The organism is Williamsia sp. z71, assembly GCF_059553375.1.
This window is the reverse complement of the sequence record NZ_JCANWX010000001.1, coordinates 461374-519044: the sequence shown is the minus strand read 5'-3', so window position 1 is coordinate 519044 and position 57671 is coordinate 461374. Positions and strand designations below refer to the sequence as shown.

At 65.4% G+C, this 57671-nt stretch carries 55 protein-coding genes (2 of these 55 only partly in view); 15 read left to right on the top strand and 40 right to left on the bottom strand.

The window, feature by feature from the left end; all coding sequences use genetic code 11:
- From resB to AC51GR_RS02280, 7 genes are all read right to left on the bottom strand, one after another.
- Positions 1-1106, bottom strand: the 5' portion of a protein-coding gene (resB, locus tag AC51GR_RS02310; protein WP_496323015.1) for a cytochrome c biogenesis protein ResB. 604 nt of this gene lie to the left of the window's left edge; 1106 of the gene's 1710 nt are visible here — the first part of the coding sequence; it begins with the start codon at positions 1104-1106; its stop codon lies beyond the left edge, outside the window.
- Positions 1103-1921: a cytochrome c biogenesis CcdA family protein gene (locus AC51GR_RS02305; RefSeq protein WP_496323014.1), complete on the bottom strand. Its 819-nt coding sequence runs from the start codon at positions 1919-1921 to the stop codon at positions 1103-1105. Before AC51GR_RS02305 ends, resB begins: the two co-directional genes overlap by 4 nt.
- Positions 1918-2562 carry a TlpA family protein disulfide reductase gene (locus AC51GR_RS02300; RefSeq protein ID WP_496323013.1) on the bottom strand — a complete coding sequence of 215 codons (645 nt, stop codon included), beginning with the start codon at positions 2560-2562 and terminating at the stop codon, positions 1918-1920. The genes AC51GR_RS02305 and AC51GR_RS02300 overlap by 4 nt, the downstream gene beginning before the upstream one ends.
- Positions 2563-2577: 15 nt before the next feature.
- Positions 2578-3204 carry a histidine phosphatase family protein gene (locus AC51GR_RS02295; protein WP_496323012.1) on the bottom strand — a complete coding sequence of 209 codons (627 nt, stop codon included), beginning with the start codon at positions 3202-3204 and terminating at the stop codon, positions 2578-2580.
- Entirely contained in the window at positions 3204-4520 is a 1317-nt protein-coding gene (gene hemL, locus AC51GR_RS02290) for a glutamate-1-semialdehyde 2,1-aminomutase (protein WP_496323011.1), read from the bottom strand. The genes AC51GR_RS02295 and hemL overlap by 1 nt, the downstream gene beginning before the upstream one ends.
- A gap of 114 nt (positions 4521-4634) precedes the next feature.
- Positions 4635-5336 (bottom strand): DUF998 domain-containing protein, encoded by a 702-nt coding sequence (locus AC51GR_RS02285; RefSeq protein ID WP_496323010.1) that lies wholly within the window; start codon positions 5334-5336, stop codon positions 4635-4637.
- A 139-nt stretch (positions 5337-5475) separates the two neighbouring features.
- Entirely contained in the window at positions 5476-6975 is a 1500-nt protein-coding gene (locus tag AC51GR_RS02280) for a PucR family transcriptional regulator (RefSeq protein WP_496323009.1), read from the bottom strand.
- A gap of 191 nt (positions 6976-7166) precedes the next feature.
- On the opposite strand from AC51GR_RS02280, the gene AC51GR_RS02275 reads away from it, so the two are divergent.
- The 6 genes from AC51GR_RS02275 (at position 7167) to AC51GR_RS02250 (ending at position 16491) form a co-directional block, all read left to right on the top strand.
- Complete coding sequence (locus AC51GR_RS02275) at positions 7167-8567, top strand: aminobutyraldehyde dehydrogenase (RefSeq protein WP_496323008.1); 1401 nt, start codon at positions 7167-7169, stop codon at positions 8565-8567.
- Between the two features lie 2 nt (positions 8568-8569).
- Positions 8570-9916, top strand: coding sequence for a 4-aminobutyrate--2-oxoglutarate transaminase (gabT, locus tag AC51GR_RS02270; protein ID WP_496323007.1), 1347 nt, complete (start codon positions 8570-8572; stop codon positions 9914-9916).
- 9 nt (positions 9917-9925) lie between these two features.
- Positions 9926-11881, top strand: coding sequence for a primary-amine oxidase (locus tag AC51GR_RS02265; protein WP_496323006.1), 1956 nt, complete (start codon positions 9926-9928; stop codon positions 11879-11881).
- Positions 11874-13352, top strand: coding sequence for an NAD-dependent succinate-semialdehyde dehydrogenase (locus AC51GR_RS02260; RefSeq protein WP_496323005.1), 1479 nt, complete (start codon positions 11874-11876; stop codon positions 13350-13352). The genes AC51GR_RS02265 and AC51GR_RS02260 overlap by 8 nt, the downstream gene beginning before the upstream one ends.
- A gap of 233 nt (positions 13353-13585) precedes the next feature.
- Positions 13586-14797 carry an HNH endonuclease gene (locus AC51GR_RS02255; RefSeq protein WP_496323004.1) on the top strand — a complete coding sequence of 404 codons (1212 nt, stop codon included), beginning with the start codon at positions 13586-13588 and terminating at the stop codon, positions 14795-14797.
- A 278-nt stretch (positions 14798-15075) separates the two neighbouring features.
- Entirely contained in the window at positions 15076-16491 is a 1416-nt protein-coding gene (locus AC51GR_RS02250; protein WP_496323003.1) for a purine-cytosine permease family protein, read from the top strand.
- Between the two features lie 77 nt (positions 16492-16568).
- Here AC51GR_RS02250 and AC51GR_RS02245 read toward each other — a convergent pair whose 3' ends face one another.
- Positions 16569-18098 carry a PucR family transcriptional regulator gene (locus tag AC51GR_RS02245; protein ID WP_496323002.1) on the bottom strand — a complete coding sequence of 510 codons (1530 nt, stop codon included), beginning with the start codon at positions 18096-18098 and terminating at the stop codon, positions 16569-16571.
- 117 nt (positions 18099-18215) lie between these two features.
- Here AC51GR_RS02245 and AC51GR_RS02240 point away from each other — a divergent pair, with 117 nt between their 5' ends.
- Genes AC51GR_RS02240 through AC51GR_RS02230 form a run of 3 tightly spaced genes read left to right on the top strand, consistent with a single transcriptional unit; the run spans position 18216 to position 21726 of the window.
- Positions 18216-18710 carry a nucleoside deaminase gene (locus tag AC51GR_RS02240; RefSeq protein ID WP_496323001.1) on the top strand — a complete coding sequence of 165 codons (495 nt, stop codon included), beginning with the start codon at positions 18216-18218 and terminating at the stop codon, positions 18708-18710.
- Entirely contained in the window at positions 18707-19684 is a 978-nt protein-coding gene (locus tag AC51GR_RS02235; protein WP_496323000.1) for an isopenicillin N synthase family dioxygenase, read from the top strand. The genes AC51GR_RS02240 and AC51GR_RS02235 overlap by 4 nt, the downstream gene beginning before the upstream one ends.
- A 41-nt stretch (positions 19685-19725) precedes the next feature.
- Positions 19726-21726 carry an acyl-CoA dehydrogenase family protein gene (locus tag AC51GR_RS02230; RefSeq protein ID WP_496322999.1) on the top strand — a complete coding sequence of 667 codons (2001 nt, stop codon included), beginning with the start codon at positions 19726-19728 and terminating at the stop codon, positions 21724-21726.
- Between the two features lie 58 nt (positions 21727-21784).
- On the opposite strand, the gene mce1N is transcribed toward AC51GR_RS02230, so the two are convergent.
- The 10 genes from mce1N to AC51GR_RS02180 all read right to left on the bottom strand — a co-directional run bounded on the left by mce1N (position 21785) and on the right by AC51GR_RS02180 (position 30358).
- Positions 21785-22312: a transport-regulating membrane protein Mce1N gene (gene mce1N / locus AC51GR_RS02225; protein WP_496322998.1), complete on the bottom strand. Its 528-nt coding sequence runs from the start codon at positions 22310-22312 to the stop codon at positions 21785-21787.
- Positions 22309-22707 (bottom strand): hypothetical protein, encoded by a 399-nt coding sequence (locus AC51GR_RS02220; protein WP_496322997.1) that lies wholly within the window; start codon positions 22705-22707, stop codon positions 22309-22311. The genes mce1N and AC51GR_RS02220 overlap by 4 nt, the downstream gene beginning before the upstream one ends.
- Positions 22704-23501 (bottom strand): hypothetical protein, encoded by a 798-nt coding sequence (locus AC51GR_RS02215; RefSeq protein WP_496322996.1) that lies wholly within the window; start codon positions 23499-23501, stop codon positions 22704-22706. Before AC51GR_RS02215 ends, AC51GR_RS02220 begins: the two co-directional genes overlap by 4 nt.
- A 24-nt stretch (positions 23502-23525) precedes the next feature.
- Positions 23526-24107, bottom strand: coding sequence for a hypothetical protein (locus AC51GR_RS02210; RefSeq protein WP_496322995.1), 582 nt, complete (start codon positions 24105-24107; stop codon positions 23526-23528).
- A 43-nt stretch (positions 24108-24150) separates the two neighbouring features.
- Positions 24151-25146 (bottom strand): porphobilinogen synthase, encoded by a 996-nt coding sequence (hemB, locus tag AC51GR_RS02205; RefSeq protein WP_496322994.1) that lies wholly within the window; start codon positions 25144-25146, stop codon positions 24151-24153.
- Between the two features lie 10 nt (positions 25147-25156).
- Complete coding sequence (locus AC51GR_RS02200) at positions 25157-26842, bottom strand: bifunctional uroporphyrinogen-III C-methyltransferase/uroporphyrinogen-III synthase (RefSeq protein WP_496322993.1); 1686 nt, start codon at positions 26840-26842, stop codon at positions 25157-25159.
- Between the two features lie 45 nt (positions 26843-26887).
- Positions 26888-27826: a hydroxymethylbilane synthase gene (gene hemC / locus AC51GR_RS02195; protein ID WP_496322992.1), complete on the bottom strand. Its 939-nt coding sequence runs from the start codon at positions 27824-27826 to the stop codon at positions 26888-26890.
- A gap of 4 nt (positions 27827-27830) precedes the next feature.
- Positions 27831-29177: a glutamyl-tRNA reductase gene (locus AC51GR_RS02190; protein WP_496322991.1), complete on the bottom strand. Its 1347-nt coding sequence runs from the start codon at positions 29175-29177 to the stop codon at positions 27831-27833.
- On the bottom strand, positions 29174-29926 hold the full coding sequence (locus AC51GR_RS02185) for a redox-sensing transcriptional repressor Rex (protein WP_496322990.1): 753 nt from the start codon (positions 29924-29926) through the stop codon (positions 29174-29176). The genes AC51GR_RS02190 and AC51GR_RS02185 overlap by 4 nt, the downstream gene beginning before the upstream one ends.
- A 174-nt stretch (positions 29927-30100) precedes the next feature.
- Positions 30101-30358 carry a glutaredoxin family protein gene (locus tag AC51GR_RS02180; protein ID WP_496322989.1) on the bottom strand — a complete coding sequence of 86 codons (258 nt, stop codon included), beginning with the start codon at positions 30356-30358 and terminating at the stop codon, positions 30101-30103.
- 64 nt (positions 30359-30422) lie between these two features.
- On the opposite strand from AC51GR_RS02180, the gene AC51GR_RS02175 reads away from it, so the two are divergent.
- Positions 30423-31598 (top strand): HAD family hydrolase, encoded by a 1176-nt coding sequence (locus AC51GR_RS02175; protein ID WP_496322988.1) that lies wholly within the window; start codon positions 30423-30425, stop codon positions 31596-31598.
- Between the two features lie 83 nt (positions 31599-31681).
- On the opposite strand, the gene AC51GR_RS02170 is transcribed toward AC51GR_RS02175, so the two are convergent.
- From AC51GR_RS02170 to AC51GR_RS02130, 9 genes are all read right to left on the bottom strand, one after another.
- The gene (locus AC51GR_RS02170) at positions 31682-32839 is read right to left on the bottom strand and encodes a lysophospholipid acyltransferase family protein (protein WP_496322987.1); all 1158 of its coding nucleotides are present in this window, start codon (positions 32837-32839) and stop codon (positions 31682-31684) included.
- 128 nt (positions 32840-32967) lie between these two features.
- Positions 32968-34029 carry an NAD-dependent epimerase/dehydratase family protein gene (locus AC51GR_RS02165; protein WP_496322986.1) on the bottom strand — a complete coding sequence of 354 codons (1062 nt, stop codon included), beginning with the start codon at positions 34027-34029 and terminating at the stop codon, positions 32968-32970.
- A gap of 166 nt (positions 34030-34195) precedes the next feature.
- Entirely contained in the window at positions 34196-34297 is a 102-nt protein-coding gene (locus tag AC51GR_RS02160; RefSeq protein WP_003402602.1) for a 30S ribosomal protein bS22, read from the bottom strand.
- Between the two features lie 259 nt (positions 34298-34556).
- On the bottom strand, positions 34557-34772 hold the full coding sequence (locus tag AC51GR_RS02155) for a helix-turn-helix domain-containing protein (RefSeq protein ID WP_496322985.1): 216 nt from the start codon (positions 34770-34772) through the stop codon (positions 34557-34559).
- Between the two features lie 252 nt (positions 34773-35024).
- Positions 35025-35861, bottom strand: coding sequence for a pyrroline-5-carboxylate reductase (proC, locus tag AC51GR_RS02150; RefSeq protein ID WP_496322984.1), 837 nt, complete (start codon positions 35859-35861; stop codon positions 35025-35027).
- A gap of 55 nt (positions 35862-35916) precedes the next feature.
- Complete coding sequence (locus AC51GR_RS02145; RefSeq protein ID WP_496322983.1) at positions 35917-36759, bottom strand: thioesterase family protein; 843 nt, start codon at positions 36757-36759, stop codon at positions 35917-35919.
- A gap of 25 nt (positions 36760-36784) precedes the next feature.
- Complete coding sequence (locus tag AC51GR_RS02140; RefSeq protein ID WP_496323340.1) at positions 36785-37654, bottom strand: sugar phosphate isomerase/epimerase family protein; 870 nt, start codon at positions 37652-37654, stop codon at positions 36785-36787.
- 60 nt (positions 37655-37714) lie between these two features.
- Complete coding sequence (locus AC51GR_RS02135) at positions 37715-39271, bottom strand: Rv0497 family membrane protein (RefSeq protein WP_496322982.1); 1557 nt, start codon at positions 39269-39271, stop codon at positions 37715-37717.
- A gap of 17 nt (positions 39272-39288) precedes the next feature.
- On the bottom strand, positions 39289-40245 hold the full coding sequence (locus AC51GR_RS02130; RefSeq protein ID WP_496322981.1) for a Ppx/GppA family phosphatase: 957 nt from the start codon (positions 40243-40245) through the stop codon (positions 39289-39291).
- Between the two features lie 13 nt (positions 40246-40258).
- Here AC51GR_RS02130 and AC51GR_RS02125 point away from each other — a divergent pair, with 13 nt between their 5' ends.
- Complete coding sequence (locus tag AC51GR_RS02125) at positions 40259-41134, top strand: DUF3109 family protein (protein ID WP_496322980.1); 876 nt, start codon at positions 40259-40261, stop codon at positions 41132-41134.
- A gap of 16 nt (positions 41135-41150) precedes the next feature.
- On the opposite strand, the gene AC51GR_RS02120 is transcribed toward AC51GR_RS02125, so the two are convergent.
- From AC51GR_RS02120 to AC51GR_RS02105, 4 genes are all read right to left on the bottom strand, one after another.
- A complete protein-coding gene (locus AC51GR_RS02120) occupies positions 41151-41840 on the bottom strand; it encodes a winged helix-turn-helix domain-containing protein (protein ID WP_496322979.1) in 690 nt (229 codons plus the stop codon).
- Positions 41837-43150 (bottom strand): sensor histidine kinase, encoded by a 1314-nt coding sequence (locus tag AC51GR_RS02115; RefSeq protein WP_496322978.1) that lies wholly within the window; start codon positions 43148-43150, stop codon positions 41837-41839. Before AC51GR_RS02115 ends, AC51GR_RS02120 begins: the two co-directional genes overlap by 4 nt.
- A 162-nt stretch (positions 43151-43312) precedes the next feature.
- Positions 43313-43558 (bottom strand): GNAT family N-acetyltransferase, encoded by a 246-nt coding sequence (locus AC51GR_RS02110; protein ID WP_496322977.1) that lies wholly within the window; start codon positions 43556-43558, stop codon positions 43313-43315.
- 182 nt (positions 43559-43740) lie between these two features.
- A complete protein-coding gene (locus AC51GR_RS02105) occupies positions 43741-44487 on the bottom strand; it encodes a phosphoglyceromutase (RefSeq protein WP_496322976.1) in 747 nt (248 codons plus the stop codon).
- Positions 44488-44540: 53 nt separating this feature from the next.
- On the opposite strand from AC51GR_RS02105, the gene AC51GR_RS02100 reads away from it, so the two are divergent.
- Both AC51GR_RS02100 and AC51GR_RS02095 read left to right on the top strand, forming a co-directional pair.
- On the top strand, positions 44541-45311 hold the full coding sequence (locus tag AC51GR_RS02100) for a tyrosine-protein phosphatase (protein ID WP_496322975.1): 771 nt from the start codon (positions 44541-44543) through the stop codon (positions 45309-45311).
- Between the two features lie 81 nt (positions 45312-45392).
- Complete coding sequence (locus AC51GR_RS02095) at positions 45393-46841, top strand: MFS transporter (protein WP_496322974.1); 1449 nt, start codon at positions 45393-45395, stop codon at positions 46839-46841.
- 87 nt (positions 46842-46928) lie between these two features.
- On the opposite strand, the gene AC51GR_RS02090 is transcribed toward AC51GR_RS02095, so the two are convergent.
- From AC51GR_RS02090 to AC51GR_RS02060, 7 genes are all read right to left on the bottom strand, one after another.
- Positions 46929-48527 carry an AMP-binding protein gene (locus AC51GR_RS02090; RefSeq protein ID WP_496322973.1) on the bottom strand — a complete coding sequence of 533 codons (1599 nt, stop codon included), beginning with the start codon at positions 48525-48527 and terminating at the stop codon, positions 46929-46931.
- A gap of 76 nt (positions 48528-48603) precedes the next feature.
- Entirely contained in the window at positions 48604-49209 is a 606-nt protein-coding gene (locus AC51GR_RS02085) for a type III secretion system chaperone family protein (protein WP_496322972.1), read from the bottom strand.
- A complete protein-coding gene (gene mshA / locus AC51GR_RS02080; RefSeq protein WP_496322971.1) occupies positions 49206-50582 on the bottom strand; it encodes a D-inositol-3-phosphate glycosyltransferase in 1377 nt (458 codons plus the stop codon). The genes AC51GR_RS02085 and mshA overlap by 4 nt, the downstream gene beginning before the upstream one ends.
- A complete protein-coding gene (locus AC51GR_RS02075) occupies positions 50579-51445 on the bottom strand; it encodes an alpha/beta fold hydrolase (RefSeq protein ID WP_496322970.1) in 867 nt (288 codons plus the stop codon). The genes mshA and AC51GR_RS02075 overlap by 4 nt, the downstream gene beginning before the upstream one ends.
- A gap of 79 nt (positions 51446-51524) precedes the next feature.
- The gene (locus tag AC51GR_RS02070) at positions 51525-51923 is read right to left on the bottom strand and encodes an arsenate reductase ArsC (RefSeq protein WP_496322969.1); all 399 of its coding nucleotides are present in this window, start codon (positions 51921-51923) and stop codon (positions 51525-51527) included.
- Complete coding sequence (arsB, locus tag AC51GR_RS02065; RefSeq protein WP_496322968.1) at positions 51924-53012, bottom strand: ACR3 family arsenite efflux transporter; 1089 nt, start codon at positions 53010-53012, stop codon at positions 51924-51926. It abuts the gene before it with no gap.
- Entirely contained in the window at positions 53009-53392 is a 384-nt protein-coding gene (locus AC51GR_RS02060; RefSeq protein ID WP_496322967.1) for an ArsR/SmtB family transcription factor, read from the bottom strand. The genes arsB and AC51GR_RS02060 overlap by 4 nt, the downstream gene beginning before the upstream one ends.
- A 150-nt stretch (positions 53393-53542) precedes the next feature.
- Here AC51GR_RS02060 and AC51GR_RS02055 point away from each other — a divergent pair, with 150 nt between their 5' ends.
- Positions 53543-54526: a pirin family protein gene (locus tag AC51GR_RS02055; protein ID WP_496322966.1), complete on the top strand. Its 984-nt coding sequence runs from the start codon at positions 53543-53545 to the stop codon at positions 54524-54526.
- An 80-nt stretch (positions 54527-54606) separates the two neighbouring features.
- Entirely contained in the window at positions 54607-55917 is a 1311-nt protein-coding gene (locus AC51GR_RS02050) for an aspartate aminotransferase family protein (RefSeq protein ID WP_496322965.1), read from the top strand.
- Between the two features lie 175 nt (positions 55918-56092).
- Here AC51GR_RS02050 and AC51GR_RS02045 read toward each other — a convergent pair whose 3' ends face one another.
- Complete coding sequence (locus tag AC51GR_RS02045) at positions 56093-57304, bottom strand: HNH endonuclease (protein WP_496322964.1); 1212 nt, start codon at positions 57302-57304, stop codon at positions 56093-56095.
- Positions 57305-57646: 342 nt separating this feature from the next.
- Positions 57647-57671, bottom strand: the 3' end of a protein-coding gene (locus AC51GR_RS02040; protein WP_496322963.1) for a hypothetical protein. It continues 494 nt past the right edge of the window; the window shows 25 of its 519 coding nt (coding positions 495-519); the start codon falls outside the window, past its right edge; the stop codon is at positions 57647-57649.

The window sequence follows — 57671 nt, the reverse complement described above, 5'->3', positions numbered from 1 at the left end:
TTCTTCCGACGCTCGTCCTCGTTGGGGTAGAGCCCGGCCGGGGTGTCGAAGCGGGCCACGCCACTCGACATCATCGTCTGCAGCTCGTCCGGCCGGAACGGAACCGTCTGTGTGCGGGTCTCACCACCGGGGAACGTGACCGTGAAAGTGGGGGCGAAACCATTGCCGAGCAGATAGATCCGGTCGCCCGCGATCCGCAGCGGATGGTTGACCCTGACCTCGCTGGATTGCCACTGGTCGCTGTCGATGTCACTGCCGACCTGGTACTTGAGGTCGGCGCTGTACATCTCGGGTTGCCCGCTCGGCAAGAAGTCCGCGTCGAACGATTCCACCTGCAGGCAGAACTCGTTGAGGTTGGTGCCGTCGACCATGTTGCCCGCGCGGAAGGAGTCGTAGACCGCGGTCGAGGTGTTGCAGAGACCTTCCTGGCCGTCGGCGACCAGGATGCGGGTGCCCTCGTAACCGAACATCTTGCCCGCCGCGATCGCGACCAGCAGTGCCAGCAGCGCGAAGTGGAACAGGAGGTTGCCGCCTTCGCGCAGGTATCCCTTCTCGGCCGAGACCTCGACGACGGTCACCACCGACCCGTCGGCTTCTTTGCGCTCGACGGTGCGGGTGGTCTTGCGCCATCCGCGCAGACCGGAGTTGATCTTCGACGCGAGCGCGTCGGGAGTGCCGTCGACCTCATGGCTCTCGTGCCGGGGCAACCGGCCGAGGTTGCGTGGGGCCGGGACCGGACGGGCCCGCAGCGCCTTGGCGTGTTCGATCATGCGAGGCGTCAGACAGCCGACGAGCGAGATGAACAGCAGCACGTAGATGGCGGTGAACCAGATGCTCGAGAAGACCTCGTACATCTGAATTTTGTCGAAGAACTCGCCGATGAAGCCGTGATCGGCGATGTACTCCTCGGTCTTGAACTCGTTCAGCGACCGCTGCGGCAGGAGCGCTCCGGGTACCGCGGCCAGGGCCAGCAGGAAGAGCAAGGCCAGGGCGGTCCGCATCGAGGTCAGCGAACGCCAGGTGTTCCGCGCCGGCCACAGCAGGTAGCGCTTGAGCGGGCCCGCCTTCGGTACGGGCGGCGGGGTTCGGGTCTCGGTGGCGGTCATATCGGGAGCACCGTGTCGGAGACGAACATGTCCCGAACCCAAACGATGAATTGATCCCACAGTCCGGTCACCAGCGCCACGCCCACGACAACCAGTAGTACACCTCCGAAGATCTGGATGGCCCGAGCGTTTGTGCGCATCCAGCCGACCGCCCGCAAAGCCCAGGCCGAACCGAAGGCCAGAAGGATGAACGGCAGGCCCAAACCGAGGCAGTAGAAGACGATGAGCGTCACACCTCGGGCTGCGGTCGAGCCCTCGGTACCGCTGGCGGTGGTGATGACCGCGGCCAGTGTCGGGCCGAGGCAGGGCGTCCAGCCGAGCGCGAAGACCGCCCCCAGCAAAGGGGCTCCGACCAGGTTCGATACCAGTCGCGGATGGAACCTGGCGTCGCGCTGCAGGATGGGGATGAGTCCGATGAACACCAGACCCATGATGATCGTGATCACACCGCCGACGCGTTGCAACAGTTCACGGTTGACCACGAAGGCACTCGTGATCCCGAACACAGAGGCCGTGGCGAGCACGAAAACGATTGTGAATCCGAGCACAAACAGCAAAGCGGCCCCGGTGACCCGCAGTCGTCCGGCCTTCTTCGACTCCGCATCGCTCATCGCCGGGGCCTCGGCACCGACCAATCCGGCCAGGTACGACAGATAACCCGGAACCAGGGGCACCACACAGGGCGAGGCGAACGAGACCAGCCCGGCGAGCATGCATGCCCCCAGTGCCAGCAACAGCGGACCGCTCGACACGGTGTCCGCGAAGGTGTCACCGACTCCGGCGAGGTGGCTTGAACTCTGGGCTACAAAAGTCATGCGGTATCAGATGTTTCAGCGGCGATCCGCTCGACGACAGGCTGCAGTTCGTCGGCGGTGACGGCTTTGAGGAACACCGCCGCGGCGCGATGCTGACGATCGAGCACCAGTGTGGTCGGGACCACCGAGGTCGGGGTGGTCAGCTTCGACAGGGTGCGTCCGTCGTAGTCGTAGATCGACGGGTACGTCACCGCGCGATCGACGACGAAGTCGCGGGCCGAATCCTTGCGGTCGCGAAAGTCGATGCCCAAGAACGCAACACCCGAATCCTTGGTGTTCTCGTAGACCTCTTCGAGGGCGGTCGCCTCGCCGCGGCACGGGCCGCACCACGAACCCCACACGTTGATGACCACGACCTGATTCTCGAAATCGGAGAGACTGAGGGTCTTGTCGTCGGACAGCAGGTCTGGTCCGGTGAGGTTCGAGACCTTGCCACGTTCGGCCGGCGGATCGTAGAAGATCACGGTTTTGCCACCGGGAGAGACGAATTCGAAGTTCTCGCCTTGCGCCACGGCGTCGTCGCCGGTGCCGCAGCCGGCGATCACCAGCAACGTCGCGATTCCGAGGATGCACAACGTGACCAGCCGCCAACCCAGCGGCGCCAGTATGCGGGTCCTCCTACGCTCAGGGCCTGGCTCCATCACTGTGTCGCTACCTCAGGCTCCCGTGGCAAGGGGGTCAGAAGCACCGGCAGGTTCCGAATAAACGATGTCCACCAACGCATCCCCGTCGTACATCAAGCTCGTCAGCGACGCCAACGAGCACTGACGCTTCCGCGGATCGTGCCAAAGTCGTTGCCCTTCAAGGAATCTCCGCAACGTGTACACCGGTAGCTGGTGACTGACGCAGACTGCCTCATGCCCCTTGGCCTCTTCGCGGGCCTTGTTGGCGACTGCGAGCATGCGGTGCGCCAGCTGGATGTACGGCTCGCCCCAGCTCGGGGTGAACGGGTCGCGCAGTTTGATCCAGTGCCGGGGGCGCCGCAATGCGCCGTCACCCACCGAGACCCGCAGGCCCTCGAAGGTGTTGTCGGCCTCGATGAGGCCCTCGTCGGTGATGATCTTCAGTCCGTGGGCGTCCGCGATCGGGGTCGCGGTTTCCTGCGCCCGCTGCAGCGGGGAGGCGAACACGTGGGTGATGTCGTGATCGGCCAGGGCGTCGGCGACCGTCTGCGCCTGTTTCGCGCCGAGCTCGGACAGGTGATAGCCCGGCAGTCGGCCATAGAGGATGCCGTCGGGGTTATGGACTTCCCCGTGTCGCATCATGTGCACGATTGTGCGCATCAGTTCTCCTTCAGGGCCCGGGCAGCGGCGGTCGCAGCAGCCGGGAGTGCCCCGGCTATAACACCGAAAGCATCCCCGTCCAAGGCCGCGGATACAAACCAGGCTTCGAATGCACTCGGCGGCGGGTAGACGCCGGCATCGAGCAGGGCGTGGAAGAATGGCGCAAAACGCCAGGTCTCGGTGTTTTTCACCGCCGCATAGTCGGTGATGGGGGTATCGGTATCTGCGGTGAAGAACACGCTCACGAGGTTGCCCGCGTACTGCACGCGGTGGCCCACACCCGCAGTGTTCAGTGCATCCCCGATGAGGGTTCCGAGCTGTTTCGAGTTGGCGTCGAGCGCGGCGTAGACGGCGTCATCCGCGTGCCGCAGGGTCGCCAACCCGGCAGCGACCGCGACCGGATTTCCGGACAGGGTGCCGGCTTGGTAGACAGGACCGGCCGGGGCCAGGTACGCCATGATGTCGGCGCGTCCGCCGAATGCTGCGGCCGGGAGTCCACCGCTCATGACCTTGCCGAAGGTGTAGAGATCACCGGCAACGCCTTCGAGACCGAACCAGCCGGCCTTGCTCACCCGGAAACCGGTCATGACCTCGTCGATGATGAGAAGTGCACCATCCGCGCTGGTGACGTCCTTGAGACCCTGATTGAAGCCTTCGACCGGGGCGACCGCGCCCATGTTCCCGGCTGCGGCCTCGGTGATGATCGCAGCGATCTGCCCGGGGTATGCCGCAAATGTCTCGCGGACGGCGGCCAGGTCGTTGTACGGCAGGACGATGGTGTCCTGGGCCTGCGCGCCGGTGACACCGGGTGAGGTCGGCAGGCCCAGCGTGGCCACACCCGAACCGGCGTCGGCGAGCAAGGCGTCGACGTGGCCGTGGTAGCAGCCGGAGAACTTGATGATCTTGCTGCGACCGGTGAATCCCCGGGCCAGCCGCACCGCCGACATCGTCGCCTCGGTGCCCGAGTTCACCAGCCGGACCTGCTCGACCGGGGAAACCCGCTTGATGATCTCTTCGGCCAGCTCGATCTCGGCCTCGGTCGGCGCGCCGAACGACAGACCCGTGGTCGCCGCCTTCTGCACCGCCTCGACCACCGCCGGGTGGGCGTGGCCCAGGATCATCGGGCCCCAGCTGGAGACCAGGTCGACGTAGCTGTTGCCGTCGGCGTCGGTCATCCGATAACCGGATGCGCTGGAGATGAACCGCGGGGTTCCGCCGACGGAATTGAAGGCTCGAACCGGCGAGTTCACTCCGCCTGGGATGGCACGGGATGCGCGCTCGAAGAGCTGCGCTGACTTATCGGTGGCATGCGACACGACCTCCAGTGTGGCAAACGCCGACCCGACAACCGAAAATGGCGGGCTCCGGCGACTCTGACCTGCCCTTTTGCTCGCGCTGGTCTTCGCTGCCCGAACCAGGATCTTGCGAGTTCAGCGGAACCGGGCACCCAGACCCGACGGTGCGACGTGGATCTCTGTGCTCCGGATCGAACCAGGTGCATCTGGGTCACCTCGACCCAGGGCAAGCGCGTCGGATGGCCGCCGCAATCGTGCAGAGGCGACCACGACTGCCGGCCACACCAGTTCGGCGACCACGGTCACGCGTTCGGCGAGCCCGAGCAGTGCCCCGCCCTGGGTTTCGTAGGCGGTCCAGGCAAGCAGAAGAAAGAGTGTGCCCGACGCCGCGGTCGCAGCGGGGATCCGGAGCGCGGCCGGCGCCGCCCTCGACCGGGATACCGCGAGCGCGGGCCACAGCGCCAGCAGGAATGCCGAGACGCAGGTTGCCGTGAGATGCAGGGTCGCTGTCAGCGTGATCGGAAGCGCTGCGACCGCCACACCGCTGGCACCACCGGCAACGAGAACAACACGGGCGATCGGCCGCACCATGAACAAACCCAGACCCACCGCGATCAGGCAACCAGCACTGAGCGCGATCCCGAGGGACATGACCCATTCGGCGCGGTCCGATGCAGCCAGCACGCTCAGTGTCTGACGGATCGGGTTGTGGCCGGCCGTGGTCAGCTCATCCGCCGCGGTCGCGGTGACGAGCAACAAGACCGGGGCCGTTGCCGCCGAGACCCGCGCCCAGCGCGGCACGATCAGACCGGCTGCTTCCATGAGGGTTTCAACCACGGTCGGCGGCGGAATACTCCGTGTTCTGACATCAAAATTTTCGATCGGACAGCAATTCACGACGATCGGGCCGAACCGAGCCTGCCCGCGTCCGGCATGTCCGAATCGGGCTGTGATGGTGTGTTCAGTGAGGTTGCGTTCAGTCTGGATCGGACAACAGGATCAGCAGCAGTTCGGCTCGCGTCCGGGCATCGGTGAGATCGATGCGTAGTAGGCGCTCGATGCGGTCGATCCGATTGCGAAGTGTGTGTCGATGAACCCCGACTGCCAGGGCCGCCGGATCCCACTGACCGTTGGCCTGCAGGTAGGCCTGCAAGGTTTCGACAAGATCGCTCCCCTGCTCGCGGTCCTGGTCCACCAGCGGACCGAGCCGCGAGACCCGGGCCCCGCGCAGCGCCTTCCGGACCGGATCGAGCGCCAGCAGCGACCGTTGCGCCAAGAGATCGACCACTTCACCCTCCGCCGCCACATCCGCGGCCAGCCTGGCATGGCGGGCGGACTCGGCGATCCCATCAACGGCCACAACCGAACCCAATCCACCGCGACAACCACCGATCCCGACGACGCCGAGGACGGATTCCGCAACGCGCCGCTGGTCTTCCCCACGCAGCAGAACCACGATCTCCTGTCCCAGGTGGTGCACGAACACCGGTCGCCACCGCGATCGAAGTTCGACGGCCGCCGCGATCGCTGCCTGCTGCGCCGCCGCAACACTGCTGAATGTCGCGGTGGCAACGCGAACCCGGCCGTCCCGATCAGCCGCCCGCAGCACGATGTTGCGTGCGGCCGCCGGTGGCGGACCGGCCACCGCCATCATCAGGGCATCAGCATGCAAGGCTTGTTGATCACGCTGCACCTGAAGGGGTTTGGCGTGCTCCAGACCGAGCAGCGAGGTCGCATGCCCCAGTAGGACCCGCTCGAGGTCGCCCAGCGGTGACGCACTGAGCACTGCGAGGTAACCGAATACGCTGCCGCCGACGCTGATCCGCTGGATCGTGACCGTGTGCTCTTCGGTCATCGTGACACCACTTGCCGCATTGGGATCACGCGTGACCTCACCGCGCACCATCTCGATCTGTTCGGCACCGACAACAGCGGGCCGTGAACTCACCAGTTCGCGTTCATGATCGAGCAACACGACAACGGCATCGATCGCCTCCCCCAACTCGCGGACGACCGCGGGCATCCCACCGGATATCACTGCCCTCGTGATCCGCGGTTGGGTATGGGACGCGCGAACGAATTGGTCGTATCGCTGTTCGGCGATCCGATCGAGCACCGCCCGGGCGATCGCCGAGAACGGCACCGGCAGCGGCACCTCGACCAGTGGGATGCCACAATCGTCGGCCGCCTCGATGAGATCCCGGGGGACGTGGTCGAAACCGAGGCCCACACCGAACCCGACGCCGGCGATACCGGCCTCACCGAGTCCGCGCAGATAGTCGAGACGTCCCTCCCGCGACTCCGGCAGTCGTAGTCCGGTGGTGAGTAGCAGTTCGCCCCCGGCCAGCCATTCCTGTGGCGCCGGGAGTTCCGACGGCAACGCGCAATCGATGTCCCGGTCGATCCCGGCGCGGCCACCGAGCAACGTCAGGCCGAGGTCGCGCTGGGCGAGCAGCCAACGAACCGTTGTGCTCACTGCCGCTACCCCCTGAGTTCACCTGCTACGGAATGGCCCAGACCTGGGATGACCTTCAGTCGATTGTACAGAGTGGCAGGTTGGTGACCCGGTGTTGGACAAACTGTCAGGATCCGGTTTGCGGCCCCGCGGCGAAGACTGGGTGGCGGTAGGAGTTTCCATCCACCCGCAACCGAAAGTGACCTGGTGTCATGGCACACGAGCCCCTGAAGAACTACATCAACGGCGTCTTCGTCGCCTCGGATTCGACCGCGACCATCGATCTGATCAATCCCACCGATGAGTCCGTGGTCGGGGTGTCGCCGATCTCGACCCGATCCGACATCGATGCCGCGATGGCCGCCGCCGCACTGGCCTTCAAATCGTGGGGCAAGACCACCCCCAAGGTCCGCCAGAAGGCGCTCCTGGCACTGGCAGACGCCATCGAGGCGAACTCGGATGCACTCGTGGCCGCGCAGGCCCGCAACACCGGACAGCCCGACGAACAGATCGCCGACGAAGAAGTCACCGTCGGTGCCGATCAGATCCGGTTCTTCGCCGGTGCCGCACGACTCCTCGAAGGTAAGTCCGCGGGCGAATACATGGATGGCTTCACCTCGTACGTGCGTCGCGAGCCGGTCGGGGTGATCGCACAGGTCACGCCGTGGAACTACCCACTGATGATGGCGCTGTGGAAGATCGGGCCCGCGATCGCCGCCGGCAACACCGTGGTCCTCAAACCGTCCGACACCACACCCGAATCCACGCTGGTCCTCGCCGAGATCTCCAAGGGCATCCTGCCCGACGGTGTGTTGAACGTGATCCTCGGTGACGGCACCACCGGCGCCGAGATCGTCGGACACCGGACTCCGAGCATGGTCTCGATCACCGGTTCGGTGCGGGCCGGGATCGCGGTCGCGGTCTCTGCGGCGCAGAACCTCAAACGAGCCCACCTCGAACTCGGCGGAAAAGCCCCGGCGGTGGTCTTCGCAGACGCAGATCTGGACAAGGCCGTCGACGGTATCGGTGAAGCGTCGTTCTTCAACGCAGGCCAGGACTGCACGGCGGTCACCCGCATCCTGGTCCACTCGTCGATCCACGACAAGTTCGTCGATGCCCTCGTCGACAAGGCCAACGGCACAACGGTTCCCCCACTCAACAACATCAACCACTTCACGAAGGTGACGTCGATCCTCGATTCGGTGCCACCGCACGCCACGGTGGCCACCGGCGGTAAACGGAAGGGCGACAAAGGCTTCTACGTCGAACCCACGGTGATCACCGGTGTGGAACAGACGGACTCCCTCGTCCAGGAGGAGACGTTCGGACCGGTGGTGACGGTGCAGGCCTTCGACTCCGAAGAACAGGCCCTCGAAATGTCCAATGACGTGAGCTACGGCCTGGCCTCCAGCGTGTGGACAACCGACAACGCCACCGTCGGCCGAATGAGCGCCGGACTCGACTTCGGCTGCGTCTGGGTCAACTGCCACATCCCGCTCGTCGCAGAGATGCCGCACGGCGGATTCAAGAGTTCCGGTTACGGCAAAGATCTCTCCAGCTACGGGGTCGAGGACTACACCCGCATCAAGCACGTCATGAGTTCGGTGGAATGAGGATGACAACAGTGAGCGTCAACTACCGCCTGCCCCAGGAACGCAACATCGTCACCTCGATACCCGGTCCGAAATCCGCCGCACTGCAAGGCCGCCGGGCGATGGCGGTGGCCGGTGGTGTGGGTTCGACCGTGCCGGTGTACGCCGCCGATGCCGACGGCGGGGTGATCGTCGACATCGACGGCAACTCGTTCATCGACTTCGGCTCCGGCATCGCCGTGACAACGGTCGGTGCCAGCAACTCTGCGGTCTCCGCCGCCGTCGCCGAACAGGCCGGACACTTCACGCACACCTGCTTCATGATCACCCCGTATGAGGGATACGTCGCGGTGGCCGAACGCCTCAATCACCTGACGCCGGGGGATCACCAAAAGCGCACGGTGCTCTTCAATTCCGGCGCTGAGGCCGTCGAGAACGCAATCAAGGTGGCACGGTTGGCAACCGGTCGCGATGCCGTGGTCGCATTCGACCATGCCTACCACGGTCGCACCAGCCTGACGATGGGCTTGACCGCCAAGACCGTGCCCTACAAACACGGTTTCGGCCCGTTCCCGCCGGAGATCTACCGAGTGCCGACGTCGTATCCGTACCGCGACGAACTCGACGGACCGACCGCGGCCGCGCGGTCGATCTCGCAGATGGAGAGCCAGATCGGGGCCGATCAGATCGCCGCGATCATCATCGAACCCGTGATGGGCGAGGGCGGATTCATCGTCCCCGCAACGGGTTTCCTTCCCGCGATCGCGGACTGGGCCAGGGCGAACGGGATCGTGTTCATCGCCGATGAAGTGCAGAGCGGATTCGCCCGGACCGGCGCCTGGTTCGCCAGCGAGCACGAAGGGCTTGTCCCCGATCTGGTCACGATGGCCAAGGGCATCGCCGGCGGTATGCCGCTGTCCGCGTTGACCGGTCGCGCCGATCTGCTCGACGCCGTGCATGTCGGTGGTCTCGGCGGCACGTACGGCGGTAATCCGGTGGCCTGCGCAGCGGCGCTCGCGACCCTCGACGTGATGTCCGATCTGGATCTGCCCGGTCGAGCACGCGACATCGAGGCCATCGCCGGAAGCCGTTTGCAGGCAATGGCATCGGTGACCGAAGAAATCGGAGAGGTCCGCGGACGCGGTGCGATGCTGGCCATCGAACTCGTCCACCGCGACGGCAAGAAACCGAATCCGCGCCTGGCCAAAGATCTGGTCGCCGCCTGCCTGGCCAAGGGGGTGGTGGTGCTCTCGTGTGGCACCTACGGCAACGTGATCCGACTTCTCCCGCCACTGGTGATCGGTGACGAACTCCTGCACGACGGCCTCGATGTCATCGAGGACGCGTTGAACGAACTCACCGGCCCCTAGGAGCAGTGCGTGCCCACGACATCAGCGCTCCATCCGCTCGATCCCCTACGCGAAGACGAGTTCCGGGCCACCGCAGCCCTGTTGCAACGTGATCAGGGTGTCGGCGATGGCTGGCGGTTCACCTCCATCGAGCTCCTCGAACCCGGCAAGGCCGAACTCGCCGACCACGCCGTCGGTGGCCCGGTCCCCGCACGTAAGGCCCTCGTCACCTGCCTGGACAGCGGCCGCAACACCACCTACAAGGCGGTGGTCTCGCTGACCGACGACACCGTCGAATCGTTCACCCACATCCCAGGTGCGCAGCCGAACTTCACCGTCGACGAGTTCGAGGAATGTGATGAGGTTCTACGCAGGCATCCCGATGTGATCGCGGCACTGGCCGGTCGCGGCATCACCGACCTCGACCTGGTCTTCATGGACACCTGGACCTACGGCGACGCGGTGGCGCCCGAGAAGTATCGGGACCGGCGGATCGGATGGTCGGACACCTGGGTCAAAGGCGAACCCGGCGCCAACCCCTATGCGCATCCGGTCAGCGGGCTGCACTGTGTCATCGACCTCAACACGATGGAACTGCTCGAGATCGAGGACACCGGCGCCGTGGATCCGCCCGAGGTCATGGGTGAATACGTCCCGGCCCGGATCCCGGAGCGCATCCGGGCCAAGTCAACTCGGGAACCACTCAAACCGCTGGAGATCACCCAGCCCGAGGGACCGTCGTTCACCCTCGACGGGAACCTGCTGACCTGGCAGAACTGGTCTCTACGAGTCGGTTTCAACCATCGCGAAGGAATGACGCTGCACACGATCAGTTACAACGATTGTGGTCGCGAGCGGTCGGTGGCACATCGACTGTCGTTCGCCGAGATGATGGTCCCCTACCGGGACCCGTCCGAAGACCACTACCGTAGAACAGCATTCGACATCGGCGAGTGGGGCCTGGGGTTCATGACCACATCGCTCGAACTCGGCTGCGACTGCCTCGGTGAGATCCGCTACCTCGACGCGGTCCTGCACAACAGCAAGGGCGAGCCGTACACCATCAAGAACGCCATCTGCATCCACGAAGAAGACAACGCCGTGCTGTGGAAGCACGTCGACCACGACGCCGGCGCCGAGGTCCGACGGATGCGCCGGCTCACCGTCTCGTTCCATGTCACGGTGGCGAACTACGAATACCTCGTCTACTGGCGCTTTTACCAGGACGGCAACATCGAATGCGAGGTCCGCGCCACCGGGATCATGGTGACCACACCGATCGCGCCCGGCGCCGCCCACCCCAACGGCACTCTCGTGGACGATCGGACCTACGCGCCATTCCACCAACATTTCCTCACCGCCAGGCTCGACCTCGACGTCGACGGCACCGAGAACACCGTCTATGCCAGCGAAACCGAGATCGAACCCATGGGTCCCGGCAATCCGTACGGCCTGTCGTTGGTGCAACGCAACACCCCATTGCGCACCGAACAGGAGGGCAAACAGGACATGAACTGGGCGACGCAGCGCGCCTGGAAGGTGGTGAACACCAACACCACCAACGGTTTGGGAACCCATCCGTCGTACAAGCTCGTTCCCGGCGATGCCATCCCGGCCATGTTCGATCCCGCCTCCCCGATCTTCGGGCGCGCACAGGTCATCGGGCACACCGTGTGGGTGACGCCCAACCATCCCGACGAGCGTTGGCCGGCAGGCGAGTTCGTGAACCAGTCCGCCACCGACACCGGACTCGGTGAATGGACCAAGGCCAACCGCAGCATCGACAACACCGACGTGGTCCTCTGGTACACCTTCGGTATCCACCACATCACCCGGCCAGAAGACTGGCCCATCATGCCGGTCGACACGGTGTCGTTCTGGCTCAAACCCTTTGGCTTCTTCGACCGCAACCCGTCACTGGACGTCCAACCAAACCCGAGCTCGCACTGCTCAACCGAAACCACAGGAGGCAACTGCCATGACTGAGAACACCACCGATCCGGTCACCGATTACCGGGACCTGCTGGACACCGTTCCGGCCGGCCTGTGGATCAACGGCAAGTCCGTCGACTCGGCCAACAATGAAACCTTCCCGGTCTACGACCCAGCCACCGGGACTTCGCTGCTGCAGATCGCCGACGCCACCCCGCAGGACGCCAAAACCGCTTTGGAAAGCGCACTCTCGGTCGCTGACGAGTGGGCAGGCACCGCGCCGCGGGTCCGCTCGGAGATCCTGCGATCGACCTTCGAGTTGATCCGCGAGAACGCCGACGACATGGCGATGATCATGACACTGGAAATGGGCAAGGCACTACCCGACTCGAAGGCCGAGATCAACTACGGTGGTGAGTTCTTGCGTTGGTTCTCCGAAGAAGCGGTCCGGATCGCCGGACGATTCACCCAGTCGCCCGCCGGTACCGGCAACATCCTGGTGAAGCACGCGCCCGTCGGCGTCGCACTGGCGATCACACCGTGGAACTTCCCGCTGGCCATGGGAACCCGCAAGATCGGTCCCGCGCTCGCCGCCGGCTGCACGATGCTGGTCAAACCGGCAAAAGAAACCCCGCTCACGATGTTGTACCTCGCGAAGCTTCTGAGCGAGGCCGGATTGCCCGACGGCGTCCTCGCGGTGCTGCCGACCAGCAAGGCAACCGATGTCACCGAACCCCTGATCGCCGACCCGCGGGTCCGCAAGATCAGCTTCACCGGGTCGACCGAGGTGGGTCGCACACTACTCGGCGATGCCGCCGCGAACGTACAACGGACCTCCATGGAACTCGGCGGCAACGCACCGTTCCTGGTCTTCTCCGATGCCAACCTCGACCTTGCGATCGAGGGCGCTTTTGCGGCCAAGACCCGCAACGGCGGAGAGGCCTGCACCGCGGCCAATCGCTTTCTGGTTCACGAAGACATCGCCGAAGAGTTCACCTCGGCCCTGGCGGACAAGATGGAGGCCCTGGTGCTCGGACCGGGTTACGACCCGAAGACCACCCTGGGCCCGATGGTCAACCGCAAACAACAGGAGTCCATCGCCGCGGCCGTATCCGACGCGGTGGCCGGCGGAGCGCGCGTACGCCTCGGCGCCGACCCCTCCGATGACGCCGGATGCTTCTACCCGGCCACCGTGCTGGACCAGGTCGCCGCCGATGCCGAGATCGTCAGGAATGAGATCTTCGGTCCCGTCGCCGTGATCAGCACCTTCTCCACCGAGCAGCAGGCAATAGATGCCGCGAACTCCACTGAATACGGCTTGGCCGCATACCTTTACACGACCGACCTCGACCGGGCGCTGCGTGTCGCCGACAAGATCGAATCAGGCATGGTCGGCATCAACCGGGGCGTCATCTCCGATGTCGCCGCGCCGTTCGGTGGCGTCAAGCAGTCCGGGATAGGACGTGAAGGCGGCTCCGAGGGCATCTACGAGTACCTGACCACGAAATACATCGCGCTGACCTAGCCCTTGGATGAGAAACCAAGCGGTGCACACGCCCGTCTGACCGAACTATTTCGTCATGCTATCGAAAGGGGTTGAGGCTGACTACGTTTGGTCAGAATTACCCCTTGCGAACATGCGTTCGAATAGGTACAGTGGAGTCAATCGACCACACGCATCATGTATCTGACGCCTTCCCCGCAGACACACTCCGGTCGACGTTCCCGGTTCGTGTTCCCGCTGGAAGGTGCTGTGCCATGCGACTACTCGAGATGGTCGACGATCTGGTTGACCTGCCGATACCCGACGACGCGGATGTCGTGTTGGGGGTGGTGAAGGATCTGATCACGCTGCGCAACGCCACGGAGCATCAACTTGCAGTGTGTGCGGCGGTGATCGACGAGTCGGGGATCGCCCGTATGCCCGGGTCGACGACATCAAAGTTGTTGCAGGCCAATGGTGCGGCGCCGGCATCGGCGTATCGGTGGTTGCGCATCGGGTCTGGCTTGGCCGGCCTGGATCGTACGGCCGGATATTCGCGCGATGGATTCCTGTCGTCCGAGCACGTGGACGCGGTGGTCAAAGGTGTCGCCCATGTTGTCGGGCGGTCCGAGGATCCGATCACCGCCGAACAAAATATTGAGTTCGAGCGAAAACTGTTGAACCAGGCCATCTCCGGAGCACCACCGGCGGAGATCAGCGCCGCAGCCCGGGCACTGGGCAACGAGGTCGCCGCAGATACCGGTGGGCCGCCGCCGGCAGAAGACCGGTCGTTGAACAGTCTCGAATACAAAGTTCGTGAGGGCCGCTGTGTCGGCACGTTCGATGTGGATGCGGTGATCGGAGAGAAGTTGCACTCGGCGTTGGATCGCTGGTCCCGGGCACGTCCCGAACCCGACGGCTCGGATGATCCGCGGTCCCCGACCCAACGCCGCGCTGATGCGCTGCATCAATTGTTGGACTGCGGCGGTGGTGGGCAAACGTTGGTGTCGGCGCCGCGGACCGAGGTGATGGTGACCGTGCCCGCAGATCATCCCGAGGCCGCGACCCTGCCGTGGATGGGTCCGGTGACCGAAGCGACTGCTGCTGCGTTGGCCTGTGATTCGTCGATCACCTCCGTCACCCTTGATGGTCAAGAAGTCCCGGTTGATCTGAGTCCACCGAAACGTTTGTTCACCGGCCTGGTGCGTAAGGCGATCATCATCCGCGACGTCTGCTGTGTGAAGTGCGGTGGGCATGCCAGCTGGTCGGATTGTCACCACATCGTGCACTTCGTGGACGGCGGTCTGACCACGTTGGAGAACGGATGCTTGCTCTGTCGGACCTGTCATATGGCGGTTCATAACACCGGCTGGGACGTGATCATGGGTTCCGATGGACATCCTTGGCTGATCCCGCCGGCCGACATCGACCCGCAACGAAAACGTCTACCGGCCTACAACCGACGCACCCTGACCCTGGCCGCCTGACCCCGTCGCCGCCTGATCAGACCTCACCGACTTCCCTTCGCGCACCCGATCTCGCCGTCGGGACCGCGCATGAAAATTGACAACTCCACAGTGTGAAAGTGCGTGATGCTGCCGCCCGCGAAAGCCCGTTCAAGCAGGACCGACGGGCTCCGGCGGCAGCATCACGGCAACCGGCCTGCCGTTCAGTGGCCGATTCGGACAATTCGACCACCGAATCGGCGATCCCAACCGACGAAATGTCAGTTGCAGCATGGTGCTGCGCGGGAGATTGTTGCGCAATGACATCCACGACGCCCCGCGCCACTCCGGAACCGGAGACTGCATCGGGCACCTACGGCGACAAAGTTCTCGCAGTGGAACCGGGTGGTAACGAGTTCATTCCGCTCGATGCACGCCACGGTAAGCCCCGCGGCCTGTTCTGGACCTGGACTGCCCCCAACCTCGAATTCGCCACGATCTTCCTTGGCATCCTCGCAGTCCTCTACTTCGGCCTGACCTTCTGGCAGGCCGTCGCCGCGATGGCCCTGGGCAATCTGCTCGGTGCCGCTGCCCACTTCCTGTTGTCCGCGCGCGGCCCGCTTCACGGTGTGCCACAGATGGTGCTCGGCCGCTTGGGTTTCGGGTACCGAGGCAACATCGTCCCGGCGACCTTCATGGCCGTGATGTGTGGTGTCGGGTGGTTTGCGACCAACAGCGTCAGCGGCGCGCTGGCCCTCAACACGCTCATCGGTGTGCCGTCCGCGATCGCGCTGCTCATCGTCGTGGTCTTGCAGACGGGCTTTGCGTTCTTCGGGCACAACCTGGTTCAGAGCTTCGAACGGGCCGCCGCACCGGTCCTCGCGATCATCTTCGTGATCGCCGGCATCTTCATCTTCAGCGAAGCAGACCTTTCGATGCCGTCGTTGGGCGAAAGTGGCGGCACACTCGGCGGATTCCTGCTGACGGTCGGTGCAGCCTTCGGGTACACCGCCGGTTGGACGCCCTACGCCGCCGACTTCACCCGCTACCTCCCGAGGGATGTCTCCAAGCTCCAGACCGGGTTCTTCGCATCCAGTGGCCTGTTCATCTCCACCACCGTTCTGATGGCGATCGGCGCGGCATCGGTCACGATCGGCTTCGACCCCGACTTGAACTACACCGACGCATTCACCTCGTCGATGCCTTCCGTCGTCGCCAACCTCACCTTGCTGGCGATTGCCATCGGCGCCGTGGCGGCGAACGCGATCAACCTCTACTCCGGCGCCATGGCCTTTGTGACAATGGGATTCAAGTTCTCCGTCGGAATCCAGCGGGCCCTGGTCACCGCAGTCTTCGGTGTGGTCGGATTCCTGGTGGCCTGGTGGGCCCTGGCCGACGCGGCCGCGAACTATGAGACCTTCCTACTGATCGTGGCCTATTGGATCGGACCGTGGTTGGGCATCATGTTCGCCGACCAACTGCTGCGCCGGAACCGGCCGATCGCCGAATTCCTTTACAACCCCAAGTACTCCAACTGGGGCGGACTCATCTCGTTCCTGGTCGGGCTGGTGGTCTCCGTACTGCTGTTCGGCAATCAGGAACGCTGGGTCGGCTATGTCGCCGAAACGGTGCCCGAGCTGGGCGACATCGCCTTCTTCGTCGGGTTCGTCATCGCTTTCGTCGGCTACCTCCTGTTGTGCGGCAAGAAGATCAACAAGGACTACCGGTCGGTCTGATCAACCATCCGTTGATCTGCGGCCGATGACCCGAGCCCGACTGATCACCCCTCGGACTGCTCCACAAGTGGTTCTGATCAGTCGGCTCTGCGACGGCCCTGTGCGCGATGAGCGCACAGGGCCATCAGCAGTCCCGGATAGGATTGCGGTGCAGTGAAATCGAAGCCGATCAATCCACGGATCCGTTCCAGACGCTGATACAGACTCTGCCGCCCCAGATTCAGCGCCGCTGCCGACCGGGTGGCGCTGCACCCGTTCCGCAGATGGACTTCGAGGGTGTGGATCAACTCCGAGCCGTGGGCGTTGTCCCAGGTGATCACCGGTCCGAGCGCTGCGGCCGCCAACTCGGATCGCACGTTATCCGGCAAGGTCTCCACTGCCAGGTCCGCGGCCAGCGCCCGGACCGAGGTGACCGCATCCGCGTGTGAACCCGACCGCCGATCGGCCACCGCGAGCGACAGCGCGTGACGTACCCGCACCAGCGCCGATGAGAGTTCATGCGCGTCAAGGCGACACGGATCGCCCACCACCACCGTCGCGGCACCCGAACCACCCGCGTAGGCACCGACTATCTCGGTCACGTCGTCGCGGTCGAGCCTCGACGGCGCGATCAGGGCAAACGCGGTCGCATGTACCTGCGCGTGCATCGACTGCGCCGAGATCCGTTTGGCAGCAGAGGCGCTGAGCTGCGTGGCCATCCGCGGTGTCGGCACATCAACCGCGACCGGAACGATCCTCGCGGACGCCGACGGCCGAAAACCCGCTGCCCCCAACCGCATCATCAGATCGGACCGACGATCGATACGGGCCTCGAGCAGATCCGAGACCAACGCCGACGCAGCCCGATGCGGAAGTCCGCCGAGCTCCCGCGACAACGATAGTGTCACCCCGAGCGGCCCGGCCCCGACCTCGAGCATGCTGATCAACCCGGCCCGATCAAGCGGCGATCCCGGGCCGGCGATCAACCTTGCGATGACCTCTCCGCGCATCCCCACCGGCACCGCCGCCACCTGCGCATCCACGGCCTGCCACGCCGAATGATCGTCGTCGACGCCCTCGGCCGCCATCAACGCGTTACCGCTCCCCACGAGCACGAGCGGGCAACCAGTCGCGGCTGCAATACGTTTCAGCATCGCAGGCGCACCGTTGCCCGCCGCCATCTCTGCGTGCAGTTCCGTACCGAGTTCACCTCGCCGACGCAGCAGCGCAACCTCGCCCGACACCAGATCAGTGTTGGCCGACCGGCACAAATCGATGAACGGGATCACCGTGCGCAGCACGATCAACGGGAAGTGCACGGCCGAGGCCTCGCGCACCATTTCGTCCGGCACCTGGTCGAAGGTCCGGCCCATCTCGATGGCCACCCCCGCAACCTTGCGCTGCGCGAGTTCCCGAATGTAGTGCCGCCTCGTCCCCGCATCGACCCCGGCCAACCCGAGTCCGGTGGTCAGCAGCAGTTCACCGCCCGACAGCAGCGGCCCGATCTCGAAGATCTCGCTCGAATGCACCCACCGAACCTCGTTGTCGAGGCCGTCGTACCCGCTCAGGACCTGCGGATCAGCGGCCGCGAGATGCCGGTCGAGCACGTTCCGCAATGTCAGGACCATGGCGTCCCCTTCTCACCGATCGACGTCAGGGACCGGACGGAATGCACGCCGGCCAGCATCGCTACCGGGACACTATGTCGGTTGCCGCGAGTCCGCATCCCGGGCACCGTTGCTGGCATGACGACATCCCTCGATGTTTCCCCGACCACTCTGCTCGAGATCGCCTACGCCGAAGCCAGGCAGAGCCTGGCCGAGGGCGGGATCCCCATCGGCGCGGCGCTGTTCGCCGCCGACGGCACGCTCCTCGGACGCGGTCACAATCGGCGGGTACAGAACGACGATCCCTGCGTCCACGGCGAAACCGATGCGTTCCGCAACGCCGGCAGGCAGACCGACTACCGGTCCACGATCATGGTCACCACACTCTCGCCGTGCTGGTACTGCTGTGGACTGATCCGTCAGTTCAACATCGGGACCGTGATCATCGGCGAGAACACCACATTCCGCGGCGGCGAGGATTGGCTCATCGAGAACGGCGTCTCGGTGACCGTGCTCGACGACCCCCTGTGCGCCTCGATGATGTCGGAGTTCGTCGACCTCAATCCACTGCTGTGGAACGAGGACATCGGTGTCGCCGTGGACACCGAGACCCCGAAGGAGAGCACGTCGTGAGCAGTCCCATTCTGACCGTTGACATCTCGCAGTGGCGCGCCGGAGGTGAGGCGGCGGAGGCTCTGTGTGCGGCCGTGGACAAGAGCCTGCAGCAGGCCGGATTCCTCCTGGTCACCGGACACGGCGTCGACCCGCAGCTACCTGCCGCATTGCGGTCGGCGGCACGCGAATTCTTCGCGCTGCCAACCGAAGTGAAGCAAAAGTACGCCGTCGCGGTGGGTGGGCGCGGCTGGATCGGTCCGGGCATGGAGGCCAACGGATACGCCGAAGGCACCGAGACACCACCGGACCTCAAGGAGACCTACAACTGCGGCGCGCAGACCCCGGTCGGCGATCCGGAGGTCGACGCCCTGTGGTTCCCGCCGGACGTCTGGCCGCAGGAGGTCCCGCACCTGCATGGGTTGTTCGTCGAATACTGCAGCCAGATGAAGTCCCTGTCCGACGATCTGCTCGATCTGATGGCGGCATCGCTGGGCCTGGCCGGGCAGGCCAATCCCTTTCTCGGCCTGACCGATCTCGCAACCTGGACCGCGAACATCAACCACTACCCCGCGATCACCGAGACCGGGCCGGTCGAAGACGGCCAGTACCGGATCGGACCCCATACCGACTTCGGGACCGTGACCGTGCTCGACCGCGAGCCCGGTGCCGGTGGGCTGCAGGTCTACAGCACCGAAGGCGGATGGGCCGATGCCCCCTACGATCCGGCGGCGTTGACGATCAACATCGGCGATCTCCTCGAATACTGGACCGGCGGTCGGTGGCCCGCCGGACGTCACCGTGTCCTGCCGCCGCAGGCCGATACCCCCGATGAGGACCTCGTCTCACTGATCTTCTTCTATGAGGCCAATCACGATGCAGTGGTCACGCCGCTCGAACCACCCATCGGCGCAGAGGCCGGCCGCCCACCGGTGACCTCGGGCGATTTCATCCTCGAACGTCTCGACGCCATCACCGTCGTCCCATCGACGTGATGGCGGATTGAGCGTCGCCTCCGCTGGGTAGGCTCGAAATCATGACTGCCATCGAAGCCAGCTCAGACGACATCTCGGCCGACCTTCCGGGAACGGAAACCCCAGAAGCTGACGAAGCGTTGCTCGTCGACAATCTCCGGCTCGCACTGGATGGTCGGTGGCGAACTACCCGGGAACACGTTCGCGAACAACTGAACCGAGCCGACCTGCTGCCCGACCCCTCTCGCTCCCTGGGGCAGGCGCGCGCCCGGATGCTCGAGGTCATGGGTGAGCTGACCGAGGCCGGATTCGCCCGAGCCGGTTTCCAGGAACATCATGGCGGCACCGGTGACATCGGCGCATCGATCACTGCGATCGAACTGCTCGGCTACGCCGATCTGTCGTTGATGGTCAAAGCCGGCGTCCAATGGGGTCTGTTCGGCGGCGCGATCGAGAACCTGGGCACCGAGCGGCATCACAAGAAGTATGTCGAGGGCCTGATCAACCTCGACGTCCTCGGTTGCTTTGCCATGACCGAGACCGGGCACGGTTCCAATGTGCAGGCGTTGCAGACCACCGCCACCTACGACCCGGCGACCGACGAGTTCATCGTCCATTCGCCCACGCATCTGGCCCGCAAGGACTACATCGGCGGCGCCGCGCAGCACGCCAGGGTCGCGGCGGTGTTCGCCCAGTTGATCACCGGTGGTCCCGGCGAAGAGCCCACCGGTCGCGGTGTGCACTGTCTCGTCGTTCCGATCCGGGATGCCGACGGCAACGATCTGCCCGGAGTCACCACGAGCGACTGCGGCTACAAGGGCGGACTCCCCGGAGTCGACAACGGGCGCATCACGTTCGACCACGTCCGCGTCCCGCGCGAGAACCTCCTCAACCGTTACGCCGACGTCACGGCCGACGGCACCTACACGTCCCCGATCGAGAACCAGAACCGTCGCTTCTTCACGATGCTCGGCACCCTCATCCGCGGCCGGGTCAGCGTCGCCGCCACCGCGGGGGCGGCGAGCCGTAAAGCGCTCACCATCGCCACCCGATACGGCCTGGAGCGCAAGCAGTTCGAGTCCCCCGACTCCACCGACGAGATCACCGTCATGGACTACCTGGGTCATCAGCGCAAGCTCCTGCCGCTGATCGCGAAGTCGTACGCGCTCGCCTTCGCCCAGAACGAGATCATCGAAGAACTCCACGAGGTCCAGTCCGCGGAGGCCGCCGACGAGGATCGGCAACGCGAATTGGAAACCGCCGCAGCCGGTTTGAAGGCGATGACCACTTGGCATGCCTCCAACACCATCAACGTCTGCCGCGAGGCCTGCGGCGGCGCGGGTTACCTCGACGAGAACCAGCTGTCGATCCTGCGTGGTGACATCGACGTCTTCACCACGTTCGAGGGCGACAACACGGTCCTGACCCAACTGGTGGCCAAGGAATTGCTCTCGGCATACGCCGACGACGTGCGCGGCCTCAACGCCGTGGGCTGGGCCCGGTTCATCGCCGGGATGGCCCGCGACGTCTTCCTCGAGAAGTCCGCGGCCCGCCAGGTCGTGCAAACGCTGATGGACGGCAGCGACGAGGATCCCGAACAGTCCGATCTGACCAACCGCGGCACGCAGATCCGGCTTCTGCGCAACCGTGAGGATCATCTCCTGCGAACCTGCGCCAACCGGCTGCGCCGCGCCACCGACGAGGGCAACGACCCGTTCGAGGTCTTCAACAGCGCACAGGATCACCTGCTGAAGGTCGGCACCGCACACACCGAGCGGGTGGTGCTCGAGGCATTCATCGAGGCGATCGACCGCTGCGACAGCAAGGCCGGCACCGAGTTGCTCGGCAAGGTCTGCGACCTGTTCGTCTACTCGACGCTCGAAGCCGACCTCGACTGGTTCCTGATGCACCGGCACGTCTCCGTCGAACGGGCCAAGGCCATCCGGCGCGGTGTCAACGAACTGTGCCTGAGCCTGCGTCCCCACGCCCGCACGCTCGTCGACGGGTTCGCGGTGCCCGAGGAACTGCTGCGAACAGCGATGATCGACGACCAGACGGCCTGACCAACGGCAACAACGGCACGCTCGACGGTCGGTTCGGCACGCTCGACGGGGACGGTGGTCAGTCGGGCGTGTCGCCGGGGCGACGTTTCGGTCCCAGGCCCATCTGCACAGCCTGATGGGCCTGGACCAGCTCGGAACGGAAGCGGTCGACGTCCCGGGCCCAGGCCTGCGCCAGGCGGCCGCCGCTCAGTTTCACGCCGACACCGCCCCGGCGTCGGGGCACCGCGGACAGCTCGCCGAGCGCCGGTGCACTCTCCCACTTCGCGTGCTCGTGGCCGTGATTCTCCGGAAAGATCTCTTCGATCTCGTCGAGGCGGATGGTCTGTGCACCCTGCCGCAGTGATGACTCGGTGAGCCGGACGCTGACATGGGTGCGCGCCGCATAAACCTGGAGCAGAGAGAAACCGCCGATGAGTACCGCGAAGGCCAGCAGCGCGGGCCAATGCAGCTGACCGCCGCCGACGATCTCCGTGATGAGCACGATCAGACAGAGCACCGGGCCGATGGCCACCACCCACCAGGCACCGCCGGGCTCATAGAACAGGGTCTCGCCCTCTGCCGGATCCCACTCGCGATCGCCGCTCATTTTTCGTCTTCGAACCAGGGATCCGAGGAGGGCCGGAACGCCATCATCGATCCGATGAGCGCGATGACGCTGAACAGCAGGGGCAGCGCGGCAGCGCCCTTGATCAGGAACGACGCCATGATCCCGAGTGCGACCAACATCAGGGTGAACACGGCCACCGCCGACCGCCACCGCGGATCGCCGGGGAACGCCTTACGCGCCGCGAACAGCAACGCGGCCCCGATGGCCGTGAAGAAGACCCCGAGGGCCACGAACCCGCCGATACCCTCGATCAGGCTCGCGACGATCAGCCCGACCCCGTAGAGGCCCATCAGCGCACCGCTGATCGTCCACAGCCAGTAGGCGCGAGTGACCAGGGTCGGCGGTGCGGCCGGTTCGACAGGCTTGCTGCTCACGTTCGGTCTCCTGGCTCAGATCTGTTGTCTTCTGGACTGTAGTCATCGGGACCGGCGTGTGGTTGGTATCCCTCGGGACGATCCCCGGCCTCGCCGCCGTAACGGGGCGCCTGGGGGCTCGGCTGATCCTGTCCATGGGGTTGCTGCCACTGCTGGGGCTGCTGCCCGTACTGCCCGTACTGCTGCGGCGGATACGGCGCGTTGTACTGCGGGGTGTAGTGGTTCTGGGAGTTGTAGTACGACGGCGGCCGCTGCTTCTTGTCTTTGCGCCACCGCGTCATGTCCCTGCAGTACTTGTCAGAGTCCCGATGCATGAGCAGCACGCCGGCACCGAGGGCCGCCACTCCGCCGATCACGGTCGGGATCATCACCCAGGTGTCCGAACTGTCGGCGAAGAATGCCGACACCGTTTGCACGACGAGGAAGAAGCTGAAGAATCCCAGGGCCAGTCGTGCCCAGTTGTAGCCGATCCGGGCCAGCCAGGTGAGCCCGGCAAAAACCACCGCCAGGACCAGGCCCGTGACCGCGATGACCGCCCAGATCACGCCGTCGGGCAACTGCGCATCCGGATTGTCCTTGGCGACATCGTCGGCGGTGTCGAAGAACTGCCGGTATTGCGACCCGAAGATGACGCATTGGGCAATGATCACCAGGATCCACAGCTCGGTCGCGATCGCCGTGGCGTTCGGGATGGCCGGTTTGTTCGATGTGGGCTCCGTCGCGGCGCCGGGACTCTGGGCGGCCGGGGGCCCACCGTATGGGTTGTGGCCAGGGGACGTGGGGGGCACGGACATGCGTCCCAGCCTAGTTGGCGCCGCTCAGGCGGGCCTTTCCGAGTCGCCGACGGCGCTGGTGATCTGCCCTCGGCCATCGGCCATCCAGAAACGGTAGGCATCGAGGTCCACCCCGAGGATCGCGGTGCTCACATCCACCGGCACCCCTTCGCCGGCCAGCAACCGCACCAGCGGAAACCAGCCCGCTTCGTCGAGAGGGGGCTCAGAAAAGAGCTCGGATGCCCGTTTTCGGACCGGCACGTCAAATGCGCGACGCAGTTCGTCACTCGGCACGGGTTCCTGACGACCCCGTTTGGGCATCGGACGCGAGACGCCACCGAGCGCGAGTACCTGCGCCGAACCGTTGCGGCCATCACCCGGCGGGCATTGAACCACCGTGTCCCTGTCGAGCCACCGCCGAAAATCCATCGGGTCGAAGTCGAGGACGGCGGCCGACGCCTCGACCGGGATACCTTCGAGCCGAAGCTGACTCACGAAGTCGTACAGGTCATCTCGGCCGCGGAACGGCCCGGCGATCCCTCGCCTGCGTTCGATGGAGCTGGCAAATGCCACTTCAAGACGACTCGGTTGATCCGACACAGCTGCCCCCAGCACCCCGGTCACCATCAGGCCCCACCCCCGACGGGCAATCACTTATTGTTTGCGCTTGTCAATGTAGCGCAGATGCAACCTCATGCGCCCAATAAGTGAGGACGATGTCAGCTCCGGCGCGCCGGATGGCGAGCAGCGACTCGGCGATGGCCGCATCCCGATCGATCCATCCCCGTTCGGCGGCGGCCGTGATCATCGAGTACTCACCGGAGATCTGGTACGCGGCCACCGGAACATCGGATTCGTCGGCGATCCGACGGAGTACGTCGAGATACAGCATCGCCGGCTTGACCATCACGATGTCGGCGCCCTCGGCCAGATCCAGGTGCAGTTCGCGGGCGGCCTCCCGCAGGTTGGCCGGGTTCTGCTGATACGACTTGCGATCACCCTGCAGCGACGAGCCGACCGCCTCCCGGAACGGGCCGTAGAACGCCGAGGAGTACTTCGCGGTGTACGCCAGGATCCCGGTGTCGATGAATCCGGCATCGTCGAGGGCACTGCGAATCGCGGCCACCTGGCCGTCCATCATTCCGCTGGGCCCGACCATGTGGGCTCCGGACTGTGCCTGCACGACGGCCATCTCTGTGTAGCGCGCGAGTGTGGCGTCGTTGTCCACCACGCCATCGGGACGCACCACACCGCAGTGGCCGTGATCGGTGAACTCGTCGAGACAGGTGTCGACCATGATCACGGTCGAATCACCGAGATCGCTCCGCAGCTGCCGCAGCGCGACGTTGAGGATGCCGTCGGGGTCGGTGCCGGCGGTACCGACGGCATCCTTGTCCTCCGGCGTCGGGACGCCGAACAGCATCAGGCCCCCAACACCGGCCGCGACCGCCGCGTCGGCGGCCTTCCGGAGCGACTCGACGGTGTGCTGCTGCACCCCCGGCATCGAACTGATTGGACGGGGCTCGTCGAGCCCGTCGGCCACGAACATCGGCAACACCAGATGGCGCGCCTCGAGTGATGTCTCGGCAACAAGCCGGCGCATGGCCGGGGTGTTGCGTAGCCGACGGGGTCGATCGGAGATCGGACGGTAGAGATGTGCGGTCATGGACCCCAGCCTACGAGCGCGAGCGCCGGGCCTTCTTACGCGGCGGGGGCAGTGCGCCCTCGGCACGCAGACGTGCAGCGTGTTCGGCGAGCGCATCGACCAGCTCCGGCACCGAGGCATTCTCCGGACGCACGTCCACACGCAGACCGAACTCGGTCGCGGTTTCGGCGGTCTTCGGGCCGATGCAGGCGACGATCGTGCGCGCATGCGGCTTCCCGGCGATACCGACGAGGTTGCGGACCGTCGAACTCGAGGTGAAGCAGACCGCGTCGAAACCGCCGGTCTTGATCATCTCGCGGGTCTCGGCCGGCGGCGGCGCTGCCCGAACGGTGCGGTACGCGGTCACGTCATCGATCTCCCAGCCGCGGCCACGCAGGCCCTCGGACAGGGTTTCGGTGGCGATGTCGGCGCGCGGCAACAGGATCCGGTTCACCGGATCGAAGACGTCGTCGTACGGCGGGAAGTCTTCGAGCAACCCCAGCGACGACTGCTCGCCGGTGGGCAGCAGTTCCGGGTTGATTCCGAAGCTGCGCACCTTCTCAGCGGTGGCCTCGCCCACACAGGCGATCTTGACGCCGCTGAAAGCCCTTGCATCCAAACCGAATTCGGCGAACTTGTCCCAGACCGCGCGCACCGCGTTGGTGGAGGTGAAGACCACCCACTGGTAGCGGCCGTCGACCAGACCCTTGACCGCGCGCTCCATCTGAGCCGGGCTCCGGGGCGGTTCGACTGCGATCGTCGGGACCTCCATCGGGATGGCGCCGTGGGTGACGAGCCGTTCCGACATGTCGCCGGCCTGGTCCTTGGTGCGCGGCACGAGGACGGTCCAGCCGTACAGCGACCGCGACTCCCACCAGTTCAGCTTGGCGCGCTGTGCGACGACCTTGCCGATGGTCACGATCAGCGGCCCGGTCAGGGCGCTGCCGCTCTCGTTCAGGGTCGCCAGTGTGGCCTCGATGGTGCGCTGCTGGCAGGTGGTGCCGTTGACGGTGATCGCGGCCGGCGTCTGCGGCGCCAGGCCGTTCTCGGTCAGCGCGCTCGCGGTCTCGGCCAGATGTCCCGACGTCGCGTGCAGCACGAGCGGTCCGGGAGCAGCGGCCAGAGCCGCCCAATCGACCTCTCCGCGGACATCGGCCACGGCATGGGCCGAACCCAGCGGCATACCCGCGTAGCTCGGCACAGCGGCTGTGGCGGGCAATCCCGGGATGACCTCGAACTGTACCTGCGTGCGGGCCACCGCATTGACCTCGGCCAGGACCGAATCGGTGGTCAGCGGGTCACCGGCGACCAGACGGACCACATCGTGGCCCTCCCGCGCGGTGGCGACCAACGTCTTGGCGACCTCATTGGGGTCACCAAGGGCCGGCCGTACGTTGCTGACCTGGGTGTTGTCGTCATCGGCAGCGTCGGCGTCGGGCTGTTGCGCACCCTGCTGATCCGCACCCTCGGGCGCGGCGCTAATGTCTTGCTTGCTCGGTTTTGTGGCACCCGAACGAGACGTCTTCGACGCGGTCGGCTCACCGGATCCGGCACCGATCTGCGCGACGACCGCGGACGGCACGTCGGGGTCGATGAACACCGTGACGGCGTTCTCGATCGCAGTGCGGGCGCGGACGGTCAGCAACCCGGGATCGCCGGGTCCTGCCCCGACGAAGAGGATTCGTCCAGGCGTGATGACCTTTTTGGTTCGGCTCATGTTGCTCTCCTGCCCCGCTCGGGGCTGTAGCTCGGCCCGCCGGTCCTAGAGGAGCGTTTTCGCTCCCAGTTCCAGCAGTTCTGCGGCAAGTTCTCGGCCTAGTTCGGTCGCTCTCGAGACCGGGCCCACCACCGAGGCCCGGACGGCATCAGATCCGTCCTCGGCCACCACCGTCGCGCGGAGCGACAGTTCGGTGAAAATGCGCCCGCTCTCGTCGATCGACTCGACCACTTCGGCCATCGCACCGACCGGCGCGGTGCACCCGGCCTCGAGGGCCGTGAGTACCGCACGCTCGGCGTCAATCGCCGCACGGGTGGACGGATCATCCAACTCGGCGAGAATGCTCACCAGTTGGGCATCGTCTTCACGGCACTCCACGGCCAAAGCTCCCTGTGCAGGCGCCGGTAGCACCTGGACCGGATCCAACGCTTCGGTGACCTCATCAGCCCGTCCGATACGTACCAGTCCGGCCCTGGCCACCACCACCGCGTCGAGTTCACCGCTGGCGACTTTGCCCAACCGAGAATCTAGATTGCCTCGAAGGGGGCGGATTTCCAAACCGAGACCCAATGCCCTAAGCTGCGCGGCCCGTCGCGGGGCCGAGGTGCCGACGGTGGCACCGGGCAGCAGCTCGCCGAGCACCTTGCCACCCGCTGCGACCAGCGCATCTCGGGGATCTTCACGGGTCGGGATGGCCGCGATGACCAGGCCCGGCTCGGGTGCGGTCGGGAGATCTTTGTAGGAGTGGATCGCGACGTCGACTTCGCCCGCGGTCAACGACTGGCGGATCGCGGTGGTGAACACCCCGACCCCGATCTCCTGCACCGGCGCGGCCGACAGGTCGCCTGCGGTCTTGATGATGACCAGCTCCGCCGGATGCCCGGCAGCGATCAGCGCATCACGCACCGTGCCCGCCTGGGTGGTGGCCAGCAAGGAACCCCGGGTGCCGATCCGGATCGGATTGCGGCGTGTGTCAGAACTCAATTTCTCAAAGACCCTTTCGGGGTGCGTCGGTCTCACCGAGACCGACTTCGGGGGTTGAAACCGATTCTGCGGCACCAGGTTTGAGCTCGAAAAGCTCACGTAGCGCCTCGGCATATTGATCACCCTGCGGAGTACTCGCAAGTTGTTTGACACGCACCGTGGGCGCGTGCAGAAGTTTGTCGACCACCCGGCGGACGGTCTTCGCGACCTCGTCACGCTGCGGGTCGTCGAGGCCCGGGAGCCGGCTTTCCAGCCGCAGGATCTCCCCTTCGACGACCTCGGCCGCGCGCTGCCGCAGGGCCGTCACGGTGGGCGTCACCTCGGCCTGCCGCTGGTGGGTCATGTAGTCGGCGAGCTCGGCCAGGACGATCTCCCGGGCCGCGGTCTCATCGGCGTCGGCGGCCTTGGTGGCCTCGTCGCCGCGCAGACCTTCGATGTCGATGATGTGCACATTCGGCAGCCGCGCGGCCGCCGGATCGACGTTGCGAGGGAGACCAAGATCACAGATCACCAGCGGGCTCACAGAGGTCCGTCTGGCGAGCGCAGAGTGCACCTGCCCGACCCCCACCACGGCGCCGATCGTGCCCGTACAGGTGACCAGGACGTCGGCATCGGCCAGCGCCTCGGTCAGCTCGTCCATGGGGACCGCATGCGCGTTGATGCCGTGGTTCTTGGTCACATTGCCGGCCAGATGGCGGGCTTTCTCATGGGTCCGGTTGACCAGTGCGAGATCCGACACACCGGCGCGGGCCAGGTGTGCGGCGGCCAGTCCGCCCATCGCACCGGCGCCGAGCACGACGGCCGAGGAGATGTCGCGTCCCAGAACCGAACGGGCCCGATCCAGGGACACCGACACCACGGAGGCGCCGGCCCGATCGAGTCCGGTCTCACTGTGCACCCGTTTGCCCACCCGCAGGGCCTGCTGGGCGAACTCGTGGAGTACCCGTCCGGCGGAACGGTTGGCGTCGGCACTGGCGTACGACGACCGGATCTGGCCGAGGATCTGTTGTTCGCCGACCACCATCGAGTCGAGGCCCGCCGCGACCGAGAACAGGTGCTCGACGACGGCTTCGGAGTAGCGGACGTAGGCGTACTTGGTCATCTCGTTCACCGACATGCCCGAGTGCCTGCCCATCACCTCGCCCACGGCCTCCAGAGCCGGGTGGAAGGCATCGACGACGGCGTAGATCTCGACCCGGTTGCAGGTCGAGACGATCATGGCCTCGCTGATCTGCGAGCTCTCGAGGAGTTCGTCGATGAGCTTGGGCCGGTCGAATTCGGTGACCGCCAGCTGCTCCAGGATCGGCACCGGCGCACTGCGATGCGATACGCCGAACAGGAAAATACTCACACGCCCACCGACCTCTTGTTGGATCGCGCCCGGGGTTTCGGCGCCCGACCGCGCGGCAACGAATTAGGTTGCTCCGCTTCGTTTTCCGCACTGTGTCTGCGTGCTGCATTGAATGCCATCACCTGCAGCTCCAGCGCGAGGTCGACCGGTCGCACGAAGATGTGCTCGGGGACCTGCAGGGTGACGGCGGTGAAGTTCAGGATCTGTTGCACCCCGGCCGCCACGAAGGCGTCGCAGGTGACCTGCGCGTAGTCGTCGGCGGTGGCGAGCACCGCGATCTCCACGCCGTGTTCGACACAGATCGCGGGGACCTCGTCCAGATCGCCGACCAGCATCTCGCTGTCGTTGCCCGCGACGACGGTCCCGACGAGGTCGGGATCGGCATCGACCAGCGCGACGATCTTGATGCCCCGGCGGTCGAACCCGGCCCGGCTGACCAGCGCCCGGCCCAGATGTCCGGCCCCGGCGAGCACGACGTTGTGGTTGTTCTCGACACCGAGGGTCAGGGCGATACGCGCGATCAGCCGGCTGACGTCGTAGCCGACGCCGCGCACGCCGCCGGATCCCACATGCGAGAGGTCTTTGCGGAGGATCGCGGGGTTCACCCCGGCAGCGGTGGCGAGTTGATTGGACGAGACGACCAGGGCGCCGCTCTCACTGATCGAGCGCAATACGTGCAGGTACGTGGCAAGCCGGGCCACCGAGGCACCCGGGATGTCCGGCTGCCCCAACGCGGGACTTTTCGCCATGCCGACCGTCTTCCTCATCTGGGCTGCGTTGTTCGTGGAGCACGGACAAAAGTCCGCTCCCGAACACTTCGGTTTACGCGAACGTAACCACTCGACGGTCCACGGTACCGCTTGTGAATGCATTCACAAACTCGGCTACCACAGAAATCGTGAATTTCTGGCCGGGAGTCTGGACTAGTGTCCAGCAGACGTCCGCAAATCGGCTTCCAACCTGGGGATATCAACATCCCAATAGCTATGCTCACGACCGTCGAGCAGGACGACCGGCAACCGGTCACCGTATTCGGCGCGCAGAGAGGGGTCGGTCGCCGCGGCCGCGTCGACATCGATCTCTTCGAACTCGACCCCGAACTCGTCGAGGATCGGTTGCAGATCGGCAACAGCACGGGCGCAGGCGGCACAACCCGCCCGGGATAGCAGCGTGATCGTCACACCGACAGTCTCCCACTGCGCACCGACTACGCTTGAAGCGGACCGATCAGGGAGGCGAAGAGGAGTGACACGAACTCCAGGCGACGGGGACACCGGCGGCGATGATTCCGAGACCGACTCCCGCATCGAAGACAACGTCGACGACGCGACCGGGGCAGGATCAGGGCCCGAACAGGCCCACCGCAGGACCCACGACGATGCCCGCGACGTCGAACACGACGATGACGCGGTCGACGACGACGACGACGAGGTCCCCGGGAAACCGGCCACCCCGTCGGGTCCGCTGTCGCCACTGGCGAGCCGGGTCGGCCGGTTTCGTCAGTCCGCTGCCGAACTGCGCCAGTCACTGGCCGGTGAGGCCAGCGCGCAAGCCGCGCATTCCAAGCTCCGGGAACGTTCCCTGCGCGTTCCGAACGAGGGCACCGTCGCCACCATCGAGGTCGACGAGCCGGGTGTACCGACCGAGGTCCCGCCGGATCTGACCGCCGCCGCCTTCTTCGACGTCGACAACACCCTGGTGCAGGGCGCTTCGATGATCCACTTCGCCCGGGGCCTGGCCGCCCGCGACTACTTCAGCTACCGCGACGTCATGGAGTTCGTCTGGGCCCAGGCGAAGTTCCGTATCACCGGCCGCGAGAACTCCGGGGACGTCGCGCAGGGCCGGGAGAAGGCCCTCTCGTTCATCGCCGGACGCGAGACCGCAGAGCTGGTGCGCCTGGGCGAGGAGATCTTCGACGAGTTCATCGCCGACAAGATCTGGCCGGGGACCGCGTCCCTGGCCCAGATGCACATCGATGCCGGCCAGCAGGTCTGGTTGGTCACCGCGACACCGGTCGAGCTGGCGCAGACGATCGCCGACCGGCTCGGCCTGACCGGAGCGCTGGGCACCGTCGCCGAGAGCGTCGACGGCGTGTTCACCGGCCGGCTCGTCGGCGACATCCTGCACGGCCTCGGCAAGGCCCACGCCGTACGCACCCTGGCGATCCGCGAAGGGCTCAACCTCAAGCGCTGCACCGCGTACTCGGATTCGCACAACGATGTGCCCATGCTCTCGCTCTGTGGCACCGCGGTGGCCATCAACCCGGACGCCGATCTCCGAGATGTCGCCCGGGTCCGCGGCTGGCAGATCAGGGATTACCGCACGGCCCGCAAGGCCGCGAGGATCGGTGTGCCGACGGCGGTGCTCCTCGGCGCTGCCGGCGGTGGTGCCGCCGCCGCCGTCAAACACCTCCGCCGCTGACCCAAACCCCCGATGATGTGCCCTTTTGGCGCACCCGACCTGGGGTTTTGTTCGCCAAAAGGGCACATTATCGGGGGGCGGGGTCAGCCGAAGTAGATGCTCCCGCGACGACTGAGCATCTTGAAGAGGGTTTGCTGGATCTCTTCCCGAACGTGGTCGGTGAGGTCGAACACGACCATCGGATCGTCGGCGGCCTGCTCGTCGAAGTGACCGGTCTCGATCGGCGTCCCGAAATGGATCTTCCACTTCGACGGCAACGGCACCAGTCCCAACGGACCGAGCAGCGGGAACGTCGGGGTGACCGGGAGATACGGCAGACCCAGCAATCGGGCGATCGGCTTGAGGTCACTGAGCATCGGATAGATCTCTTCGGAGCCGACGATCGACACCGGGATGATCGGGACGCCCGCCCGCAGCGCGGTGGTGACGAACCCGCCGCGACCGAAGCGCTGCAGCTTGTAGCGGTCTTTGTAGAGCTTGCCGATGCCCTTGAAACCTTCGGGCCAGACCGCGGTGAGCTCACCACCCCGCAACAGCCGCTGCGCGTCGGCGGTGCAGGCCAGCGTCGAACCGGTGCGCCGGGCGATCTCGCTGATGAACGGGGTGTCGAAGACGAGGTCGGCCGCGAGCACCCGCAGGTGCCGGTTGGTCGGATGGTGGTCGTGCACCGCCACCGACGTCATCAGCGCGTCGATGGGGATGGTGCCGGCGTGATTGGCGACCAGCAGTCCCCCGCCGTCGAGCGGCAGGTTCTCGATGCCGCTGACCTCGACGCGGAACCACATGTCGAACAGCACCCGCATCGCGGGCAACCACACCGATTCGGTGAAGTGCTGATCGAAGCCGAAGTCGTCGACCTCGTAGTCGCCGGTGACCCGCTGCCGCAGGTATCCCGCGGCACCGGTGATCGAGTGGGCCACCGCGCCGCGGACGGCGTCGAGTCCGAGCAGCGACGACGACTCGGGTTCGGCGAACTCCCCCGCCGCCAATTTCGCCCCGACATCGGCGGTGATCGGCGTGACCGGCGCCTGATGAAAGTCGTCGGTGTTGGGATGACCGTTGGCCGGGCGGGCATTGTTGGTCGAATTCTGTTGCGGCGGATCAACTTTCACCCCACCCGGGGTCGCCTGGGAAGGATGTCGCCGTCGCGCACGCCCGTTCGGCCCCGGTGAACTCGAATAGAGCTCGATCACCTTCGCCGTCCGCGCATCAGTTGTTCGGTCCCGACCCGGCACCAGCACACACCTCCCTCAAGCTCAACGCTTGCCACCCCTGGATGTCGCATTCACGCCACAACATCTTGATTGTCCCCGCCTCGACGGCTTTCGCGCCACCCCATCTGGTTTCCGATGACAAATTGCCTGCTGGTTCACGTCAATTGCATCGCAGCCCTACGTGCCCATCGCTCCATGCGATACCAGGCCTCCGGCGAGATCACCGGTTCCAGAGGTTTCCGCGACAGAAAATCGTCGAACGTCTCGATGCTCGTATACGTGGGTACGAAACCGAGTTCGGTCCGCATCCGGGTGGTGTCCAGGACCCGGCCGAAGGTCACGTAATCGACCTGGTCGAGCTGCATCGCCGTCACGCGCATGCCCCGGTACACCCCCGCCACGGTTCCGAGCATCGCCGCCGGGACGGGCATACCGATCCGGCCGGCCCGGCGGACCGCCTGGGTCAGCGTCATCACCCCGTCGGCGGCCACGTTGAAGATCCCGGGCCGGCCCGCCAACGTGGCGTGCTCGAGGGCGGACAACGCGTCCTCCTCGTGCAGGAACTGGAACCGCGGTTCATGTCCGATCACGACCGGGATCACCGACGACGAGAAGTATTTGCTCATCCGGGTCGAGATCTTCGGGCCGAGCATCGCGGACAACCTCAGGATGGTGACGGTCATGTCCGGACGCCGACGCCCCAGCCCCCGGGCATACCCCTCGACGTCGATGAGGTCGCGGGCGTATCCGTTGGTGGGTTCGACGCGGGCGGCGGTCTCCTCAGAGAAATGCGCCGGATCCGCTGAACTCGACCCGTAGATGAGCCCGGCCGACCGGACGATGAACCGCTTGACCGTCGGGCTGCGCTGAGCGGCCGCGCACAGCTGCATGGTGCCGATGACGTTGAACTCTTTGATCGCCGCCGAATGGCCGACGGCATCCATCACCGATGTCGCGGCGTGCACGATCGTGTCGACCCCGGCCTGGTCGATGATCTTGGCGATGCTGGTCCGACGGATGTCGGTACGGATGAACTCGGCCCGGCCGAAGCGTCGCTGCATGTCTTTCGACGGCACCAGCGAATCGACCGCGATCACCCGGTCGATGGCCGGATTCTGGGCCAGCCGGGTGGTGAGATAGCCGCCGAGGAACGTCGAGGCACCGGTCACCAACACGACTGCCGGCGCAGCCGCCGCCCCGTCCCGATGCTCGGTCATGCGCCCAGCGTACGGAACTTGTTTCGGATTTAACCAGAGAGTCGCGGGTTAACATCTTGATAATCCGAACCAACGACTTCAGATCGTCACGATCACGATCCGACGGGCTCCGAAAATGACGAAACCCGCCGACAATGCGGCGGGTTCTGTCATCGGGCGAGAATACTCACTTACCGAGTTTCCTGCGCTGCACTCGCGTGCGACGCAGCAACTTGCGGTGCTTCTTCTTCGACATGCGCTTGCGGCGCTTCTTGATCACTGAACCCATCTGGGAACTTCCTCACGATCTGACCTGATGGTCCTACAGGTTTTGGCCGTCCACACAGGGTGGCTCACTTACTTCGCGCGCCAGAACACCGGCGAACGGGTCGCCTGCAAACCTTACCGGCACAGCGACCCGTGGCGAAATCCACCCCGGATCGAAGACCGGCGACCACTGGCCGGTGCCGACATGTTGGCAGGTCAGCACCGCCCGGCCCGTGGATGTTCGTCCACGGCCCGTGGCGGGGCGTTTGCCGGCGCCGGGCCTAACCGGCGTCGAAGTACGACGTCTCGAGATAGTCGTGAACCGCCTTCGCGTGCACGCGGAACGAGCGACCCACACGAACTGCAGGCAACTCGCCGTTGTGCACCAGGCGATACACCGTCATCTTGGAGACCCGCATCAATGTTGCGACCTCGGCGACGGTGAGGAACTGGGTTCCACCACCGGCGTTGTCACCTGACTTGTTTGCAGATGCCATGAAAATTTCATACCTCCGGTGCACGCGTCGCGGCCGCAGGCTTCCCCTCCTGCGGACTCCAGACACGCACGTGCTGTAGGCAGCTTAGCGTGGCGGGTGGGGTCAGTGCGACGCGAGTGGGCAATTGTTCCTAATTGGCGCCGATCGATCGTGGTCGTGTCCCGGTAAACACCGACGGCGGTCGCATCCGGGAGACAGGCTCCCGGATACGACCGCCGCGGCAGTTCGCAGTCTCTCTATGAGATCTCCGTGTCAGTCGGTTTCGATCGCCGAAAGCACGGCCTTGCCGATCTGCTCACTCTTGGCCGCGCTGGCCAGGACCGCCTCCGAGACCGCATGCCGCAGTCCGTACCGCTCGAACTCCCGCACCGCGGCCGCGGTGGTCCCGGCCGGTGAGGTGACCGCGGCCCGCAGATCCACCGGGGAGACCCCGGAGTCCGTGAGCAGCACACCGGCGCCGCGGATGGTCTGGGCGGCGAGCTCGGTCGCCATCGCCCGGGTCAAGCCCAGGCTGACACCGGCATCGGCCATCGCCTCGGCCATCAGGAACATGTACGCCGGACCGGACCCAGACAGCGCGGTGATGGCGTCCATCTGCTTTTCCGGGACGACGACAACCTTGCCGACGGTCTCGAGCAACGTCACCACGGTCGCGACGTGCTCCTCGGTGGCATACCGGCCACCGGACACACCGCACATCGCCTCGCCGACGAGCATCGGGGTGTTGGGCATGACCCGGACGACCGGTGCGCCGGCGGGCAACGCGTTCTCGTACTTCGCGGTGGGCAATCCGCTGACCAGGGTCACGGTCAGCCGTTCCTTCTCACCCATGTCCTCGATCTCGGCGATCACCGACAGCACCGAGTCGACGTCGCCCGGCTTGATGGCCAGGACGACGATCGCGGCACCTTCCACCGCGTCGGCGATGTCCGTGACGCGGACGCCGTAGTCATCGGTCAGCTCTTTTGCCCGGGCGGCGAATTTCTCGGCCACGACGAGGTCTTTGACGGGCTTGCCGGTCCGGATCAGCCCGGCCAACAGGGCCTCGCCGATGTTGCCGCCGCCGACGATTGCGATTCGCTGGGTCATGAAGTCACTTTCTCACGCTGAAGATTGATGGAGGTGTGCGTCGGGGGGTCGGGGATCAGGTGGCGTCCGGGACCAGGGCGAGCTGGCGGGACTGCACGACAACGTTGCCGGCCGAGTCGATGACCACGTGGTCCTCTTCGAACCAGCCGTGCCCGACCTCGGTGCTCGACGACTCGATCCGCAGCCAGCCCGGCGCCGGATTGCGGCGCAGGTAAGTGGTCAGCTGCATGGTCGGAGCCCATCCGAACAGGTGCAGGTTCATCACCACCGGAGCGCTCAGATCACCGGCGAGTACGGCAAAGAGTCCGTCGGGCGCGGTGGTCTTCGGGCGGGCCCACATCCGGAAGACCGGGTCGGCCTTCTGGCCGCGCACGAACGCGACCGACTTCTCCTCGATGGCGATGTCGAGGACCGCGCCCAGATGCATGATCTCGGCCATCGGGCTGTCCTGGATGTAGATCACGTCGTCGCCGGGCTCGGCGGGCATATCCCGCAACGACGAGGGTGCCGAGTAGTGGCTTTCGGTGTCGGGGGTACCGATCGTCACGGTCGAATGAACCAGGTTGCGCCCGTTCTGATGAACCTCGACGTCGACCAGCGACACCCGGCGCCCGCGCTTGCGTACCCAAACCGCGAGGGTGATCTCGGCGGGATCGGGTGCTCCGAGGAAGTTCGTGGCGATCGCCATCGGCGCCAGCCCCTGGGCCGCGGGCCTTTCCGGGTCAGCGGTGGCGATGAACCCGGCCAGCGCCGCGTTGGCGGTGAGCATCTGCAGGGTGCCGCCGTGAACCTTGGGGCCGATGGTGAAGACGGGGTCGATCTGCGCGGTGTACTCGATCCGGTCCGATTCCGGATCACCGACCTGCTGCAGGGTGTTGACGATGTCAAGGTTGGGCACAGACAACTTACAAATACTCCTGTGGTTATGCCCGCTCGAGGTTTGTTCTTGCGAAATCCAGTGAGCGGGAAAGGATCTCGCGACGCTCAGCTTTGGTGTTCACCGCACTGCTGCTGACTTCCAAGATGACCGAACCGGAGAAGTCGCCCTCGGCCAGTCGACTACACACTTCCACACAGGGTTGAGAACCTTCACCGGGGACCAAGTGTTCGTCGACCGCGGCGCCCGAACCATCGGCCAGATGCAGATGACGCAGGCCGGTACCCATCCGTTCGAGCATCTCGATCGCATCGATCCCGGCGGTCGACGAATGGGACAGGTCGAGCGTGTAGTGCGCGAAGCCGTCGTCGGTCGGATCGATCGAGGTGGCAAACGCGGACACCGAGGTGCCCGGTCCCCCACCGCGCCGCAGCATCCGGTCCGCCGCCTCCTCGTACTTGCCGAAGAACCGGTCGGTGCGGATCGGGAACATGTTCTCCACCGCGATGGCCACATCGGAGTCGTCCTCGAGGATCTGCACCAGATCACGAAATCCGTTTGCGTACTTCCGCTGCCACCGGAACGGCGGATGGACGACCACGGTCTTGGCGCCGAGATCCTCGGCGGCAGCCACCGAACGGGCCAGTTTCGCGGCCGGATCACGTCCCCAGACCCGTTGCGAGATCAGCAAACACGGCGCGTGCACGGATAAGACGGGTAGTTGGTAGCGCTCGGACAGCCGCGCGACCCGGGTGATGTCCTGACTCGCCGCGTCCGCCCAGACCATCAACTCGATGCCGTCATATCCCAGGTCGGCGGCGTACTGGAATGCGGCTTCGGTGTTCTGCGGATAGACAGAGGCCGTCGACAGTCCGACCGAGATGTCGCCCCGCAGGAGCTCACGACTCGGGCCCACGTCGGGCAGCCGTGCTGAGATGTCCCCCGGTGGGGATTCCGGACTCGCCGGCACCTGGAGTCAGTCCCCCGCAATCAACAACAGGACAAGCGGACCGATCGTCACCAGCAATCCCACACCCATCGCCAGCAAGGTGCTGATCAGATCGTTGCTCCGCCGCACGACGTGAACCATCGTCACCAGCCCGAAGATCACCGCCACCGACAGGATCAACGCGAACAGGACGTTCCAGCGCCACAATTCGGTGAAACCCCAGAACAAGGCCACGCCGACGGCGAGCCCGGCCAGTACCTGACCGATCAGCACCGCCCATTGGACCGTCGGGGATTGTTCTTCTGCGCCGCCCGAGGGGGCCGGGGTCAAGCCGCGTCCTGAATCCGTGGGTTCGGGAACATTTTTGATCAACGATGGCTTGACGGTCTTGTCCGCGGGCGGTTTGTCGGCGGCATCGCCGGCGTCGGGACCCGCGGTCGCGGCGAGAGAGGTATCGGTCCCGCGAACGCGCCCGATCTCTGACGTCGGGGATTCGTCCGCGACCTCAACCGGCTTCGCCGTGTCGTCGTCTTCGTCTTCGTCGTCGGCAGCGGTGATGGCGGGGGCGGCAGCGGTGGCGTCGGGATCTGCGTCGAAACGGAGATAACGATCTGCGGACTTCGCCGCCTGCGCCCGCGACATCGGCAACGATTGCGTTGCCGGCTCGGATGCACGTTCCGGTTCCGGTTCGGGCGTCGAGGCCCCGGACGACGATCCGGATTCGGCCACCTTCGGGATGAACTGTGTCACAGTCCGATCCGCGTGGCCATCACCATCATGGTCGGCCTCGGACCTCGTCTCGGTCGCGGCTTTGCGGCCGAACCCGAACAGACCCCGCTTCTTCTTGACACCCGAGGATGCGGTGGCAGTGTCCGCACCGGTCTCGACGTCTTCGAAGTTGCGGTACCGCTCGAACTCTCGTTCCCGCTCCGCAGCACTGAGGACGTGATGGTCGTCGTCACCACTGTCGTCCACCTGCGAGTACGCCTGCATCGACGGGATGACACCGGTGGTTTCCTCGTCGGGACCGCCTGCGCTCGATCGAGTGCGCGCCGAATCCTGTTCGGACGCACCCGCCTTTGACGCCGCGTCCGCGGCAGCATCACCGGGGTCGGATTTCTGGGCCGGCCCCGATTGCGCGGTCGACGGCTTCGCACCCAGTGGCGCCGGCCGATCAGGTGCACCGGGTGTCGGCTTCACCCCGGCCTGCGCGGCCGAAGCCCGCTTCGAGACCTCCGCGGTGCTGAAGTCCCGGGTCGGCGGCAACGTCGACGGCGAATCCGCCTTCGACTCAGTCCCTTCCGCAGCCTTCGGCCGGGGCTTGTCGTTGCTCTTCGACTGTGATCTGTCGGCAGCCTTCGGCTGGGACGCGTCGGCAGCCTTCGGCTGGGCGGTCACCCGGGGGATCTCGCCGGTCAACTCCGCAACCGACACCGAGTCTTTCCCACCACGACGACGACGCCCGGTCGCAGCCGGCGAATTACCGACCGCCGAGACCACATCGTCGGCACCCTGCTCTTTGGCACGGGCCAACAGCTCGGCGACCGAGATCGGACGCGATTCGGGATCCATTCCTCTGGCCATGAGTTACTTCACCATCCTTAGCGTTGGCCCGCCGGCAATTCGGCATCACTGGACTCCAGGTCCAGCCTGCGTAGGATCACGCCTTCTCGGAGGGCCCACGGGCATATCTCCAGGGTATCGACCGACAGAGCCCGCATGGTGGACTCGGCCACGAGTGCGCCGGCCACCAGCTGTCCAGCTCGGTCCACACTCACTCCCTCCAGCTCTGCCCGGTCCGATGTGGTCATCCGTGAGATGAACGCGATCAGCTGTCGAAGACCATCACTGGTCAGTGTCCTCTTAACCCGGGGTCCAGCACTGGAAGGCGCCGCCCCGGTGAGTCGCGCCAACGACCGGAACGTCTTGGAGGTGCCGACGGCCATGTCCGGTCGTCCCGCGGCGATCAGCTGTTTGGATGCCACGGCCAACTCGGCATCGAGCCAATCGCGGAGCACGGCCACCCGTCGACGCCCCGGCGGATCCTCCGACAGCCACTCCCGGGTCAGCCGTCCGGCGCCGAGCGGCAGCGACAGCGCGACGTCCGGTTCCTCGTCCACACCGTTGGACAGCTCCAACGAGCCACCACCGATGTCGACGGCCAGGATCCGACCGGCACCCCAGCCGTACCAGCGGCGGACCGCCAGCGACGTCAGACGGGCCTCATCGACCCCGGAGAGCACCGTCACGCGGACACCGGTCTGCGCCTGGACCCGCTCGAGCACCTCGTCGGAGTTCGTGGCGTCCCGGACCGCGGAGGTGGCGAAGGCCATGACCTGCTCGCAACCCGAGGTGTAGGCGATCTTGGTGAACTCGTCGACCGCGTCGACGAGGGTGTCGGCGCCACGACGGGTCAGCCGACCGTCGCCGTCGATCTGCTCGGCGAGTCGTAAGGTCGACTTGGTCGAACTCATCGGGGTCGGGTGACCGCCACGATGTGCATCGACCACCAAAAGGTGGACTGTGTTGCTCCCGACATCTAGCACTCCTAAACGCACGCTCTACAACCTAATGCGTCTACCGTTGGCAATTGTGCACGCAGCCTCCAAAATCGCGCCGAAACCCGAAGTTCCTCTCGACTTCCCACGCGAGTGGTACGAGTTCGTCGACCCCTCGAACCCCGAACATCTGATCAACGCAGACCTGACGTGGCTGTTGTCGCACTGGACCTGCGTCTTCGGGACCCCCGCCTGCCAGGGCATCATCGAGGGCCGCGAGAACGACGGGTGCTGCAGTCATGGCGCCTATCTCTCGGACGACGACGACCGCGAGATCCTGGCCAAGGGCATGGCGCAGCTGACCCCCGCCGACTGGCAGTTCTACGAAAAGGGTTCTGGCAAAAACCCTTTGGGCAAGCGCGGCTATCTCGAAGAGGACGATCTCGACGGCGAGCCCGCCCTCAAGACCCGCAAGTACAAAGGTGCGTGCATCTTCCTCAACCGTCCCGGATTCGCCGGCGGCCAGGGTTGCGCGCTGCACTCGATGGCATTGCGCAAGGGCATCGAACCGCTCGAGGTCAAGCCCGAGGTGTGCTGGCAGCTGCCGGTCCGGCGCGAACAACAGTGGGTCGAGCGCCCCGATGGCGATGAAGTACTCAAGACCACGATCACCGAGTTCGACCGGCGTGGCTGGGGCTCCGGCGGCGCCGATCTCAAGTGGTACTGCTCGGGGTCACCCGACGCGCACATCGGCGAAAAGCAGGTCTGGCAGTCCTACCGGCCGGAGCTGATCGCGCTGATCGGTGAGCCCGCCTACGACGAACTGGCCAAGATCTGCTCGCGGCGCAGCGCGCTGGGGCTCATCGCCATCCATCCGGCCACCGCGGCCGCGACCAAGCGCCAGGAAGGCGACATCAAGTACGCCCAGCATCCCGAAGAACACGCCTGAGCGCCGGGACGTGTGATCAGGGCTCGAACTTGTAGCCCAGCCCCCGGACCGTCACGAGGTGTTTCGGGTTGCCCGGGTCCGCTTCGATCTTGGACCGCAACCGCTTGACGTGGACGTCGAGGGTCTTGGTGTCCCCGACGTAGTCGGCTCCCCAGACCCGATCGATCAGCTGCCCTCTGGTCAGGACCCGTCCGGCGTTGCGGAGCAGGTATTCGAGAAGGTCGAACTCCTTGAGCGGCAACGTGATCGGATTTCCACCGGCCGACACCGTGTGCCGTTCGACGTCCATGGACACCGGCCCGGCCTCGATCAGTCCACCGTCGAGGTCGACGCTCTCGCCCTCGACACCACCGCGTCGCAGTACCGCCCGGATCCGGGCGATCAGCTCACGCGCCGAATACGGTTTGGTCACGTAGTCGTCGGCGCCGAGCTCGAGACCGACCACCTTGTCGATCTCGCTGTCGCGGGCGGTCACCATGATCACCGGCACGGAGGAACGCGCGCGGATGGCCTTGCAGACCTCGGTGCCCGAGGCGCCGGGGAGCATCACGTCGAGCAGGACGATGTCCGGCCCCACCCGTTCGAACTCCGGCAACGCGCTGGCCCCGTCGGTGACGATCGTGGCCTCGAACCCTTCCTTACGGAGCAGAAATGCAAGCGGGTCGGCCAAGGAGATCTCATCCTCGACGATCAGCACGTGTGTCAAAGGCTCAGCTCTTTCTCTTCGAAGACCACCGGCGCCGGTTGGGACTTGGTGATCGCGGGTGTCTGCCGGCCCTCCGACAGGGACGGCTCGGTGACGAGGGGAATGGTGAGCGTGAAGGTGGAGCCGGTTCCGGGCTTGCTCCACAGGTCGATGGCGCCGCCGTGATTGGAGGCGACGTGTTTGACGATCGCGAGCCCGAGGCCGGTGCCGCCGGTCTTACGGGACCGGGCCTTGTCCACCCGGAAGAAGCGTTCGAAAACCCGCTTCTGATTCTCGGGTGCGATGCCGATGCCGCGGTCCGTCACCGCGATCGCCACCATCTTTTGGTCTCCGACGGTCACCACCCGGCGACTGACCGACACCGCGGTTCCGCTGGGTGAATAGGCGATGGCGTTGGCGACGAGGTTGTTCAGGGCGGTCAGCAGCAACGTGTGGTCACCGTGGACGTGCAGCCCGGAATCGTCATCGGCGGTCAGGCTGATCCCGGCGGCCTCGGCGTTGATCTGGGCCCGGTCGAGGACGTCGTCGATCAGCGGATCGACTTCGAGGTCGTCGAGGTCGGGCAGCCGTTCGGCACCCTGCAGGCGCGAGAGCGCGATCAGTTCGGAGACCATGTTGCCCAGACGCTGCGACTCGATGTGCACGCGCTCTGCGAAATGCTCGACCGAGTACGGGTCGTCGGACGATTCCATCAGCGCCTCGGCCAGCAGCCCGATCGCGGCGACGGGTGTCTTGAGCTCGTGGGACACATTGGCCACGAAGTCGCGTCGGGTCTCCTCGACCCGGGCGTTCTCGGTGTCGTCCTGTCCGTAGACCACCGCGTAGCGTTCCTTGCCGTCGGTGACCAGGCCGATGCGGCAGGACACCGCATGGACCTTGCGGCCGGGACTGCGCCCGGTCGAGACGAAGCCGCCGGAGCCCTGTGGCGGAACGAAGCTGAACTGCTCGACCGCGCCGGTTTCCAGGGTGACCCGGGCGTGCTCCCAGACGTCGTCGTCGAGCAGATGCTCTCGAACCATCCCGAGATAGACCGCCCGCTCGTTGTAGAAGACGACGTCGCGGACCACGTCGACCACTGCCAGTCCGGTCTCACCGCCCTCGATGATGAGGTCGAGCAGGGTCGCGCGGGTCATCGGCAGGTTGTCGGTGCTCGTCGCCGGCGGCGTCGATTCCGGCGACGACCGCGTCGGCGAAGGGCCGGGCGAGGGCAGGTCACGAGGAGTTGTTCGGCGTCGGCCGAGGAACCATCCGGCCGCCCCACTGATGAGAAGTGCCAGGATGGCCACTCCTGCGACAACAATTACGGTCACAGGCAAATCTTACGGGCAGCGCGGCACAACACCTCTGCAGAATGCTCGCCATCCACGGTCGATAACAAGTCTTGCCGCGAGTGTTCGATCGTTGTTCATCCGAAAGTCGCCCCGGCGACTTTCACACCCGTCGAACTCCGACGAAAACAGGTCACCTACCGGTCAGCGCGTGACCTCGGTGGCCATTGCCGCATATTCGGGGTGCCGTTCGATGAAATAGCCGACGTAGGAACAGAGCGGAACCACGTCTTTCCCGGTCTTGGCGATGTCGTCGAGAACATACTTGACCAGGTGCGCAGCGTAACCCTGGCCGCTGTATTGATCGAGCACGACGGTATGGGTCAACACCACCTGATCGGGTTCGTTGACATAGTCCAGATAGCCGACGTACATGTCGCCGACATACATTTCATAACGCTCTTGAGGGACTGAATGCAACACGCTGATTTTGGGCGTGCGCGTATCTTCCCCGACCTCTGATGTGTTTTTGCCCACCATGGACCCAGAGTAGACCCCACCCGGAAATCTGAGTCCCGGTTTTACGACAACCACAGGGGAATTACTTCCCCTGCGGTTGGTCGAAACACTCGCTACTTGTTGCCCTGGGCCGCCACCGCGGCGGCACCGGCCTTGGCGGCCTCGGGGTCGAGGTAGTCGCCACCGGGATTGAGTGGTTTGAGGTTCTCGTCGAGGTCGTACCGCAGGGGGTTGCCGGTCGGGATGTTGAGCCCGGCGATGTCCGCGTCGGAGATGCCGTCGAGGTATTTGACCAGGGCGCGCAGGGAGTTGCCGTGCGCGGCCACCAGCACCGTCTTACCGGCCCGCAAGTCGGCGGCGATGGTCTCCTCGAAGTACGGGATGAGCCGCACCACAACGTCTTTGAGACATTCGGTCAACGGGACCGCGGGCAGGTCGGTGTACCGCACATCGCCGTCCTGGCTGTATTCGCTGCCCTTTTCGATGGGCGGCGGCGGCACGTCATAGCTGCGGCGCCAGAGCATGAACTGCTCGTTGCCGAACTTCTCCTTGGTCTCGGCCTTGTTCAGACCCTGCAGCGCGCCGTAGTGGCGCTCGTTGAGCCGCCAGTCGCGGACCACCGGGATCCAGTGCCGATCCGCGGTGTCGAGGGCGATCTGCGCGGTGGAGATCGCGCGGCGCAGCAGCGAGGTGTAGAGCACGTCCGGGAGCAGGTCGTGCTCGACGAGCAGCTCGCCGGCGCGGACGGCTTCGGCCTCGCCCTTCTCGGTCAAGGCGACATCGACCCAACCGGTGAACTGGTTGGAGGCGTTCCACACGCTCTCGCCGTGGCGCATCAGGATCAGGGTTCCGTTGCTCATGAGGCACTAGTTTTCCACAGCCTCGCCTCTTCGACACCCATCACCTTGCGGCAGTGACCATTTACACTGACGCCATGCTCCCCGGCGCCTGGAACTTTCGCGATGTATCCGACCTCAAAACCTACGAAGGGCGTTGCGTCGGTGCGGGTTTCCTGTTCCGCAGTTCCGAGCTCAGCGGTCTGGAGGACAGCGGTGTCCGAAAGCTCTCCGAACTGGGTGTGACCGACGTGTTCGACCTGCGCGATCTGCCCGAGGCGCAGCGCAGCGGATTCGACCGGGTACCCGACGGCGTGCAGGTACACGCGCTGCCGTTCGGATTGAGCCGACGCGACGGCAAGGCGCCGCACGAGATGACCTCGGCCGAATACAGCGCTGCCCGCGGCCAGTACATGCTCGACGTCTACCGGATGATGCCGGCATTGCCGGGTGCGATGAGCGCCGTCGGGTCGGCCATCAGGATCCTCGCCGACCCCGATCGGCGTCTGCTGACCCACTGTGCGGCCGGCAAAGATCGCACCGGTTGGGTCACCGCCGTCGTGCTCGACACCCTGGGCGTGCGCCGCGAGGAGATCTTCACCGACTACCTGGCCAGCAACAACGACATCGAAGCCCTCCGCGCGCACCTGATGCGGGTGTACGGCGCCGACTCAAAGGACGGTGAGCCGTTCGAGATCTCCGCGGACCTGCTCGGCGTTCGCGAAGAGTTCCTGGACACCGCCTACGCGGCGATGACCGACGCCTTCGGCTCGCTCCCCGACTACCTCTCGGCATGCCAGGTCGGCGACGCCGAGGTCGCGGCGCTGCGCAACCGCCTGCTCGTCTGAGTTCCTCCCCCGCCGACCGGCCGTGATCGGAATCACTGTCTGACTTGTTTGTAGCTCCCACATGCATGCATGATGCAAGTAATGAACAGCAGAGACAGCAAGCCGGTGCAGCCACACGTCCTGATCGCGGTGTTGTGCTTCGGCGGCCTGCTCGCGTCGTTCATGCAGACCCTGGTCGTACCGATCGTCGGCCGGCTCCCGGGATACCTCGACACCAGTCCCGACAACGCCTCCTGGGTCATCACGTCCACCCTGTTGACCGCCGCCGTCGCGATGCCGATCGCCGGCCGGCTGGCCGACATGTTCGGCAAACGACGCGTGATCCTGTTCTCCATCGGCGCGATGGTGGTCGGTTCGGCGGTCTGCGCGGCGACCAGCATGGTGCTCCCGATGATCATCGGCCGCGGGCTACAGGGGCTGGCGATGGGCATCATCCCGTGTGGCATCAGCTTGCTCCGCGAGAAACTGCCACCCGCCCGGGTGCCCGGTGCCATCGCAACGATGTCGGCCACCCTCGGCGTCGGCGGCGCGATCGGGATGCCCGTTGCCGCGTGGATCACCCAGACCTATGACTGGCACGTCCTGTTCTGGACGTCCGGGGTGCTCGCGATCATCACGTTCCTGCTGGTGTTCGTCTTCGTCACCGAGTCCGAGACCCGCTCCCCCGGAACATTCGACGTGATCGGCGCCGTGGGTCTGACCGTGGCCCTGGTCAGCCTGTTGCTCGCCGTGTCGAAGGGCTCGACGTGGGGATGGACCAGCGGACTGACGCTCGGCCTGGCCGCAGTCGGTGTGGTCGTCCTGGTGGTGTGGGGCTGGTTCGAGCTGCGCACGAAATCACCCCTGGTCGATCTTCGTGTCTCAGCCCAGCCCGTCATCGCCGTCACCAACGCCGCGTCGGTGCTCTTCGGTTTCTCCCTCATGGCGATCGGCCTGTCGGCGCCACAGCTGTTGCAGATCCCGCACATTCCCGGATTGACCGACTACGGCATGGGCCAGTCCCTGATCGCGACGGGCCTGATCCTCGCCCCGGGCGGTCTGATGATGATGTTCCTCTCGCCGGTCTCCGCGCGGTTGAACATCAACATCGGACCCAAGTTCACCCTGCTCATCGGCGCCCTGTTCATCACGCTCGGTTACGTGATGTCGGTCTTCCTGATGTTCGAGCCCTGGCAGATCCTGGTGTGCAATCTGGTCGTCAGCACCGGCGTCGGCATCGGGTATTCGGCGATGCCCGCGTTGATCATGTCGGCCGCACCCCTGCATCAGATGGCCGCGGCCAACAGCCTGAACTCGCTGATGCGCTCGATCGGGACGGCGATCGCGTCGGCATTGCTGGCAACGATGCTCACCACGTCGACGGTCGACATCGGTATCGGCTTCCCGGTCCCGGCCGAGTCGGCGTTCCGGCTGGTCTTCATCGTCGGCAGTGCCGCGGCTTTGCTCGCGGCCGTGCTCGCGCTGTGCATCCCGTACAAGTTCACGCGGCAGAGGGCGGTCGAACCGATCGTGGCAAAGGAAAAGGTCTAGCCTCCCCACCGCAAACGCTCCGGATATACGAAGACGCTCCGCATATATGCGGAGCGTCTTCGTATTGGTGGAGCGTTTCGTGACGGTCTACTTCCGCAGATCCTTGCGCAGGATCTTGCCGGCCGCACTCTTCGGGATCGACTCGATGAACTCGACGGCGCGCACCTTCTTGTGCGGGGCCACCTGCGATCCGACGAACTCCATGATCTGCTCGCCGGTGAGGTCGCTGCCCTCACGCTTGACGACGAACGCCTTGGGGATCTCCTCGCCGCTCTCGGGCTCGATGACACCGATGACCGCCACGTCGACGACGTCGGGGTGGGTCAGCAGCAGCGCTTCGAGTTCGGCGGGCGGTACCTGGTAGCCCTTGTACTTGATCAGCTCTTTGAGCCGGTCGACGATGTAGACGAAGCCATTGGAGTCGACGACGGCCATGTCACCGGTGTGCAGGAATCCGTCGGCGTCGATCGTATTCGCGGTTTCGGCCTCGTTGTTCAGATAGCCGACCATCACGTTGGGACCGGCCACCCACAATTCGCCCGGCTCACTGACACCCTCGGCGGGAATGTCGATGTCCTCGCCGGTCACGGGGTCGACGATCTTGTTGATCGTGTTGGGAACCGGCCAGCCGCATGAGCTGAGCGGCGCCTGCGGGCCGTCGGTCTCGCCGGCCGCGATGACATGGCTGACCGGGCTGAGCTCGCTCATGCCGTAACCCTGGATGACCTGTGTGCCAAGACGTTTGGCAACGGCCTGGCCGAGGTGCTCGTCGAGCGGCGCGGCACCGGACATGATGGTCTTGACCGACGAGAGGTCGTATTCGTCGACCATCGGATGCTTGGCCAGCGCAACGGCGACCGGCGGCGCGATGAAGATGTAGCTGCACTTGTAGTTCTGGATCGACGACAGGAACTGTTCGAGGTCGAACCGCGCCATCACAACGAGTTTCGCGCGATTGAGCAGTGCGGCGTTGAGCAACACCGTCATTCCGTAGATGTGGAAGAACGGCAGCACCGCGAGCACCGCGTCGCTGGCCTGCATCTTGAGCAGCGGCTGGATCTGCAGGACGTTGGCGACGAGGTTGCGATGGGTGAGCATCACACCCTTGGGGTTGCCGGTGGTGCCCGAGCTGTACGGCAGCACCGCGAGATGGGTGGCCGGGTCGAAGCTGACATCGGGCGCAGGCAGACCTGCGGACAGCAGGTCGATTGCGTTGGGGTTCGGGCTGTCCTTCTCGCCCGGGCCGTTGAGAACGATCACCGCACTGTCGGGCAGACCGACCTCGGCAGCGGCGGCCTTCGCCTGCTCTTCGAGCTGCGAGATGGTGATCAGCATCTTCGCGCCCGAGTCCTTGAGCTGCTTGACGATGTCCTTGGCTGTGAACAGCGCATTGACGGTCGTCGCCGTGGCACCCGAGCGCAGGATCCCGTGGAAGACAAAGGCAAACGCCGAGGTGTTGGCCGAGTGCAGGGCCACCACGTCACCGATGCCGATACCGCGGGCCGCCAGGGCTCCGGCGAATCCGTTGATTCGCGCGATCAACTCGCGGTAGGTGGTGCCTTCGGTGGCACCGGCGTCGATCGCAGCAACCCGATCGAGGTCTTCCTCGCTGATCGACCCGAACAACGTGTCATAGACCGAGGTATCCGAGATCTCGACAGGGGGATAGGGGCTCTTGAAACTCATGATCTGTGCGACCTCCGCAGTGTGTTACCCGGCGCAGTGTGTTACCTGGCGGTAGACAACCTACCAATGTTTCTTGTCAGCCTTCGACTGATCCGAATAGTTGCCGATCCGAAGGTTCTGCGACAATCGCCGGATCCCGGTGGTCGCCGGACCCACCCTCGGCCAGGTCTTCCTCCCGGATGAGGTGCTCGAAGGCCTGCAGATTCTTCAGCGACTCACCCCGCGACACCCGCCACGCCCATTCGCGGCGGATCGAGGTGATGAACCCGATTTCCAGCAGCACGTTGAAATCGCCGTCGGCGGCCTCGAGCGCCTGGCCGAGTAGCCGGTCCAGTTCGTCCGGGGTGATCGATTCTGCCGAATGCCTGCCAACCAGATAGATGTCGCCGGCGTTGTCCAGGGTGTACGCCATCCCGTACAGGCGGCGGTTGCGCTTGAGCATCCACCGATAGACGCCCTCGTGGTTCTCGTCGGGCTTCCGGCAGACGAACGCCTCCAAACGCAGGCCGTGCGACCCGGTCGTGAGGAGCACCGTGGTCTTGAGTTTCTTCTCCCCCGGCAGTTCGACCACAAAGTGGTCGGCCCCGCTGCCACCGGAATCCTTTCGGCCATAGGTGAACTCGCGGCCCTTGAGAAAGTCCTCAACGAGCAGGCTCAGGTCAGAGGTGACATCTGCGGTCATGCGCGCACTCCATTTCGTCGTCCGGCAAAGCGGCGGGCAATCCGGGAAAGCGGCCGGGCGTCGGTTTCTGCAACGCCCGCGGCGCCGCGTGGCGCCAACGGATACTGCCCACGGAATGTGCCGATGGCTCGGCTGTAGCTGTCGAGTAGCTGATCCGCGGTGTGGTCCCACGAGAATTTCTGTGCGTGGACGTGGGCGGCCGCACCCATCCGGGTCAGCAACTCCGGATCATCGAGCAGCCGTCCGAGTTCCGCGCTCCAGTGATCGACGTCGTGCCCGGAGACCAGAACGCCGGTGACACCGTTGTGCACCGCGACACCCAGACCACCGACGTCGGCGGCGATAACCGGCACGCCGACCGCCTGCGCCTCGATCGCGACAAGACCGAAGCTTTCCGAATAGCTCGGCACCGCAACCAGATCCGATGCCCGATACACGCCGGCAAGACGCTCGGGCGACTGCGGCGGGATGAACGTCACCGACGCTTCCACACCCAGCTCGCGGGCCAATTCGATGAGCAAGGTCGGCCGCTGCAGCCCCGAACCCGACGGCCCGCCTGCGATCAGGACCCGGAGTTTGCGACCGCCCGCCAGACCCCGGCGGATCAGCGGCGCAGCCGCGCGCACCAGGATGTCCGGCGCCTTGAGCGGTTGGATCCGGCCGACGAACGTCACGACGACCTCTTCGGGATCGAGCCCGAGGGACAGCCGGGCCTCGGTCCGCGATCCCGGGGTGTAGCAGTCGAGGTCCGCGCCGGGTGTCACCACGTCGATGCGCGAACGATCCGCGTGATGGATCGAAACGAGTTGCTGCGCTTCGGTTTCGGTGTTGACGATGAGACGATCCGCCTCGTCGACGACCTGCTGTTCGCCGACCTGCCGCAACGGCGGTTCCGGGGTGTCCCCATCGGCGAGGGAGGCGTTCTTCACCGCGGCGAGCGTGTGTGCGGTGTGCACCAGCGGTACCGCCCACCGGTCGCGCGCCAGCCAGCCCACCTGCCCGGACAACCAGTAGTGCGAGTGCACCAGGTCGTAGTATCCGGCCGGACGTCCGGCCTCGGCGCGCAGCACCCCGGCGGTGAAAGCGCACAGCTGGGTGGGCAGATCCCGCTTGTCGAGGCCTTCGAACGGTCCGGCCACCACGTTGCGGACGGTCACACCGGGTGCCGCCAACACCATCGGCTCATCCGCGGAAGATGTTGCCCGGGTGAAGATCTCGACCTCGACACCACGTTGCGCGAGACGTTTGGCGGTCTGCCAGACGTAGACGTTCATCCCACCGGCGTCACCGACACCGGGCTGGGCCAGCGGCGAGGTGTGCACGGAGATCAGCGCCACCCGATGCGGGACGGGTAAATCGTTGTGGGCGTTCACCGGAGCGCTCCCGCGGTGGCGGTCACGAACTCGCGCACCTGCGAGGCAAAGCGTGCCGGGTCTTCGACGAAGGGCGCGTGTTTCGCGCCGTCCCAATACCGGGTGTGCGCACCGGGCACCAGGGTTTCGACGTGCTGGGCGCAGGAGATGTCGACGACCGGGTCGGCGGTGCCGTGGATGAGGAGCACCTGGCCGTCGTAGCCGGCGATCACGTCGTCGTAGGAGGCGCTGCGCCCGAACAGTCCGGCCCGGACCGCCGCTGGGACGGTCAGCGATGTGCCGAGGAACTGTTGCGCGAGCGCACCCTGCTCCGCCGGGACGAGCCCGTCGACAAAGGCCAACAGCGCCGCGGTGGCGACGGGGGCGTCCTCGGAGAAGGCGGCGGGCAGTGCCGCCCGCATCGCAGGCCCGACCCGGCCACCGGCTTCACCGCGCCCCATCGAGGTGATCGCGCCGACCAGGATCAGCCCGGCCGGATCAGTCGCAGCGGAATCCTGCTCGGCGCGGTAGTTCAGGTAGTCACCGATCACCAGCCCGCCGTACGACCAGCCGAGCAGGAAGACCTGCTGATCGCCGGTCACCTCGGCATCGAGAACGGCGGCGATGTCGCCGCCGAAGTCTTCGGCGGTCAGGTGGTCGTCTGTGGGCACCGCGGAATCCCCGTGGCCACGCAGGTCGATCGCGATGACCCGGTAGTCCGCGGACAGGTCGTCGACCAGCGCGTCCCCCCACGATCGAGATGACTGCGCCCACCCGTGGATCAGCACCACCACCGGGGCATTGTCGTTGCCCGACGAGCCGGCCGTGCGGTAGCTGATCTGCGTGCCGTCGCCCGCCCGGACCTGACCCGTGGAAGTACCCATGGGTCCACACTAATCGTGTGGGCAGGACAGGGTTCCGCCCGCCGACGCGCTCCGGAGTTTGTCCGACTGTGGAGGCGAGTTACGAGGTGAGTTCGGCGACGAGGGCCTCCACCTTCGCCCGGATCTCGTCGCGGATGGGGCGAACGGCGTCGAGGCCCTGCCCGGCCGGATCGTCGAGGACCCAGTCGCGGTAGCTCGTGCCGGGGAAGATCGGGCAGGTATCGCCGCAGCCCATGGTGATCACCACGTCGGACGCCTCCGCGGCATCGGCGGTGAGGATCTTCGGCTGCTGCGCGGAGATGTCGATACCCACCTCGGCCATCGCCGCGACCGCGGCCGGGTTGATCCGGTCGGCAGGGGCGCTACCCGCGGAGCGGACCTCGATCCGGTCACCGGTGAGCGCCGTGAGGAATCCGGCGGCCATCTGGGATCGGCCGGCGTTGTGGACGCAGACGAACAGCACACTCGACATCGACATTCAGCGGCCTTTCTGTGGGGCAGAGATCGTGGGTCTGAAGCGCTTTCGCAGGACGAGCGAGACGTACACGAGGCCGACGAGCACCGGCACCTCGATCAGCGGCCCGACCACGCCCGCGAGGGCCTGCCCGGAGGCGGCGCCGTAGGTGGCGATCGCGACGGCGATGGCGAGCTCGAAGTTGTTGCCCGCCGCGGTGAACGCGAGCGTGGTGGTCCGCTCGTAGCCCAGTCCGATGGCCGCCCCGAGGAGGAAGCCGCCGCCCCACATGATCGCGAAGTAGACCAGAAGCGGGATCGCGATCCGGACGACGTCGACCGGCTTCGAGGTGATCTGTTCACCCTGCAGCGCGAAGAGGATCACGATCGTGAACAGCAATCCGTACAGCGCCCATGGCCCGATGCGGGGCAGGAACCTCGACTCGTACCAGTCGCGGCCCTTGGCCTTCTCGCCGTAGCGGCGGGTGAGGAACCCCGCCAACAGTGGGATGCCGAGGAAGATCAGCACCGATTTGGCGATCTGCCACGGTGAGGTGTCGAGGTTGGTCTGCTCCAAACCCAGCCAACCGGGCAGCACCGACAGATAGAACCAGCCGAGCACGGCGAACATGACGACCTGGAACGCCGAGTTGATCGCGACCAGAACCGCGGCGGCCTCCCGGTCGCCGCAGGCCAAGTCGTTCCAGATGATGACCATCGCGATGCAGCGGGCCAGGCCGACGATGATCAGTCCGGTTCGATATTCGGGCAGGTCGGACAGGAAGATCCAGGCCAGCGCGAACATCAGGGCCGGACCGAGGATCCAGTTCAGCGCCAGCGAACCGAGAAGGAGTTTGCGGTCGCCGGTGACGGAGTCGAGGCGGTCATAGCGAACCTTCGCCAGGACCGGATACATCATGATCAGCAGACCGAGGGCGATCGGCAGGGAGATGCCGTCGATCTCCACCGCGCCGAGCACGTCGTCCAGGCCGGGAATCATCCGGCCGAGCAGCAGTCCGGCAACCATCGCGACGCCGATCCACACCGGCAGGTAGCGGTCGAGCGTGGAGAGCTTGCCGACAACGGCGGGCGAGGCGGTTCGGGTCTCGCTCATGCTGTGACCTCCGCGCACACCGATGACGGCAATGCGGGCTCGACGTCGGCGAGCAGGACCGAGGACAACTGCGACAGCGCGGAGGAGATCACCCGGTAGTAGACCCACGTCCCGCGCCGCTCGCAGTCGAGCAGCCCGGCCTCGCGGAGCACCTTCAGGTGATGCGAGATGGTCGGCTGTGACAGCTCGAACGACCCGGAGATGTCACAGACGCAGGCCTCTCCCCCGGCGTGGGAGGCGATCAGCGACAACAGTCGCAACCGGACAGGATCGCCGAGTGCCTTGAACATCCGGGCGAGGTCGGTGGCCCAGTCCGCGGTGAGCGGTTCGCGCACCAGCGGGGAACAACAGGCATCATCGGGCGAACCTTGATTCGACATGCGTCAATATTGACAGATATCGAATCAGCATGAAAGCGGCCTGGAGGTGTACGCGATACCTGGACACCCGCAAATCTCATCCAGGGAATGATCCGGACCGCAGTCCGGTTATATCGTACGTATCGTCCACCTGCTTCGAAGGAGCCAGCCATGCCAGCCGTGACCGCAGACACCTTGAACCTGCCCCGCATCGCCGGCCCCACCGCGGTCGACACCGAACGTCCCGTTCGGTCGGTGACCACCGGCCCCCGCGGATACGAGGGCGAAGGGTTCCCCGTCGTCCGGGCGTTTGCCGGCGCCTCGAAGACCGACCTCGACCCGTTTGTGCACATGGACCAGATGGGCGAGGTCGAGTACCAGCCCGGCGAACCGCGCGGCACGAACTGGCATCCCCACCGCGGCTTCGAGACCGTGACCTACATGATCGACGGGCGTTTCCAGCACCAGGACTCGCACGGCGGCGGCGGTTTGATCTCGGACGGCGCCACCCAGTGGATGACCGCCGGCTCGGGCATCCTGCACATCGAGACCCCACCGGCCGAGCTGGTGGAAAGCGGTGGTCTGTTCCACGGCGTCCAGCTGTGGGTGAATCTGCCCGCAGCCGAGAAGATGTCCGATCCGGGGTACCAGTCGATCGAGGGCAAGCAGGCAACGCTGCTCAGCTCGGCAGATGGTGGTGCCCTGGTGCGCATCATCGCCGGCGACATCGACGGCCATCGCGGTCCGGGCTCGACCCGCACGCCGATCACGTTGGCGCACGCCACCATCGAGCCGGGCGCCGAGCTCGATCTACCGTGGAACCGAGACTTCAACGCCCTGGTGTACGTATTGTCCGGGCGTGGGACCGTGGGCCCGGTCGACAACCCGATCCAGCAGGGCCAACTGGCCGTCCTCGGACCCGGCGACCGGATCTCCATCTCGGCAGCAGCACATCAGGATTCGAACCGGCCCGCGCTCGAGGTGTTGCTGCTCGGCGGGCGTCCGATCCGTGAACCGGTGTTCCAGTACGGGCCGTTCGTGATGAACACCAAGGCGCAGCTGATCGAGGCGATGGACGATTTCAACGCGGGCAAGTTCGGTCAGATCCCGCCCGGCGCGCTGATGCCGCACACCTCGGTCGGCCAACAGAACTGACGTACCGATGAGATCGTGGAACCCGAAACCTCGGGTTCCACGATTTCGTGCTGCACCCGGCCACCAGGAAGGACGTCACCGTGAACGACTCGGAATTCTGGCCGGCGGTCGACAAACACCTCATCCGTTACGGAGGGGCGTTCACACCGCGGATCATCGAGCGCGCACATGGCAGTTACGTGTACGACAGCGACGGCAACGCCATCCTCGATTTCACGTCCGGCCAGATGAGTTCCGTCCTGGGACACTGCCATCCAGAGGTCGCCGCAACGGTGGCCACTGCGATGAACGGCCTCGATCACCTCTTCAGCGGCATGCTCAGCCGCCCGGTTGTGGAGTTCGCCGGCGCTCTGTCGGACACGCTGCCGACCGGCCTGGACAAGGTGATGCTGTTGTCGACCGGTGCCGAATCGAACGAGGCGGCACTGAAGATCGCCAAGCTCCACACCGGCAAGTACGAGATCGTCTCGTTCGACCGATCGTGGCACGGGATGACCTCCGGCGCCGCCGCTGCCACCTACTCGGCCGGCCGCAAGGGCTACGGACCGCCGGTACCCGGAAACTTCACTCTGCCGACACCTAACGCGTACCGCTCGGTTTTCCGCACACCGCGCGGTGACCATGACTGGCAGGCCGAGCTCGACTACGGCTTCTCCCTCATCGATCAGCAGTCCACCGGCAGCCTTGCCGCCTGCATCGTCGAACCCATCGTCTCGTCCGGCGGACTCATCGATCTGCCGGTCGGCTACCTGACCGCACTCAAGGCCAAATGTGGTGAGCGGGGCATGCTTCTGATCGCCGACGAGGCGCAGACCGGACTCGGCCGCACCGGCATGATGTACGCCTTCGAACGCGACGGGGCGGTGCCCGACATCCTGACGCTGTCGAAGACACTCGGCGCCGGACTTCCGGTGGCAGCGGTGATCACCTCCGACGAGATCGAATCCTGTTGCCACGAGCGCGGTTTTCTCTTCTTCACCACCCACGTGTCCGATCCCCTGGCGGCAGCCGTGGCCGGGACCGTCCTGAACATCGTGCTGCGCGACGACCTCGTCTCGCGTGCCGAAACCGCAGGCAGGCGCCTACGTGGCCACCTCTTGGAACTGCAGTCGCGACACGACGTGATCGGCGACGTCCGCGGGCGAGGGCTGTTCTGGGGCATCGAACTCGTCGCCGACCGAACCACCAAGGCGCCCGCCGAGCAACTGGGTCAGGCCGTCACCGACGCCTGCCTCGCCCACGGGCTGCACATGAACATCGTCCAGCTCCCCGGAATGGGTGGCATCTTCCGGCTGGCGCCACCACTGACCATCAGCGACAGCGACCTCGATCGCGGAATCGACATCCTCGACACCGCCCTGACGGAGACCACCCATTCCCGGCCGCAGTGACCAAGTGGCCGGAAACGGTTCGAGCAAAACCAGGCGCCCCGTGGTGCTGCCGCCTGTTCCACCAATCAACTGGAACGGGCGACAGCACCACACGTTTCACACTATGGAGTTGTCAATTTGCATGCGCGGTCCCGACGAGAGCTCGGGTGCGCCAAGGGAAGACAGTGATCTCAGATCAGGCTGCGAGAGTGAGAGTTCGCCGATTGTAGGCCGGTAAAGGTTTTCGCTGCGGATCTATACCCGCGGGCGGGATCATCCACGGATGGCCGTCCGATCCCATGATCACGTCCCAGTCGGTGTTGTGCACCGCCATATGACAGGTGCGGCACAACAAACACCCGTTCTCCAACGTGGTGGCACCACCGTCGACGAAGTGCACGATGTGATGGCAGTCCGACCAGCCGGCCTGGGCACCACACTTGATGCAGCAGGTGTCACGGATGATGATCGCTTTGCGCACCAATCCCTTGAACAGTCGCTTTGGCGGACTCAAATCGACCGGGACTTCCTGCCCATCGAGGGTGACCGACGTGATCGACGAATCACACGCCAACATCGCGGCAGTCGCCTCGGTAATCGGACCCATCCACGCCAGCGACGCAGCCTCGGGATGATCAGCAGGAACAGTCACGTTCACCTCGGTCCGCGGCGCCGACACCAAGGTCTGTCCGCCCCCACCGCAATCCAACAACTGATGCAACGCGTCAGCGCGACGCTGGGTCGGAGATCGCGGATCATCGGAACCATCCGGTTCAGGACGAGCTCTGGTCCAGAAGTCCAACGCGGAGAACAACTTTTCTCCGATCACCGCATCCACATCGAACGTCCCGACACAACGGCCCTCACGGACTTTGTATTCGAGACTGTTCAACGACCGGTCCTCGGCCGGCGGCGGCCCACCGGTGTCCTCGGCAATCTCGTTGCCCAATGCTCGGGCTGCGGCGCTGATCTCCGCCGGCGGCGCTCCGGAGATGGCGTGGTTCAACAGCTTCCGCTCGAACTCAACATTTTGTTCGGCGGTGACCGGATCCTCAGACCGGCCAACGACATGTGCCACCCCCTTGACCACCGCATCGACATGCTCGGAGGACAAGAAGCCATCCCGTGAATACCCGGCCGTACGATCCAGACCCGCGAGGCCCGACCCGATCCTTAACCACCGATACGCCGATGCCGGCGCTGCACCGTTGGCCTGCAACAACTTTGCCGTTGTCGACCCGGCCGTACGGGCAATACCGGACTCATCGATCACCGCCGCACACACCGCCAGCTGATGCTCAGTGGCGTTGCGCAGCGTGATCAGATCCTTCACCACACCCAGCGCTGCGTTGGCGTCGTCGGGTATCGGCAAGTCGACGAGATCGTCGACCATCTCGATAAGTCGCATGGCACAGCACCTTCCAAGGAGAGAACACAAAACTGGGGGTGTCGACCGGAGTGTCTCTGCGGGGAAGGCGTCAGATACGTGATGCGTGTGGCCGATTGACTCCACCATACCGATTCGAACGCATGTTCGCAAGCAATTTGTCAAATTGGTTTGATCTGCGGCTTGGCGTGGGTCAATTGCAACGTGCCCAAACTCTTCGCACGGAGCCCGGAACAGTTCTGCCCAAGTATTGGGGGATCTCGGGTCGAAAGTTCTCTGCGCCAATAACTCTCAGTCCACTGGCAGATTGGGGACATTCGACTTCTGCAGCAATCCTTCCCGGTCGCGCTGAGCGTTGCGGAGTCAGTGACCCATCAACACGACGAAG

Coding starts and splice junctions, on each gene's coding strand:
- gabT (WP_496323007.1), top strand. CDS start 8,570: ATGACAACAGTGAGCGTCAACTACCGCCTGCCCCAGGAACGCAACATC.
- AC51GR_RS02200 (WP_496322993.1), bottom strand. CDS start 26,842: ATGAGCCGAACCAAAAAGGTCATCACGCCTGGACGAATCCTCTTCGTC.
- AC51GR_RS02165 (WP_496322986.1), bottom strand. CDS start 34,029: ATGACCGAGCATCGGGACGGGGCGGCGGCTGCGCCGGCAGTCGTGTTG.
- AC51GR_RS02275 (WP_496323008.1), top strand. CDS start 7,167: ATGGCACACGAGCCCCTGAAGAACTACATCAACGGCGTCTTCGTCGCC.
- arsB (WP_496322968.1), bottom strand. CDS start 53,012: ATGAGCGAGACCCGAACCGCCTCGCCCGCCGTTGTCGGCAAGCTCTCC.
- AC51GR_RS02075 (WP_496322970.1), bottom strand. CDS start 51,445: ATGGGTACTTCCACGGGTCAGGTCCGGGCGGGCGACGGCACGCAGATC.
- AC51GR_RS02045 (WP_496322964.1), bottom strand. CDS start 57,304: ATGCGACTTATCGAGATGGTCGACGATCTCGTCGACTTGCCGATACCC.
- AC51GR_RS02105 (WP_496322976.1), bottom strand. CDS start 44,487: ATGAGCAACGGAACCCTGATCCTGATGCGCCACGGCGAGAGCGTGTGG.
- AC51GR_RS02250 (WP_496323003.1), top strand. CDS start 15,076: ATGACATCCACGACGCCCCGCGCCACTCCGGAACCGGAGACTGCATCG.
- AC51GR_RS02215 (WP_496322996.1), bottom strand. CDS start 23,501: ATGTCCGTGCCCCCCACGTCCCCTGGCCACAACCCATACGGTGGGCCC.
- AC51GR_RS02210 (WP_496322995.1), bottom strand. CDS start 24,107: ATGGTGACCGGGGTGCTGGGGGCAGCTGTGTCGGATCAACCGAGTCGT.
- AC51GR_RS02260 (WP_496323005.1), top strand. CDS start 11,874: ATGACTGAGAACACCACCGATCCGGTCACCGATTACCGGGACCTGCTG.
- AC51GR_RS02060 (WP_496322967.1), bottom strand. CDS start 53,392: ATGTCGAATCAAGGTTCGCCCGATGATGCCTGTTGTTCCCCGCTGGTG.
- mce1N (WP_496322998.1), bottom strand. CDS start 22,312: ATGAGCGGCGATCGCGAGTGGGATCCGGCAGAGGGCGAGACCCTGTTC.
- AC51GR_RS02305 (WP_496323014.1), bottom strand. CDS start 1,921: ATGACTTTTGTAGCCCAGAGTTCAAGCCACCTCGCCGGAGTCGGTGAC.
- AC51GR_RS02085 (WP_496322972.1), bottom strand. CDS start 49,209: ATGACCGCAGATGTCACCTCTGACCTGAGCCTGCTCGTTGAGGACTTT.
- AC51GR_RS02255 (WP_496323004.1), top strand. CDS start 13,586: ATGCGACTACTCGAGATGGTCGACGATCTGGTTGACCTGCCGATACCC.
- hemB (WP_496322994.1), bottom strand. CDS start 25,146: ATGACCGCACATCTCTACCGTCCGATCTCCGATCGACCCCGTCGGCTA.
- AC51GR_RS02240 (WP_496323001.1), top strand. CDS start 18,216: ATGACGACATCCCTCGATGTTTCCCCGACCACTCTGCTCGAGATCGCC.
- AC51GR_RS02055 (WP_496322966.1), top strand. CDS start 53,543: ATGCCAGCCGTGACCGCAGACACCTTGAACCTGCCCCGCATCGCCGGC.
- AC51GR_RS02095 (WP_496322974.1), top strand. CDS start 45,393: ATGAACAGCAGAGACAGCAAGCCGGTGCAGCCACACGTCCTGATCGCG.
- proC (WP_496322984.1), bottom strand. CDS start 35,861: ATGACCCAGCGAATCGCAATCGTCGGCGGCGGCAACATCGGCGAGGCC.
- AC51GR_RS02090 (WP_496322973.1), bottom strand. CDS start 48,527: ATGAGTTTCAAGAGCCCCTATCCCCCTGTCGAGATCTCGGATACCTCG.
- AC51GR_RS02135 (WP_496322982.1), bottom strand. CDS start 39,271: ATGGCCAGAGGAATGGATCCCGAATCGCGTCCGATCTCGGTCGCCGAG.
- AC51GR_RS02125 (WP_496322980.1), top strand. CDS start 40,259: ATGCGTCTACCGTTGGCAATTGTGCACGCAGCCTCCAAAATCGCGCCG.
- AC51GR_RS02160 (WP_003402602.1), bottom strand. CDS start 34,297: ATGGGTTCAGTGATCAAGAAGCGCCGCAAGCGCATGTCGAAGAAGAAG.
- AC51GR_RS02300 (WP_496323013.1), bottom strand. CDS start 2,562: ATGGAGCCAGGCCCTGAGCGTAGGAGGACCCGCATACTGGCGCCGCTG.
- AC51GR_RS02110 (WP_496322977.1), bottom strand. CDS start 43,558: ATGTATGTCGGCGACATGTACGTCGGCTATCTGGACTATGTCAACGAA.
- AC51GR_RS02245 (WP_496323002.1), bottom strand. CDS start 18,098: ATGGTCCTGACATTGCGGAACGTGCTCGACCGGCATCTCGCGGCCGCT.
- AC51GR_RS02070 (WP_496322969.1), bottom strand. CDS start 51,923: ATGTCGATGTCGAGTGTGCTGTTCGTCTGCGTCCACAACGCCGGCCGA.
- AC51GR_RS02155 (WP_496322985.1), bottom strand. CDS start 34,772: ATGGCATCTGCAAACAAGTCAGGTGACAACGCCGGTGGTGGAACCCAG.
- AC51GR_RS02295 (WP_496323012.1), bottom strand. CDS start 3,204: ATGCGCACAATCGTGCACATGATGCGACACGGGGAAGTCCATAACCCC.
- AC51GR_RS02185 (WP_496322990.1), bottom strand. CDS start 29,926: ATGGCGAAAAGTCCCGCGTTGGGGCAGCCGGACATCCCGGGTGCCTCG.
- AC51GR_RS02230 (WP_496322999.1), top strand. CDS start 19,726: ATGACTGCCATCGAAGCCAGCTCAGACGACATCTCGGCCGACCTTCCG.